The sequence below is a fragment of the Kitasatospora sp. NPDC085464 genome (assembly GCF_044541955.1).
Classification (GTDB): Bacteria; Actinomycetota; Actinomycetes; order Streptomycetales; family Streptomycetaceae; genus Kitasatospora.
The window spans coordinates 113,690-169,922 of sequence record NZ_JBITTM010000016.1 but is presented as its reverse complement, the minus strand read 5'-3'; the positions used below and the strand labels follow the sequence as shown (position 1 = coordinate 169,922).

General features: G+C 72.3%; 53 protein-coding genes and 1 pseudogene (2 of these 54 cut by a window edge). 26 read left to right on the top strand and 28 right to left on the bottom strand.

The features are described 5' to 3' along the window. From ACIGG8_RS16795 to ACIGG8_RS16780, 4 genes are all read right to left on the bottom strand, one after another. Positions 1-985, bottom strand: the 5' portion of a protein-coding gene (locus ACIGG8_RS16795) for an alpha/beta fold hydrolase (RefSeq protein ID WP_396548714.1). Its footprint begins 443 nt before the window's first position; the window shows 985 of its 1,428 coding nt (coding positions 1-985); its start codon is at positions 983-985; its stop codon lies off the left edge, out of view. A gap of 603 nt (positions 986-1,588) precedes the next feature. Further along, entirely contained in the window at positions 1,589-2,575 is a 987-nt protein-coding gene (locus tag ACIGG8_RS16790) for a hypothetical protein (RefSeq protein WP_396548712.1), read from the bottom strand. Between the two features lie 188 nt (positions 2,576-2,763). Next, entirely contained in the window at positions 2,764-3,066 is a 303-nt protein-coding gene (locus ACIGG8_RS16785) for an NUDIX domain-containing protein (RefSeq protein WP_396548710.1), read from the bottom strand. 120 nt (positions 3,067-3,186) lie between these two features. Then, complete coding sequence (locus tag ACIGG8_RS16780; protein ID WP_396548708.1) at positions 3,187-3,606, bottom strand: MarR family winged helix-turn-helix transcriptional regulator; 420 nt, start codon at positions 3,604-3,606, stop codon at positions 3,187-3,189. Between the two features lie 62 nt (positions 3,607-3,668). On the opposite strand from ACIGG8_RS16780, the gene ACIGG8_RS16775 reads away from it, so the two are divergent. Continuing rightward, positions 3,669-4,463, top strand: coding sequence for an alpha/beta fold hydrolase (locus ACIGG8_RS16775; protein ID WP_396548706.1), 795 nt, complete (start codon positions 3,669-3,671; stop codon positions 4,461-4,463). A gap of 80 nt (positions 4,464-4,543) precedes the next feature. Here ACIGG8_RS16775 and ACIGG8_RS16770 read toward each other — a convergent pair whose 3' ends face one another. The 5 genes from ACIGG8_RS16770 to ACIGG8_RS16750 all read right to left on the bottom strand — a co-directional run bounded on the left by ACIGG8_RS16770 (position 4,544) and on the right by ACIGG8_RS16750 (position 8,483). Continuing rightward, the gene (locus ACIGG8_RS16770) at positions 4,544-4,867 is read right to left on the bottom strand and encodes a hypothetical protein (RefSeq protein ID WP_396548704.1); all 324 of its coding nucleotides are present in this window, start codon (positions 4,865-4,867) and stop codon (positions 4,544-4,546) included. A 180-nt stretch (positions 4,868-5,047) separates the two neighbouring features. After that, entirely contained in the window at positions 5,048-5,623 is a 576-nt protein-coding gene (locus ACIGG8_RS16765) for a hypothetical protein (protein ID WP_396548702.1), read from the bottom strand. Beyond that, complete coding sequence (locus ACIGG8_RS16760) at positions 5,613-6,071, bottom strand: transglycosylase family protein (protein WP_396548701.1); 459 nt, start codon at positions 6,069-6,071, stop codon at positions 5,613-5,615. The genes ACIGG8_RS16765 and ACIGG8_RS16760 overlap by 11 nt, the downstream gene beginning before the upstream one ends. Positions 6,072-6,162: 91 nt before the next feature. Continuing rightward, positions 6,163-7,842 carry a CHAP domain-containing protein gene (locus tag ACIGG8_RS16755; RefSeq protein ID WP_396548700.1) on the bottom strand — a complete coding sequence of 560 codons (1,680 nt, stop codon included), beginning with the start codon at positions 7,840-7,842 and terminating at the stop codon, positions 6,163-6,165. Between the two features lie 302 nt (positions 7,843-8,144). Beyond that, a complete protein-coding gene (locus ACIGG8_RS16750) occupies positions 8,145-8,483 on the bottom strand; it encodes a hypothetical protein (RefSeq protein WP_396548699.1) in 339 nt (112 codons plus the stop codon). 94 nt (positions 8,484-8,577) lie between these two features. Here ACIGG8_RS16750 and ACIGG8_RS16745 point away from each other — a divergent pair, with 94 nt between their 5' ends. Further along, on the top strand, positions 8,578-8,706 hold the full coding sequence (locus tag ACIGG8_RS16745) for a hypothetical protein (protein WP_396548698.1): 129 nt from the start codon (positions 8,578-8,580) through the stop codon (positions 8,704-8,706). A 636-nt stretch (positions 8,707-9,342) separates the two neighbouring features. Then, positions 9,343-9,819 (top strand): LuxR C-terminal-related transcriptional regulator, encoded by a 477-nt coding sequence (locus tag ACIGG8_RS16740; protein WP_396548696.1) that lies wholly within the window; start codon positions 9,343-9,345, stop codon positions 9,817-9,819. A 157-nt stretch (positions 9,820-9,976) separates the two neighbouring features. Here the strand turns inward: ACIGG8_RS16740 and ACIGG8_RS16735 are convergent, their stop codons facing one another. Beyond that, positions 9,977-11,116, bottom strand: a complete 1,140-nt coding sequence (locus ACIGG8_RS16735; protein WP_396548695.1) for a helix-turn-helix domain-containing protein — start codon at positions 11,114-11,116, stop codon at positions 9,977-9,979. Between the two features lie 88 nt (positions 11,117-11,204). Between ACIGG8_RS16735 and ACIGG8_RS16730 the strand changes: the two genes are divergently transcribed. Then, positions 11,205-12,260, top strand: a complete 1,056-nt coding sequence (locus ACIGG8_RS16730) for a ferredoxin reductase (protein ID WP_396548693.1) — start codon at positions 11,205-11,207, stop codon at positions 12,258-12,260. A 7-nt stretch (positions 12,261-12,267) separates the two neighbouring features. Further along, positions 12,268-13,386: a fatty acid desaturase family protein gene (locus tag ACIGG8_RS16725; protein WP_396548692.1), complete on the top strand. Its 1,119-nt coding sequence runs from the start codon at positions 12,268-12,270 to the stop codon at positions 13,384-13,386. Positions 13,387-13,459: 73 nt separating this feature from the next. Here ACIGG8_RS16725 and ACIGG8_RS16720 read toward each other — a convergent pair whose 3' ends face one another. After that, the gene (locus ACIGG8_RS16720; RefSeq protein WP_396548690.1) at positions 13,460-13,753 is read right to left on the bottom strand and encodes a DUF5959 family protein; all 294 of its coding nucleotides are present in this window, start codon (positions 13,751-13,753) and stop codon (positions 13,460-13,462) included. Between the two features lie 102 nt (positions 13,754-13,855). Here ACIGG8_RS16720 and ACIGG8_RS16715 point away from each other — a divergent pair, with 102 nt between their 5' ends. Continuing rightward, positions 13,856-14,773: an undecaprenyl-diphosphate phosphatase gene (locus ACIGG8_RS16715; protein ID WP_396548688.1), complete on the top strand. Its 918-nt coding sequence runs from the start codon at positions 13,856-13,858 to the stop codon at positions 14,771-14,773. Between the two features lie 228 nt (positions 14,774-15,001). On the opposite strand, the gene ACIGG8_RS16710 is transcribed toward ACIGG8_RS16715, so the two are convergent. After that, positions 15,002-15,868 (bottom strand): SDR family NAD(P)-dependent oxidoreductase, encoded by an 867-nt coding sequence (locus ACIGG8_RS16710; protein WP_396548687.1) that lies wholly within the window; start codon positions 15,866-15,868, stop codon positions 15,002-15,004. A 1,161-nt stretch (positions 15,869-17,029) separates the two neighbouring features. Here ACIGG8_RS16710 and ACIGG8_RS16705 point away from each other — a divergent pair. From ACIGG8_RS16705 to ACIGG8_RS16690, 4 genes and pseudogenes are all read left to right on the top strand, one after another. Then, complete coding sequence (locus ACIGG8_RS16705) at positions 17,030-17,725, top strand: type III effector protein (RefSeq protein ID WP_396548685.1); 696 nt, start codon at positions 17,030-17,032, stop codon at positions 17,723-17,725. A gap of 194 nt (positions 17,726-17,919) precedes the next feature. After that, a complete protein-coding gene (htpG, locus tag ACIGG8_RS16700; protein WP_396548683.1) occupies positions 17,920-19,848 on the top strand; it encodes a molecular chaperone HtpG in 1,929 nt (642 codons plus the stop codon). Between the two features lie 173 nt (positions 19,849-20,021). After that, positions 20,022-20,312, top strand: a pseudogene (locus ACIGG8_RS16695) (AAA family ATPase); the annotation flags it as partial. A gap of 649 nt (positions 20,313-20,961) precedes the next feature. Then, positions 20,962-21,387 (top strand): BrxA/BrxB family bacilliredoxin, encoded by a 426-nt coding sequence (locus ACIGG8_RS16690; RefSeq protein WP_396548682.1) that lies wholly within the window; start codon positions 20,962-20,964, stop codon positions 21,385-21,387. A 746-nt stretch (positions 21,388-22,133) separates the two neighbouring features. Here ACIGG8_RS16690 and ACIGG8_RS16685 read toward each other — a convergent pair. The 3 genes from ACIGG8_RS16685 to ACIGG8_RS16675 are packed head-to-tail and all read right to left on the bottom strand — an operon-like array spanning position 22,134 to position 23,796. Then, a complete protein-coding gene (locus tag ACIGG8_RS16685) occupies positions 22,134-22,784 on the bottom strand; it encodes a LuxR C-terminal-related transcriptional regulator (protein WP_396548680.1) in 651 nt (216 codons plus the stop codon). Beyond that, on the bottom strand, positions 22,772-23,032 hold the full coding sequence (locus ACIGG8_RS16680; RefSeq protein ID WP_396548678.1) for a sensor histidine kinase: 261 nt from the start codon (positions 23,030-23,032) through the stop codon (positions 22,772-22,774). The genes ACIGG8_RS16685 and ACIGG8_RS16680 overlap by 13 nt, the downstream gene beginning before the upstream one ends. Beyond that, the gene (locus ACIGG8_RS16675; RefSeq protein WP_396548677.1) at positions 22,948-23,796 is read right to left on the bottom strand and encodes a sensor domain-containing protein; all 849 of its coding nucleotides are present in this window, start codon (positions 23,794-23,796) and stop codon (positions 22,948-22,950) included. The genes ACIGG8_RS16680 and ACIGG8_RS16675 overlap by 85 nt, the downstream gene beginning before the upstream one ends. A 143-nt stretch (positions 23,797-23,939) precedes the next feature. On the opposite strand from ACIGG8_RS16675, the gene ACIGG8_RS16670 reads away from it, so the two are divergent. Further along, positions 23,940-24,860 carry a CPBP family intramembrane glutamic endopeptidase gene (locus ACIGG8_RS16670; protein ID WP_396548675.1) on the top strand — a complete coding sequence of 307 codons (921 nt, stop codon included), beginning with the start codon at positions 23,940-23,942 and terminating at the stop codon, positions 24,858-24,860. Positions 24,861-25,302: 442 nt separating this feature from the next. Here the strand turns inward: ACIGG8_RS16670 and ACIGG8_RS16665 are convergent, their stop codons facing one another. Then, positions 25,303-26,373 carry a LuxR C-terminal-related transcriptional regulator gene (locus tag ACIGG8_RS16665; protein ID WP_396548673.1) on the bottom strand — a complete coding sequence of 357 codons (1,071 nt, stop codon included), beginning with the start codon at positions 26,371-26,373 and terminating at the stop codon, positions 25,303-25,305. Between the two features lie 10 nt (positions 26,374-26,383). Beyond that, positions 26,384-26,815 (bottom strand): ester cyclase, encoded by a 432-nt coding sequence (locus ACIGG8_RS16660; protein WP_396548671.1) that lies wholly within the window; start codon positions 26,813-26,815, stop codon positions 26,384-26,386. Between the two features lie 434 nt (positions 26,816-27,249). Here ACIGG8_RS16660 and ACIGG8_RS16655 point away from each other — a divergent pair, with 434 nt between their 5' ends. Further along, positions 27,250-28,485 carry a PP2C family protein-serine/threonine phosphatase gene (locus ACIGG8_RS16655; RefSeq protein WP_396548670.1) on the top strand — a complete coding sequence of 412 codons (1,236 nt, stop codon included), beginning with the start codon at positions 27,250-27,252 and terminating at the stop codon, positions 28,483-28,485. Positions 28,486-28,684: 199 nt separating this feature from the next. Here the strand turns inward: ACIGG8_RS16655 and ACIGG8_RS16650 are convergent, their stop codons facing one another. Next, entirely contained in the window at positions 28,685-29,581 is an 897-nt protein-coding gene (locus ACIGG8_RS16650) for a CPBP family intramembrane glutamic endopeptidase (protein WP_396548669.1), read from the bottom strand. Between the two features lie 180 nt (positions 29,582-29,761). Between ACIGG8_RS16650 and ACIGG8_RS16645 the strand changes: the two genes are divergently transcribed. Continuing rightward, a complete protein-coding gene (locus ACIGG8_RS16645; protein ID WP_396548667.1) occupies positions 29,762-30,997 on the top strand; it encodes a histidine kinase in 1,236 nt (411 codons plus the stop codon). Continuing rightward, complete coding sequence (locus ACIGG8_RS16640; RefSeq protein WP_396548665.1) at positions 30,985-31,653, top strand: LuxR C-terminal-related transcriptional regulator; 669 nt, start codon at positions 30,985-30,987, stop codon at positions 31,651-31,653. Before ACIGG8_RS16645 ends, ACIGG8_RS16640 begins: the two co-directional genes overlap by 13 nt. Positions 31,654-31,753: 100 nt before the next feature. Here ACIGG8_RS16640 and ACIGG8_RS16635 read toward each other — a convergent pair whose 3' ends face one another. Both ACIGG8_RS16635 and ACIGG8_RS16630 read right to left on the bottom strand, forming a co-directional pair. After that, positions 31,754-32,398, bottom strand: coding sequence for an NADPH-dependent F420 reductase (locus ACIGG8_RS16635; RefSeq protein ID WP_396548663.1), 645 nt, complete (start codon positions 32,396-32,398; stop codon positions 31,754-31,756). Positions 32,399-32,461: 63 nt separating this feature from the next. Continuing rightward, positions 32,462-33,274 carry an inositol monophosphatase family protein gene (locus tag ACIGG8_RS16630; protein WP_396548661.1) on the bottom strand — a complete coding sequence of 271 codons (813 nt, stop codon included), beginning with the start codon at positions 33,272-33,274 and terminating at the stop codon, positions 32,462-32,464. 115 nt (positions 33,275-33,389) lie between these two features. On the opposite strand from ACIGG8_RS16630, the gene ACIGG8_RS16625 reads away from it, so the two are divergent. After that, positions 33,390-34,334: a LysR substrate-binding domain-containing protein gene (locus ACIGG8_RS16625; RefSeq protein ID WP_396548659.1), complete on the top strand. Its 945-nt coding sequence runs from the start codon at positions 33,390-33,392 to the stop codon at positions 34,332-34,334. A 30-nt stretch (positions 34,335-34,364) separates the two neighbouring features. Here ACIGG8_RS16625 and ACIGG8_RS16620 read toward each other — a convergent pair whose 3' ends face one another. Together ACIGG8_RS16620 and ACIGG8_RS16615 are read right to left on the bottom strand one after the other, a co-directional pair. Further along, positions 34,365-34,889: a MepB family protein gene (locus ACIGG8_RS16620; RefSeq protein WP_396548658.1), complete on the bottom strand. Its 525-nt coding sequence runs from the start codon at positions 34,887-34,889 to the stop codon at positions 34,365-34,367. A gap of 24 nt (positions 34,890-34,913) precedes the next feature. Then, a complete protein-coding gene (locus ACIGG8_RS16615; RefSeq protein WP_396548657.1) occupies positions 34,914-35,831 on the bottom strand; it encodes an alpha/beta hydrolase in 918 nt (305 codons plus the stop codon). Positions 35,832-35,933: 102 nt separating this feature from the next. Here ACIGG8_RS16615 and ACIGG8_RS16610 point away from each other — a divergent pair, with 102 nt between their 5' ends. The 5 genes from ACIGG8_RS16610 (at position 35,934) to ACIGG8_RS16590 (ending at position 40,369) form a co-directional block, all read left to right on the top strand. Continuing rightward, positions 35,934-36,488 (top strand): PadR family transcriptional regulator, encoded by a 555-nt coding sequence (locus ACIGG8_RS16610; protein WP_396548655.1) that lies wholly within the window; start codon positions 35,934-35,936, stop codon positions 36,486-36,488. 204 nt (positions 36,489-36,692) lie between these two features. Further along, positions 36,693-37,520 (top strand): PhzF family phenazine biosynthesis protein, encoded by an 828-nt coding sequence (locus ACIGG8_RS16605; RefSeq protein ID WP_396548653.1) that lies wholly within the window; start codon positions 36,693-36,695, stop codon positions 37,518-37,520. 611 nt (positions 37,521-38,131) lie between these two features. Beyond that, complete coding sequence (locus tag ACIGG8_RS16600) at positions 38,132-38,665, top strand: hypothetical protein (protein ID WP_396548651.1); 534 nt, start codon at positions 38,132-38,134, stop codon at positions 38,663-38,665. A 422-nt stretch (positions 38,666-39,087) separates the two neighbouring features. After that, complete coding sequence (locus tag ACIGG8_RS16595; protein ID WP_396548649.1) at positions 39,088-39,219, top strand: hypothetical protein; 132 nt, start codon at positions 39,088-39,090, stop codon at positions 39,217-39,219. 214 nt (positions 39,220-39,433) lie between these two features. Next, positions 39,434-40,369, top strand: coding sequence for a hypothetical protein (locus ACIGG8_RS16590; RefSeq protein WP_396548648.1), 936 nt, complete (start codon positions 39,434-39,436; stop codon positions 40,367-40,369). A 709-nt stretch (positions 40,370-41,078) separates the two neighbouring features. Here ACIGG8_RS16590 and ACIGG8_RS16585 read toward each other — a convergent pair. From ACIGG8_RS16585 to ACIGG8_RS16575, 3 genes are all read right to left on the bottom strand, one after another. After that, positions 41,079-41,438, bottom strand: a complete 360-nt coding sequence (locus tag ACIGG8_RS16585; protein WP_396548646.1) for a hypothetical protein — start codon at positions 41,436-41,438, stop codon at positions 41,079-41,081. A gap of 533 nt (positions 41,439-41,971) precedes the next feature. Further along, entirely contained in the window at positions 41,972-42,373 is a 402-nt protein-coding gene (locus tag ACIGG8_RS16580) for a hypothetical protein (RefSeq protein ID WP_396548644.1), read from the bottom strand. Between the two features lie 170 nt (positions 42,374-42,543). After that, positions 42,544-43,023 carry a response regulator transcription factor gene (locus tag ACIGG8_RS16575; protein ID WP_396548642.1) on the bottom strand — a complete coding sequence of 160 codons (480 nt, stop codon included), beginning with the start codon at positions 43,021-43,023 and terminating at the stop codon, positions 42,544-42,546. Between the two features lie 100 nt (positions 43,024-43,123). Here ACIGG8_RS16575 and ACIGG8_RS16570 point away from each other — a divergent pair, with 100 nt between their 5' ends. Beyond that, positions 43,124-43,516 carry a hypothetical protein gene (locus tag ACIGG8_RS16570; RefSeq protein WP_396548640.1) on the top strand — a complete coding sequence of 131 codons (393 nt, stop codon included), beginning with the start codon at positions 43,124-43,126 and terminating at the stop codon, positions 43,514-43,516. Positions 43,517-43,960: 444 nt separating this feature from the next. Here ACIGG8_RS16570 and ACIGG8_RS16565 read toward each other — a convergent pair whose 3' ends face one another. Continuing rightward, positions 43,961-44,824 (bottom strand): hypothetical protein, encoded by an 864-nt coding sequence (locus ACIGG8_RS16565; protein ID WP_396548638.1) that lies wholly within the window; start codon positions 44,822-44,824, stop codon positions 43,961-43,963. 766 nt (positions 44,825-45,590) lie between these two features. Beyond that, the gene (locus ACIGG8_RS16560; RefSeq protein WP_396548636.1) at positions 45,591-47,072 is read right to left on the bottom strand and encodes a hypothetical protein; all 1,482 of its coding nucleotides are present in this window, start codon (positions 47,070-47,072) and stop codon (positions 45,591-45,593) included. Positions 47,073-47,636: 564 nt separating this feature from the next. Between ACIGG8_RS16560 and ACIGG8_RS16555 the strand changes: the two genes are divergently transcribed. From ACIGG8_RS16555 to ACIGG8_RS16535, 5 genes are all read left to right on the top strand, one after another. After that, the gene (locus tag ACIGG8_RS16555) at positions 47,637-49,472 is read left to right on the top strand and encodes a protein kinase (RefSeq protein ID WP_396548635.1); all 1,836 of its coding nucleotides are present in this window, start codon (positions 47,637-47,639) and stop codon (positions 49,470-49,472) included. Between the two features lie 31 nt (positions 49,473-49,503). Continuing rightward, positions 49,504-50,316, top strand: coding sequence for a hypothetical protein (locus tag ACIGG8_RS16550; protein ID WP_396548633.1), 813 nt, complete (start codon positions 49,504-49,506; stop codon positions 50,314-50,316). 304 nt (positions 50,317-50,620) lie between these two features. Then, entirely contained in the window at positions 50,621-52,795 is a 2,175-nt protein-coding gene (locus ACIGG8_RS16545; RefSeq protein ID WP_396548632.1) for a protein kinase, read from the top strand. Further along, positions 52,792-54,918: a PQQ-binding-like beta-propeller repeat protein gene (locus ACIGG8_RS16540; protein WP_396548630.1), complete on the top strand. Its 2,127-nt coding sequence runs from the start codon at positions 52,792-52,794 to the stop codon at positions 54,916-54,918. Before ACIGG8_RS16545 ends, ACIGG8_RS16540 begins: the two co-directional genes overlap by 4 nt. A gap of 25 nt (positions 54,919-54,943) precedes the next feature. After that, positions 54,944-55,726 (top strand): hypothetical protein, encoded by a 783-nt coding sequence (locus ACIGG8_RS16535; protein WP_396548628.1) that lies wholly within the window; start codon positions 54,944-54,946, stop codon positions 55,724-55,726. Between the two features lie 61 nt (positions 55,727-55,787). Here the strand turns inward: ACIGG8_RS16535 and ACIGG8_RS16530 are convergent, their stop codons facing one another. Next, positions 55,788-56,233, bottom strand: partial view of a hypothetical protein gene (locus ACIGG8_RS16530; RefSeq protein ID WP_396548626.1) — the final stretch only. It continues 1,177 nt past the right edge of the window; 446 of the gene's 1,623 nt are visible here — the last part of the coding sequence; its start codon lies beyond the right edge, outside the window — the gene reads right to left on this strand; it ends in the stop codon at positions 55,788-55,790.

Sequence of the window (56,233 nt, the reverse complement as noted above, 5' to 3'; positions counted from 1 at the left end):
GCTCGGCCGGCGCGGCCGGTCCACCCTCGGACGCCGCCTTCAGCGCGGCGATCCAGGAGGTGGCGGTGGCGACGTAGGAGAAACCGGTGTACCCGGTGCGGATGTCTCCGCCGCTCAGCGCCCCGCTCGTGGTCGGGACGGGCGTGCGGTCGGCGCGGGCGATGAGGTCCCAGTACGTCTTGCGGACCTCGGCGGAGGTCGCGCCCAGCCCGTACGTGGCGTGGCGTGCGGCGGCCCACTCCGTCCACCGGGTGAAGGCTGGTTCGGCCCCCGCCGCGGCGCTGCGGAGCGTCCCCCGCCAGGCGAGCGCCGGATCGAGCGCGCTGTCGAGTACGAAGCGGTCGGAGCGCTGGGGGAACATCTGGGTGTAGACGGCGCCCAGGTAGGTGCCGTACGAGTACCCGAAGTAGGAGATCCTCCGCTCTCCCAGTGCCGCCCGGATGACGTCCATGTCCCGCGCGGTGTTGCGGGTGGTGACGTGCGGCAACACGTCCCCCGCCTTGGCCTGGCACTTGTCGGCCACCGTCCAGGCCCGGTTGACGTCCTGGGTGAAGGTCTTCGTCGTGTAGGGGTGCTGGTTGCTCCGCTCGTCGGCCGTCAGGTCACAGGTGATCGGCGAGCTCTTGCCGGCCCCGCGCGGGTCGAACCCGATCAGGTCGAACCGCTCCCGCACCTCCGGCGCCAGCAGGGGCTCCATCTCCACAGGCATGGTCAGCCCCTGGACGCCCGGGCCGCCGGGATTCATCAGCAGCACGCCGTGCCGCGCCTTCGCACGGCCCGCCTTGATCCGCGAGACCGCGAGGTCGATCCTCCGGCCTCCGGGGTCGGCGTAGTCCAACGGCACCTGGACGGTGGCACATTCGAACAGGGCCGGCTGCCCCGCGTCGCAGCGCTCCCAGCGGAGCCGCTGGTGCGCGTACTGGTGGAGCGGGTCTTCCGCCGCGAACGCCGTCGCGGGGGTGAGCGCCGCCAGTACGGCTGTCACCGCGGCGGCCGTCAGCAGGGAAATCGTTCGTCCGTCTCGCAAAACCATGCCAGTCCTTGTACAGAATCGTGTCCCGGATCGTCTCCAGTCTCCGTTCCGCCCCCGCCCGTACCCGTACAGCACCGGGATGGGTTCACGATCCGACTTGCGGCGTACAGCGGAGCGCTGACGTACTGCCGGAGGCCCATTTCCCGCCGCCTACTGCCCCAGGTGAACCGCCGACCGGCCGACCGCCGTTGTCCCCGAGCGCGGGTCACCCGGCGGAGCGGGGAACGGGGCGAACGGCAAGCCGGTTCGGCGCGCTGGCGCGAGTCACTTTCCGGCGAGATGACCGATGCCAAGGGGTTCAGTGGTCGCACGCGGCGACTGAGGCCGTCCCCGATCTGCGTCTCCATCACCCGGATCCGGGCGGAGGCGGCCGGCTGGCCAATGCCGACCTCCCTGACGGCCTGCCGAGGCTGCCGACCGCGAGCAGCGTCTCAGGACCGGGCACGTCGGGCACTCGATGGGAGCGCGGCATGGTGGGTTCACCGACGTCGTGGTGGTTCACCCGGGAACAGCGAAGTGCCGCACCGACCCGGTGAGTTCGGTCAGCCGTCGGGTTCAGTGCCGTCGCCGCCGCACGCGGGCGGCTCGGACGGCGAGGGCGAGTACCATGCCCGAGCCGAGCGCGATGAGGCTGGCGATCAGCGGCGTGCCGACTGCGTCCCCGCCGGTGCGGGCCAGTTCGCCGCCGGATGCCGGGGTCGCCGGTCCGGAGGAGGCGCTGGGCCCGGCGCGTCCTCCGGAAGCCGGTGGAGCGGCCGTGGCCGACTGTCCGGGGACCCCGGGGCTGGATTCTCCCGGGTCGCCGGTGGGTCCGGCGGTAGGACTGGGCTCTCCCGGGGCGCCGGTGGGTCCGGCGGTGGGACTGGGCTCCCCCGGGGCGCCGGTGGGTCCGGCGGTAGGACTGGGCTCCCCCGGGGCGCCGGTGGGTCCGGCGGTAGGACTGGGCTCCCCCGGGGTGTCGCGTACCAGTCGGATGGCCTTCAGGGGTTGGATTTCCACGATCTCGGTGGGGCCGTAGTACGAGGCGGCGCCGATGTCGATCCGGTCGGTGAGCGGGCTGTCCGCGCCGAACCTCAGTCGGACCGGTATCTCGGTGGTGTCCGCCGGCATCGGCCCCTCGTCCTCCGGGATCGGGAAGTCCTGCCAGTTGTCCGTCGGGTCGTTGAAGGACCGGGCGGACTGCCACCGGCCGTCCAGGAGGTACTGAACCTTGATCTGATCGGCCTTGAGCCCCACCTGCTGGGTGTCGTGGACCTGGAAGAACAAGCGGTTGAACTCCTTGGCCGTGTCCGCATGGTGCAAAACGATGGCGAACTCCCGCCAGTCGGCGCCGGGTACGAACTCATCGGGCAGCCCGCGCAGTTCCAGGGACGGTTTCGGCGCGGCCCGCGTCGGGGAGGCGGCCGGGGACGGCTCCGCCGCCGGGCTGGACGAGTGCGGGGCGAAGGGCGATGGGCGGTGCTCCCCCGCTGTCGCGGCCGGTACGGCGGCCGCGACGATGATCCCGGTAACTCCGGCGGCGATGACGGAGTTGACGGCCATTCTTCTCAACTGCACTTGGGTCCCTCGTCCGTTGATGAGTGGTACGGAAGGGATTCTCCGCACACTCACCAACTTCGGGTAGTACACAGCTCTCTATTAGGCCATAGCCCAGGCCTATGACCCGTCCGGCCACGCCCCGCAGGCCGACCGGGCGAAGGCCTGGCACCTCGCCGAGCAGGGCGCCGCCCTCACCGCGGCCTTCCGCTCGCCGCCGTCCCGGCCGGTGCCGCCAGATGAAGGTCGGCGGCGTCGGCGAGCGGGATCCACTCCACCGACGCCCGGCCCTGGTCGTCCTGCTCGGCGACGGCGACCATGCGGTGGAGCCGGTCGGGCAGCACGGCCAGGTCGAGGCCGAGTTCCTCGAGCAACTCCCGGCGCAGCGCCTCGGCGGGGTCTTCGCCGTCCTCGGCCACGCCGCCGGGGAAGGAGAGCTGTTCTCCGGCCGGGCGCTGGCGGCGGATCAGACACACCCGGCCGTCGTGGACCAGCACCGCGCACTCCCGCACACGGACCGGCCCGGCCGCCGTGCGGTTTCGGGCCGCACCGAAGCGGCCGCTCAACGGGCGGCGAGGGATGGATACACCCGCGGGAGGTGTGTCCGGCGGTCGGGTCTACGTGTCCCGTCCTGCGGTGAGGCGCTGAAGTAGGTCGAGCAGGGTTGCGCGGTCCGCGTCGGGCAAGCTGGAGAAGCAGGCGGCGAGCACCTCGTCAGCAACCTTGTGGCCGGCCGCCAGGACTTCCTCGCCGGCGGGCGTGAGGTGGTGCTCGATGCGCCGGCCGTGTCCCGATCGGCGCTCCACGAGGCCCTGTGCTGCGAGGCGGCCGACGAGAGTTCCGAAGGCCTGCCCGGTCTGAAACGTCGCCTCGGCCAACTCTCGGGCTGACGCCCCGGGTGAGCGGCTGATCGCACGCAGGGCATCCCACTGGGCCAGCGTCGTGCCGATGGCCGAGAGCGCGCTGTCGAGCGCCCGATGCTGTCGATACTGGGCTTGTTTGACCGCTCTGCCGAGTTCTTGCAGCTCACCATGCATGGAGCGAGTCTACGTCATAACCAAGCTAGCTTATATAAAGATGTTTAGTTATGGTGGTGGGCATGCTCACAGACGCATCAGCCGAGTCCGCTGACCTGTCCCTCACTCTGTCCGAGGCCGGAGCCGGCAGGCCGGTCCTCATCCTGCACGGCGGCGGAGGCCCCGCCACAGTGGCCGGCCTCGCACAGCACCTCTCCGGCATCGCCCACACCATCACGCCTGTGCACCCCGGCTGGGACGGCACCCACCGCCCCGCATGGCTCACCGGCATCGACGACCTCGCCCTCGCCTACCTGCACACCCTGCGCGAACGTCGACTGCGCGACGTTCTCGTCGTCGGCTCCTCGCTCGGGGGCTGGATAGCCGCCGAGATGGCCGTACGCGACAGCGCGGGAAGCATCACCGGCCTTGTCCTGATCGACGCCGTCGGCGTGCAGGTCGAGACGGAACCGATCACCGACTTCTTCGCCCTTGACGCCCGCGGCGTTGCGGAGCACTCCTGGCACGACTCAGACCGCTACCACCTCGACCCGGCCGACATCCCGGCCGAAGAACTCGCACGCAGGCAAAGCAACATGGCCACCATGCGCATCCTCGCCGGCGACCCCTACATGCATGACCCCAAGCTGCTGCGTCGGCTCGGACATGTTCAGACGCCTGCCCTCCTGCTCTGGGGTGAGAGCGACCGCATCGTCACCCCCGCCTACGGCGCGGCGTATGCCGACGCCTTCGGCAACGGCCGACTCAAGGTCATCCCCGAGGCCGGTCACCTCCCGCAGATCGAACAACCGGAAGCCACCTTCGCTCTGATCGACGCCCATCTGCGCCGGACGAGCGACCCGTTCCATCAACAGTGAGCAACCGTTGGTGGCCAGTTACCTCCCCACCAGCTTTCCACCAGTGGGGAGCAACCGGCCGCTGACACCCGGGGCGAAACTCACCGTCCTGGGGCGAAGCTCCCCACCGCAGACACCTCACGGTGCCAAGCCGTCAAGTCCGGGCCGGTGGGTGCGGGCCCGGTGTTCGAACGGCTGTCCTGGCCGGGTGCCAGGCGCGCGGTGGCCAGATCCCGCAGCCGTGCCAGGGTCGGCTCCTGGCGGGCCACCTCTTCGTCGGCGCCGTGGTGGTCTTGGAGCAGACCGCCCGCGACGGCGCCGGCCAGGTCGAGCGCCCAGTCTCCGGAGGCGGCGGTCTCGGCGATGTCCGCGAGCTGCGGCAGCGCGGCAGTGCTCGCCGAGGAGATCGTCCCCTGATGGCACAAGCGCCCCCAGAGCCGGTCGGAGAAGGGCGGCCGAGCGGTCCTACGTGGAACCGGTGCCGCTGTTCTCCGGACAGATCTTCGGCTGCCTACACCGAAGGGCTACACGACCCGTCCCGGTGCAGGCCGCTGCCCCGGGGCCGGTCGGGCCCCGGGGCGGTACAGGCTTGTTCCCGCTCGTGGTCAGGTGGTCCGGAACTTCCACGTGCCGAGGGTGGCCCAGTTGCTCCAGGTGCTGCCGTTGGCGGTGTAGCTGTGGGAGATCAGGCCGTCGGCGCCGATGGCGAAGACGTCGGCGGCGTTCGAGCCGGCCTCGTACACCGCGGCGGGGGCGCCGGCGAACTTGTAGGTGCCCATGGTGCTCCAGCCCTGCCAGGGGCCGGCGTTGAGGTTGTAGGTGTGGTTCAGCACGCCGTCGGTGCCGACGCCGAACAGTTCGATCGCGCTCGTCGAGGCGTTGTACACGGCCGCCGGGCTGCTGGCGAACTTCCAGGTGTCGAGGGTGCTCCAGCCGCTCCACTGACCGCCGTTGAACAGGTAGTTGTGCGAGATGACGCCGTCCTGGCCGGTGGCGAAGACCTCGGTCGCCTTGTTGGTCGGGTTGTAGACCGCGGCCGGCTTCCCGGTGAAGTGGAAGGAGGCGTCCAGGGCGGACCAGCCGGTCCAGGCGCCGCCGTTGGTGCTGTAGGCGTGCGAGAGGACGCCGTCCGTCCCGATCGCGAACACCTCGGCGGTCGCCGTGTCCTGGTTATGGAGCACGGAGGCCGCCGCCGAGGAGGGCGCGGGGGGCCGGGGCCGGAGTGGGGGTCGGAGCCTGGTCCGCGTACGGGTTGGCGTGGTCGTAGCCAAGGCCGGCGCCTGCGCCGCAACTCCCCCACGCGCCCGCGCCCTGCGAGGCCAGGATGTTCTCGGCGACCAGGATCTGCTGCTGCGTGGTGGCCTGGTGCGGGTAGGCCGCGTAGGCGGTGCCGCCGTTCGCCTGCCAGGTGGAGAGCTTGATCTGCAGACCACCGTAGTAGGTGTTGCCCGTGTTGATCGACCAGTTCCCGGTGCTCTCGCACTGGGCCACCTTGTCCCAGGTCGTCACCGAGGCGGCGTTCGCCTGCCCGGTGCCCAGGGAGGCGGCGGCCATGGTCAGGCCGAGTACGCCGGTGGCGGCGGCACCCATCCGGCGGGTGCGGGCGGCACGGGACGAAGCGCGGGTCATCTGAGGTCCTTGGAGAAGATCGGGGAGGTCGGACGGACGGCCGCGGCGGCCGGGCCCGGGTGGACCCGGCCGCCGCGGTGGTGACCCGGGATCAGTGGGTGTTGAACTTCCAGTTGCCCACCGCGTACCAGCTGCTGAAGGGGCTGCCGTTGCTGGTGTAGGCGTGGCCGATCGTGCCGTCCTGGCCGATGGCGAAGACCTCGGCGGCGTTGGTGTTCGGCTCGTTCAGGGCCACCGGCGCACCGGCGAACTTCCAGTTGCCGAGCGCCTCCCAGCCGGACCACGAGTTGCCCAGGAAGTACTTGTGGTTGACGATGCCGTCGGCGCCGGTGCCGAACAGCTCCACGGCCTTGGTGGTGGAGTTGTAGACCGCCGTCGGGACGCCCGCGAACTTGTAGCCCGCGTCGAGGGTGCTCCAGCTGCTCCACTGGCCGCCGCTGGTGCTGTAGGCGTGCGACATGACGCCGTCGGCGGCGCCGATGGCGAAGACCTCGGCCGTCTTGTTGTTCGGGTTGTAGACGACGGCCGGAGCGCCGGTGAAGCGGTAGCTGGTGTCCAGGGTGGAGAAGTCGCTCCACGCGGCGCCGCTGGTGCTGTACGAGTGGGACAGCACACCGTCGGTGCCGATCGCGAACACCTCGGCGGTGTTCAGGTCGGGCTCGTAGACGGCGGTGGGGGACCCGATGAAGGTCCAGTTGCCCATGGTGTTCCAGGCCGACCAGGCGCCGCCCGCGTAGTACTTGTGGTTGAGCTTGCCGTCGGTGCCGATCGCGAACAGCTCGACCGCGTTCACCGACGGGTTGTAGACGGCGGTCGGCGATCCGGTGAAGTGGTAACCGGGGTCCATGGTGCTCCACGAGCTCCACTGGCCGCCGTTGGTGCTGTAGGCGTGCGAGAGGACGCCGTCCGTCCCGATCGCGAAGACCTCGGTGGTCTTGGTGGCGGGGTTGTAGACGGCGGTGGGCTTGCCCGTGAAGTGGAAGAAGGGGTCGATCGTGTACCAGTCGCTCCACTGACCCCCGTTGGTGCTGTAGGCGTGAGACAGCACGCCGTCGGTGCCGATCGCGAACAGCTCGGCAGTGCCGTTGCCGGGGTTGTAGACGGCGGCCGGCGCGACGCCCGACACCTGCGGGCCGACCGGGGTGGTCACGGGCGGGGGCGTGACGGTCCCGCCGACGGGGCTGGCGTAGCCGCGAATGCTGACGTTGTAGCCCCCGCTCGTCCGCACGTTCGCACCAACCGCGCCCGAGGCGGTGTTGGTGCTGACCTTGCCCGGGTAGCCGCCCTGGTTGCCGCCGGTCCAGCTGATGGTGCCGCCGTTGACCGCGGTGACGATGGCCACGTGGTCGTAGTCGGTGCCGCTGAAGCTGTTCGGGTGGAAGAAGACGGCGTCGCCCACGTGCGGGGTGCCGGACAGCCCGCCGTCGTACGTCTCCGCGTAGGTCTGGAAGCTGTTGGCGAGGTCGTTCAGGATGCCCATGTTCTTGACGCCGTTCTGCGCCCAGACCCAGCCGGCGAAGTCCGCGCACCAGGCGTGTGTCCTGGAGCCGCCGGAGCAGCTGGAGTTCTGGTCGGTACCGGGGGCGTAGTAGCCGGCACCGCCGTTGCCACAGGCGTTGCTGCCGACCTGGCTCAGGGCCGTCGAGGCGATCGAGTCGCCGAGCGAGGCCGCATGGGCACCGGGGACAGCCAGGAGGCTGAGGCCGGAGGCGGCCAGCGTGACGGCGGCGGCGGAGGCGGAGGCGGCAAAGCGGGTACGGACACGAGACATGGAATCTCCAGATTGGGAACGGAGTGAGCAAGTCGGACCGCTACGGGCGCGCCTGACCGGCATGCGGGTCGCGGCGGCGGGCAGCGGGAAGTTCGGGCGCCGAAGGGCCGGCGGAACGTTCGGTCGTCAGCCGGCGGGCAGTGACCGCCCGCCTGAGGTGGGGTGCTCGGTTCGGCGGGCGCCGGCGCGGGCCGCGCGGCGCGGCGGTGCGGCGGTGCGGCGGTACGGCGGTGCGGCGGTACGGCGGTGCGGGTGTGGGAGTCTTCAGCCGGCAGGCGCGGCGGATGCAGCCGGCGCGGCCGTCACCGGGCGGTGCGGTCCGTGGCCTGCGGGGGCTCCGGGGGCAGGTAGCGCCGCAGGAGCATCGGCGAGGTGCGGTGGCTGCGGACGATCAGGCCGTGCGCGCGGCAGACGGCATCGGCGGGGTCGAGCCGGCCTGACGGATCGGACGGGTCGCGGCTGAGCAGGTAGAGCAGGAGGTCGATCCGGTCGTCGACGGGCTGTGCGCTGGCGTGCTGGAGTCCGTCGGCGGGCTCGGAGTGCGCCCAGAGGGTATCCACGGCCTCGGCCGCCTCGGCTGCTCCGCTCGCCTCCGCCGCAGCGGGCTGCCGGCGTTTCAGGCTGGCGTAGACGATGTCCATCCCGTGCTCAGCTGCCCCAACCGAGGCTGGCCTGGGCGACGCTTCCCCAGCCGAGGCTGTCGGAGACGGCGGCGGTGGAGGTGGTCGTGCGGGCGTGGCGGGAGCGGTCCCGGCGCCGGTGGCCGAGGAGACGGCCGGGGTGATCAGGAGGGCGGTGAGCGAGACGGCGGCGACCGCGGCGGCCTGGGCGATACGGGTGCGGATCATGACGGAGCCCTTCTGACGTTGACGGAGAGGTGTGCCGATCCGGTTCGGGCGTCCCGCGGTTGACGCTCCGTCCGGCTGCCGTCCGGGCCGTTCCCTGTCGGGCCTGCCTGGCGGCGATCACTACTCTCGTCGCTCGCCGACACCGCCGGAAGCCCTTCCCGCTGTCACCAATCGGCCTGACGGGATCCGGACATAGTGATGCGCGCATGTCAATCATGGGTGCCTTGCGTGGCGTGAGTGCACCCTCTGTGGCGCGCGATACACAACTCACTCCCCACTCGAATCTCCCCATGTCACCCAAAGGCCCCGATCGGGATCTTGAACGAGCTGTCGCACCTCTGTTTGGATGCGACCGGCCGTTCGACCGAAAGACGGCCGACGTTTCCGGGGGGAATGCGAAATGCTGGAAGTACTGGGCCTGACGGCCGGAGCCACCGCCGTGTACCAGGTGATGCTCGACCACCCCGCCTACAGCGTGGACGAGATCGCCTCCGACTGCGGTATGAGCAGGCCGCAGCGCCGCCACCGAGGTCCTCGCCGCCGCGGTGCACGACCACCTCGACGAGCTGAGCCGCCTCACCCTTAGCAGCGGCCCGAGGACCTCACCGCCAGCCGGCCCGCCGACGCCGAGGTGTTCGCCCGCGGCGTCGGGATGCGCACGCTCTGCCAGGACTCCGCCCGCAACCAGCCCCACGTGGAAACCTACGCCCACTGGCTGCTCAGCCACGGCGGCGAGGTCCGCACCGCCCCCTCGGTCCCGCCCCGCATGGTGGTGGTCGACCGCACCCAGGCCCTCGTCCCCATCGACCCCGAGGACAACCGCAAGGGCGCCCTGTACGTGACCGAACCCGGCATCCTCGCGGCCCTGCTCGACCTGTTCGAGCAGTCCTGGAACACCGCCGTTCCGCTCGGCGCCACCCGGCCCGAGGACCCGCGCACCGGCCTCAGCGCCACCGAACGCGAACTGCTGCGCCTGCTGGGCTCGGGCCTCACCGACGACGCTGCCGGCCAGCACCTCGGCAGCTCCTCCCGCACCGTCGGACGCCACATGTCCTCGATCATGGAACGCCTGGGCGCGAGCAGCCGCTTCGAGGCCGGAATCAAGGCCGCCCACCGCGGCTGGCTCTGAACCTCTCTGAGGTGACCGGCGCTCGGCGCGCCGACCGGAACTGCCGGCTCAGCTGGGCAACGACTGTCACCCCCGCACCACGTCGGCGCGGACCCATTGGCGGTACGCCACAGCTGCCTTCCGGACGCCGGCGTTGACGTGACGGTCGACGTACACGTCAGCCGACCCGAAGACCCACCGCCAGCGTCAGTTCAAGGACCCGGTGCGGCGATGCGAGATCCGGAAACAGCTCCCGCAGCTGCGACATCCGGTACCGGACCGTCTGGGGATGGACGAACAACGCCGCCGCCACCTCGTCCCGCCTGCCCTGGTGCAGCAGCCACTCCCGCAACGTCTCCTCCAGCCGCCGTGCGGTCGCGACAGGCAAGGCCCGCAACGGTGCGAGGGCTCGGGCACGCAGGTCCGCGAACGCGTCCACGTCGGCGCTCAGCACCAGCTCGGGCAGGTGGTCCTCGGTGTCGCGAATATCAGAGGAGAGGGAGCGCGCGCGTAGGGCTCGTGCGTACGAGGCGGACGCACGAGCCCATGGCCGGGCCGGGCCGACCACGGCGGTGCGGTCGGCCAGGTGCCGCAAGAGATGCGATCGGTCGGCATCGGGGACGAGCAGCACACCGGTGGCGTCCGGCAGATCGTCGAGGACGAGGGTGCCCGGGTCGAGCGCGCGGTAGGCAGGCCGGGCCTGGGCGGCGGGCAGCAGGACCGCGGTCAGCGAAACCGGAGGCTGCCACCCGGCCCGTTGAGCGGAGGCCAGCAGCACGTCCGGGCTCGCGCCGGCGAGGAGGTCGCGGGCCAGGTGTTCCAGGTGGCGTTCGTGGGCCCTGCCCCGGGCGGCCAGTTCGTCGGCGTGGCCCGCGGCGCTCGCGGCGGAGAGCTCGTCGATGTAGGCGAAGGTCAGCTCGGCGAACTTGGCGACCTCGGCGGCGGGCAGACCTGCGGGTACGGCACCCGCTGCCAGGCATCGCCAGGCCACGCGGGCGCCGACGCGGTAGGCGCTGAGCAGGGCGTCCATCGAACGGCCGTCGCGCACCTCGCCCCGGCCCAGCTCGTAGGCCGCGTCACCGGCGTCGCCGCCCGTGGTGTTCCCGCTCGCGAGGTCGAGGTAGTGCCCCAGGGCAGTGCGGACGGCTCGGCGGATGGTGCCGCCCATCGGGCCCGAAAGGGCGTTGGCGTAGGGAGGGACCTCGTCGATGATCGCCTGGACGACCTCGTCGGCGGTGGCCGTCAGCTCGGCCCGAAGTGCGGTGACCGTCGTCTCATCCAGGGCCAGTCCGCTGGCCCTCCGGATTGCATGGCTCACGTTCTTGTTCCCTGCGAACAATTCATTCGACCAGATTTAACGTCCTACGGTCAGGACTTTACGCCCTGAGGCGCAGCAAGCTGGAGCCATGACGAGTGCAGCCCTCCGCAGCAGGGCGTGGAAACTGCTGGAGATGGTCACGACGCCGCTGCTGCCGTCGGACTACCTGGACCTGGTCAGCCCGCTTCGAGCGGGCGCCGACCTGCGTGGGCGCATCGAGGCCGTGCACCCCGAGACGGGTGACGCCGCGACCATCGTGATCAGGCCGGGACGGGGCTGGCGCGGCCACACAGCCGGTCAGTACGTGCGGATCGGGGTCGACGTCGACGGGAGGCGCCTGTGGCGTGCCTACTCCATCACCTCGCCGACGAACCGCCCGGACGGCCGCATCACGATCACGGTGAAGGCGATCCCGGACGGCAAGGTCAGCAACCACCTGGTCCGGCGGGCGACAGCGGGCACGCTGGTCCAGCTCGACCAACCGGCCGGTGACTTCGTGCTGCCGCAGGCCAAGCCCGCCAAGGTGCTCTACCTGACCGCCGGCAGCGGGATCACGCCCGTGATGGGCATGCTGCGCGACATCGAGTTCGACGACGTCGTCATGGTCCACTGCGCGCCGCAGCCGCAAGACGTGATCTTCCGCAACGAACTGCACAGCCTGGTCGCGGACGAGAAGCTACGCCTCACCGAGGTGCACACCGCCACGGACGGCAGGTTCGACATCGCCCGTCTCGGCGAACTCGTGCCCGACTGGTCCGAGCGCGAGACCTGGGCCTGCGGGCCCGCGGGCCTGCTCGACTCCGCAGAGGAGCACTGGACCGAGCACGGCGTCCAGGAGCGCCTGCACACCGAACGGTTCCGCCCCCGCATCGTCGTCGCCGGCGACGGCGGCGAGGTCACGTTCAGCGCCACCGGCAGGACCGTCGACGCGGACGGCGCCACGCCGTTGCTGGACCTCGGCGAGGAGGCCGGCGTGCTCATGCCCTCCGGGTGCCGCATGGGCATCTGCTTCGGCTGCGTCACGCCGCTCAAGGCGGGCGCCGTCCGCGACCTGCGCACCGGCGACATCACCGAGGCCGAGCCGGGCGTCCTCATCCAGACCTGCGTGTCCGCCGCGGCGGGCCCCTGCGACATCGAACGGTAGAAGCACCTTGACCGCCATCGACCCCACCGCCCACCTGACCGCGGAGCAGATCGAGGAGCTCGGCCGCGAGCTGGACGCGATCCGCGACGAGGTGATCGCCAGCCGCGGCGAGAAAGATGCCGCCTACATCCGCAAGGTCATCTCGGCGCAGCGCAAGCTGGAGCTGGCCAGCAGGGGCGTGCTGCTGTTCTCGATCTTCCCGCCCGCGTGGCTGCTCGGCACCGCCGGTCTGTCCGTGGCGAAGATCATGGACAACATGGAGATCGGCCACAACGTCCTGCACGGCCAGTGGGACTGGATGCGGGACCCGAAGATCCACTCCACCACGTGGGAGTGGGACCACGTCTCGCCGTCCGATCAGTGGAAGCACTCGCACAACGAGCTGCACCACACGTACACCAATGTGATCGGCAAGGACAACGACCTCGGCTACGGCATCATGCGCGTCGACGAGGACCAGAAGTGGCACCCGTTCCACCTCGGCCAGCCGCTGTGGAACTTCGTCAACGCCTGCTTCTTCGAGTACGGCATCGCAGCGTACGACCTGGAGCTCGGCAAGAACCTGCACAAGCGCCGCCGCAAGAACCCGGAGTTCCGCGCGCGGGCCAAGGCCGTGGGCCGCAAGATCCGCAAGCAGGCGCTGAAGGACTACGTGATCCACCCGCTGCTGTCGGGCCCGTCGTTCCTCACCACGCTGGCCGCCACGTTCACCGCGAACCTGGTCCGCAACATCTGGTCCCACTCGGTGATCATGTGCGGGCACTTCCCCGAGGGTGTCCAGGTCTTCGAGCGCCAGTCGATCAAGGGTGAGACGCGCGGCCAGTGGTACCTGCGCCAGATGATGGGCTCGGCGAACATCAGCGGCAGCAGGGCCATGCACTTCATGACCGGCAACCTGTCGCACCAGATCGAGCACCACCTGTTCCCGGACCTGCCGAGCAACCGGTACGCCGAAGTCGCGGTGAAGGTGCGCGCGCTCTTCGAGAAGTACGAGCTGGAGTACGTCACCGGGCCGCTGCCCAAGCAGGTGTTCTCCGCGTGGCGCAAGGTCTTCCGGCTCTCGCTGCCGAACAAGAAGCCCAAGGTCAAGACGCCGGACCGCGAGCAGGAACTCGTCGCGGCCTGATTCCCGGTACTGGTTCGGATCTTCCGGCCGTACTCGCGGCACCACCGGGTTCGGTGAACACCGCGCCGGGAGGTCAGCCCGCGAGTACCTGCCGCACGTTCTCAAGTCGCGCACGATGATCCTCGATCCAGCCGGCCGGCGGCGAAAGAGGAAGGCTGACCGTCACCTGCGACGACGGACCGTCATGGATCGACACTCCGATCACACCAGGTCGCAACGGCTTGATCCCGAGCTGGACCGTCCGTCCGGAGTTCAGCCACGAGACCAACCGATTGCCGGCGAGCTTGTCGCCGGTTGCTGTCGGGGTGTCAACTCGGTTACCGAACAGGCATCGGACGCGGGTGGGCCGACGAAATACATTGATCATCTTGTAGTAATCTCGCTCCGCCGAGGGACGGGGGAAGCGGCGTCACCCTCGTGCGGAGGCTGTGCACGGGCCTCCCGCCGATTGCGAAAGTCGTCGTCGAAGATGTCCGTCCTGACCTATCCCGAGGCCGTCGGTGTCGGCCTGCTGCACGGTGTCACCGAGCTGTTCCCGGTCTCCAGCCTCGGCCACAGCATCCTGCTGCCCGCGCTGGTCGGCGGGCGCTGGCGGCACGACCTCGACGTGTCCGCGCCGGGCTCGCCGTACCTGGCCGTCCTGGTCGGGCTGCGCCTGGCCACCACGCTCGCGCTGGTGATCAGGTTTCGGCAGGACTGGGCACGGATCGTACGGGGCCTGTGCAGTTCGGTCCGCTGCCGGCTCATCCGCGAACCGGACCAGCGCCTGGCCTGGCTGGTGGTCGCGGGAGCCACGCCCGTCGGTGTCGCCGGGCTGGCCATCAGCGGGGTGTTCAAGGCGACGCTGGGCAAGCCCGTACCCGCCGCCGTCTTCCTCACCGTGAACGGCCTCGTGCTGTTCTGCGTCGAATTGCTCCGGCGCGACGGCTCCGGCCGCCGACGGGCGCAGCCGTACATCGCCCCTGGCGACGAGCGCCTCTCCGCCGAGGGACAGTCGGACCGTCGAATCGTCCAGTTGGGCTACTGGCAGGCGATCTGTATCGGGGCGGCGCAGATCACCGCCTTCCTGCCCGGGATCAGCCGCACGGGGATCACCATCGGTGCCGGCATCCTCAACGGCCTGTCCCACGAGGACTCGGCCCGCTTCGCGTTCCTTCTCACCGCGCCCGTGATCGGGTCCGCCGCCCTGTTCGAACTGCCCTCGCTGATCGACGCGTACGGTGCCGACCTCGGCGCACAGGTCCCGGTCGCGAGTGCCCTGGCCTTCGTCGGCGGGTACGCGGCCGTGCACTTCCTGAGCAAGTACTTCAAGACGCACACCCTGAAGCCGTTCGCCTGGTATTGCTCACTGGCCGGGCTCGGCGGACTGGTCTTCCTCACGGTGTGAACTCCGCCTCGAAGTACCGGGATTCAGTCACCGACGACGCCGCTCAGCCGACCGCCGACCCGCCACCCGATCCGTGCGGTTCAGGGCCGCCGGCTGACCAGCGCCTGGCACGGGGGTCGTGACCCGACGGGCTCGACCGCGCTCCCCCGCTTGCACGACACAGCGTGCTCGATCCCTGAACCGGCCGGCCGGTCCGGCCACCGGCCGCCCCGAAGGCTGGGGCCAGGGTCAGCCGGCGGACTCACGTGGGTCGATGCGGTAGGCGAAGGGCAGGGTGCCCGGGTCCAGGACGGTGGCGCCGCCGTCGACGGTGAGGGTCGCGCCGTTGACGAAGGAGGCGGCCGGGGACAGCAGCCAGGCGATGGCCTCGGCGACCTCGCGCGGGTCGGCGGGACGACCCGCCGGGAGCAGCCGGGTGGCTTCGGCATAGGCCGCGTCCGTGCCGCCGTCGCCGTCGCTGCCGCCGTCGCCGTCGTTGTTGCCGTCGCTGTTGCCGTCGCCCAGCTGCGCATCCTCGGCGAAGCGGGCCATTCGGCGGTCGGCCATCTCGGTGCGCACCCAGCTGGGGCACACGGTGTTGGCCCGCAGCCCGCTCGCGCCGTAGTCGACGGCCAGTGAGCTGCACAGCTGCAGCAGGGCCGCCTTGGACGCGGCGTAGGCGGCGTTGCGCAGGCCGTTGCGCAGCGCCGAGACGGAGGCGACGGCGACGACGGCTCCGCGTGCCCGCAGCAGGTGCGGCAGAGCCGCCCGCATCGTCAGGAACGGGCCGGTGAGGTTGGTGCGCAGCACCAGGTCCCAGTCCTCGTCGGAGGTCTCGCCGACGCCGCCGCCGCGGCCGACTCCGGCGTTGACCACCAGTCCGTCGAGGCGCCCGTAGTGGGCGACGGTGCTCTCCACGAGGTCGCGCACGGCGGCGGGGTCCGTCGTGTCGGCCGGGTGGGCCAGCGCGCCGCTCTGCCGGGCGACGTGTTCCAGCGGCTCGCTCCGTCGTCCGGAGACGACGACCTCGTGGCCGCCCTCCCGCAACAGCCTCGCGGTGGCCGCGCCGATGCCCGTACCGCCCCCGGTCACGATCACAACTCGCTGCTCCGTCATGGGCCTTCCCCTCCGATCGGCCACCAACCACCCCTGCTGCCCTAGCTGTATCACAGGGTCGGCGCAGGCGAGGCGCGGGCTGTCCCGCTACGGCGGACGGGGCCCCTGGGGGTTCCCGCGGTCCGGTGCGGCGACGGACCGGCAGACGGGCTGTCCGGTAACCGAGAGCCTGAGGACTCAGGTGGTCCTGTCCGACGACCGGGTCGGATCGGGCGGCGGCCGGGCAGGTGACCGCCACGTCGGGGGTTTCGCGCCGCACGCCGGAGGCGCTGTGCGCGGCGCGGCCGCGGGCGGGCTCCGGCGGGGTGGGACGGCGCTGCGTCTCGGCCGGGGCCAGGCGGGCGGGACGGTTTCGGCGGGCGGGGAGGCCTGTGCTTTGTCCGGGACACGCCCATCCGGCAACGACCCCACCAGGTCCGGGTCGAAGAAGCACCTCACGTCATCCCACAGAGATCAGCCACACCGCCATGCTGCCCGTCTCACCGACTGAACGCAGCCCGTTCCCCTTGGTCAAAGAGGTGGTCGTCGTCGGTTGCCTGACGGCGATGCGCGCGCTGATCGCGGCGGACGGCGCCCCGGCTCAGCTCTGCAGATCTTCCAAACCAGGATCATGCAGGGCTCCGTCGAGAGCACCGTTGGCTCACGCACCGAGACGGTTTCGGGCCGGCTCCTGTCACCGGCGGCCGGCTCCGTGGAAAACCTCCGCAAGAGACAGCGCGCCCCCTCCCCGGGAACACCCGCGGGCTCGCCGACCGGCCCGGCACGGGACACCGGATGAGCACACCCCCGGTCCCCACACCGCACTGTGGAGCCTTTGCACCTCCAGCCTGGACGCAGCGAGGGGCTTCGCCGCACGGGAGGTGGGGGATGTGCTCTTGGCCGGCAGGGTGGGAAGGAGAGAACTGCCTTCGGGTTCAGCTGTTCTCCGCGAGACACGGTTCCCGGGATCTTCCCTGTGTCTCTGTTCGCCGGGAGACCCAGGGCGGTGTTGTCCGGGCCGTAGCGGGCGGCCACCCGTCCAAGGAGCGAGGAGGGCCGACCGCGCGGCGCCCTGCGGATCGGGCGGCGGGGCCGGTGCGGGGCGACACGGCGTTGTACCATGTCGCTCGGAACATGTCGTCCATGCGATGACAGGAGACAGGTCAACGAAAGGGTGACGGCATGACGGTGCGGGACACCGGCACGGCCGGGACCGGGCCGGCCTCGTTCCTGGCCGCCGCCGCCGCGCTGGGCACGATGGACGCCGCCGCCCGCACGGCCCGCCGCGCACCTGCGGACACCGCGGACACCGCGCGCCAGAGCGACCCGCAGCAGGCCCTGTCCGCGCTCCTGATGCTGCGCCACCTCCGCGAGGAACTCTCCGGCTGGGAGACCGGCCTGATCGAGACCGCCCGCGGCGCCGGTGCCACCTGGGCCGACCTCGCCGAACCGATGGGCGTCCGCAGCCGCCAGGCCGCCGAGCGCCGCTACCTGCGCATGCGCCCCGACAGCGACGCCGGCACCGAGGTGGGCAGCACCGGCGAGCAGCGCGTCCAGGCCGCGCGCGACCGGCGCGCCGCCGACCGCGCGGTGATCACCTGGGCCCGCGCCAACGCCGCGGACCTGCGCCGCCTTGCCGGACAGATCAGCGCCCTGGACGGCCTCGCCACCTCGGCGGCACCCGCCGTACGGCGCCTGCTGGACGCACTCGGCCACCACGACCCCGCCCGCCTGCTCGCCCCGCTCGCCGAGACCCGGCCCCTCCTGGCGGCGGACCACCCGACGATCGCGGCCCGCCTCGACGAACTCACTGCCCGGACCGACCAGTTGCGCACCGACAGCGGCCGGCAGCGGCGCAGACCCTCCACAGGCCCGTGACCGCGAGCCCGCCGGGCTGCGGCCCGCAGAGCGCGGGACGGTGTCGGACCTGACCCGCGGGGCCGCCCCGCGCCGTCCCACCAGCCCTCGACCGCATCCGAGGACCGGGTCCGGCCGCGCGACACACCCGGCCGGCAGTCGCCCCGACCGAACCGAACCCTTTCCCGTCCCCACACCCGAAGGAGACACCACCCGTGGCCAGCCCGACCGAGACGCTGGAGTTCCAGGCGGAGACCCGCCAGCTGCTGCAGCTGGTGATCCACTCGATCTACTCGAACAAGGACATCTTCCTGCGCGAGCTGATCTCCAACGCCTCCGACGCCCTCGACAAGCTCCGCCTGGAATCCCTCACCGACACCGGCCTCGCCGTCGACACGTCCGACCTGCACATCTCGCTGGAAGTCGACCAGGAGGCCCGCACCCTGACGGTGCGGGACAACGGCATCGGCATGACCCGGGACGACGTCGTCGACCTCATCGGCACCATCGCCAAGTCCGGCACCGCCGGTCTGCTGGCCAAGATCAAGGAGGCCAAGGACGCGGAGGCGGCGCAGAGCCTGATCGGGCAGTTCGGCGTCGGCTTCTACTCGGCGTTCATGGTCGCCGACAAGGTCACCCTGCACACCCGCCGCGCCGGCACCGAGCAGGGCACCACGTGGGAGTCCGACGGTGAGGGCACCTACACCGTCGCGCAGGCCGACGGCCTGCCGGTGGGCACCTCCGTCACGCTGCACCTCAAGCCCGCGGACACCGAGGACGGGCTCGGCGACTACCTCGCCGCACGGAAGATCCGCCAGATCGTCAAGCAGTACTCGGACTTCATCCGCTGGCCCATCCGGATGGCCGCCGAACCCGACGGCGCGAACACGGACGCCGGGGACGCGGCCACGGACGGCCCGGAGACGCTGAACTCGATGAAGGCCCTGTGGGCCCGCCCGCGCAGCGAGGTGACCGAGGCCGAGTACAGCGAGTTCTACCAGCAGATCAGCCACGACTGGCAGCCCCCGGCCGAGACCGTCCACATGCGCGCCGAGGGCACCTTCGAGTACGAGGCGCTGCTGTTCATCCCCGCGCACGCCCCGTTCGACCTGTTCTCCCGCGACGCCAAGCGGGGCGTGCAGCTGTACGTCAAGCGCGTGTTCATCATGGACGACTGCGATGCGCTGATGCCGGACTACCTGCGCTTCGTCAAGGGCGTCGTCGACGCCCACGACCTCTCGCTGAACGTCTCCCGCGAGATCCTGCAGCACGACCGCCAGATCACCGCCGTCCGCCGGCGCCTCGTCAAGAAGGTCCTCGCCGCGCTGAAGACCATGCAGACCGCGAAGGCCGACGCCTACGCCGAGCTGTGGGAGCAGTTCGGCCGGGTGATCAAGGAAGGCCTGATCGAGGACCGCGACAACACCGACGCGCTGCTGGAGCTGGTCCGCGCGGCCTCGACGAACGACCCGGAGCAGGCGACCACGCTGCGCGAGTACGTCGCGCGGATGAAGGACGGCCAGGACACCATCTACTACCTGACCGGCGAAAACCGTCAGACGGTGGAGAGTTCCCCGCACATGGAGGCCTTCGCCGCCAAGGGCTACGAGGTGCTGATCCTCACCGACCCCGTCGACGAGGTCTGGACCGACCAGGTCCCCGCCTTCGACGGCCACCGGTTCCAGTCCATCGCCAAGGGGCAGGTCGACCTCGACCGCGACGCCGACGCCGACGACGATGCGAAGGCGGAGAAGGCCCAGCGCGAAAAGGACTTCGCCGACCTCCTCGGGTGGCTGCAGACCACCCTGGGCGAGCACGTCAAGCAGGTCCGCCTGTCCACCCGGCTCACCACCTCCGCCGCGTGCCTGGTCGGCGACGCCCACGACCTGACCCCCACCCTGGAGAAGATGTACCGGGCCATGGGCCAGGAGCTCCCGCCGGTCAAGCGCATCCTCGAACTCAACCCCGGCCACCCGCTCGTCACCGCCCTCCACCAGGCCCATCGCGCGAAGCCCGACGACCCGACGCTCGCGGACACCGCCGAACTCGTCCACGGCAGCGCCCTGCTCGCCGAGGGCGGCGACCTGCCCGACCCCGCCCGCTTCACCCGGCTCCTGACGGACCGCCTCTCCCGCACCCTGTAACCGCTGCGCACGGGCGCGCGTGCGCCGGGGCCGATGAGCCCCGCAGCCGGACCCGGCACGCCTCCTGCTGCCGCGTCGGCGCGACGCGGGTGCCCGCGGTCCCCCTGCCGGAGCGTCCGGGAGGGGGACCGTCACAGCCGGGATACCGGGACTGCGCCGGAGGGTGCCGTCGTGTTCACACCGTCTCCGAGAAGTACGTGTCGGTACCCGAGCCGGACGGCGAGGACGGCATCGTGTTCGCCAAGCCCGGCTTCTCGGTCATCGCCACCGCCAACAGCCGCGACCGGGGCGTCAACGACCTGTCCTCCGCGCTCAAGCGGCGGTTCAACTTCGTGCGCATCCCGGTGGTGACCAACAAGGCCAGCGAGGCGGAGATCGTCCGCTTCCGCACTGAGGAGCTGCTGCGCCGCCACGAACTCGACCTGGAGGTGCCGCCCACCCTGCTCGACGTGCTGCTGCGCAGCAGCGGCGCGGAGCTGGCACCGCTGCTGACCCGCGAGGCCGGCCGCCTCTTCCCCGGCCGCCTCGCCGATCTGGACGCCTGGGTGCCGCCGTGGCGTGCGCCGGCAGGTCCGCCCGCCGTCTTCACGCGGCCGTCCGCCCGCCGGGGAGCCGCACTGCTCGCCAGGCGTCCGGCCACCTGCGACGCCCCGGCGGAACTGTTCGGGTGTGACGACGGCTGGGCGATCGAGGAGGCGCCCGCGGGCCCGACACTGCTCTCCCGGCATCCCGCGACAGCCGACGCACTGGCACTGCTGCTCGCTCCGGCATGAGCGACGGCCGACTCTCCCATGCCTGACGGGGCCTCACGGACGGGCGGCAGGAGTTCCTCGCCACGCGTGGCACTCCGCCCCTGTCCCCAGGCCGCCCGCCGGATGTCCATGGCCCAGGAGGAGGCCCCGACCCCGCCTCTCCCGCCGTTCACATGAGCAGCGGGTCGGCCGGCTACGGCCACGGGTGGCCAAGAGCACCTTACCGAGGGTGGGGTCGGGGCCTGACCGCCCGGGGGTCGAGCGGGCCACCAGCCGGACACGGTCTCCGGATCGTCCTCCAGCCGAGGCCATGCCTCGATACGCTGAGCCATCAGACGTTCTCTCTAAGTGAGGAGTGGGCATGCCGTACTCACCGCAGATGGTCAAGCCGTTCAGGGAAGAGCTGACCGAGATCGGCTTCACCGAACTGGTCACCGCCGAAGCCGTGGACAGCGCGATGAAGAAGGCCGAGACCGGTGTCACCCTGGTGGCCGTCAACTCCGTGAGTGGATGTGCGGCGGGCATGGCCCGGCCCGGCGTGCGCCTCGCCCTGGAGAACACCGGCCACCGCCCCGACCAGCTGCTCACGGTCTTCGCCGAGCAGGACCTGGAGGCAACGGCGCGGATGCGTTCCTACCTCGCGGACGTCCCGCCCTCCGACCCCTCCTTCGCCCTCTTCAAGGACGGCGAACTCGTCTTCTTCATGCCCAGGCACCGCATCGAGACCCGCGACGCCAGAGCCGTCGCCTCCGATCTCCAGGACGCGTTCGACGAATTCAGCCAGTAGCCCCTCCCACCCCCGCGCACCCCGGCCCAGGAACACCGGTGAAGCCCTGGGCCGGGAGCAGATCCTGAAAGGCCGCCCTGACTCGCTGCCGCAGGAGGAGGATGCGGTCGGCCAGGAGCTCGGGGCCTCCCGCGCTCAACTGGCCGGGTAGCGCGAAAACGCTGGCCATCCACGGTGCACAGCCACAGCCGGGCCGGCTGCGGCCTGCGCTCAGGGGGTCAGCGCCACTGGCAGGACGCGCCGGTCATCGCCGGGAGCAGCAGCGGACGGGCGCAGCAAGGCGTTCGCCGTGCGCGCGGGCTGGCGGCGAGCCGGGGGTCGCCTGGGGTGAGTTCCGTCGACGCGAACCGGCCAAGGTGCACCGACTTTCCGCTGGAGGGTGTCGGTGCCCGCCGGCGGAGGGGGCAGGTCCTTAGCGTTCGGAGCAGTGCTTCGTGCACGCCCGTACGTCGTGCGGTCGCCTGGGCATCCAACGCAAGGAAATGAGGCGCAGTGGGACGGGACTTCACGGCCGAGGAGCGCACGAAGAGCGTGCGGGCGATGTTCTCGCAAGCCGGGGCGATGAACCGGGCTGGGCGACGCCGGGCGCAGAGTGCGCACCTGAACGTGATGACGGGCGCGGCTCTGCACGCCGCCGCCCGCCTGGGGGAGGGACGGGAGCTGTCCGAGCTGGCTTGTGGGTGAGGCTTCCTGATCATGCCGCTGCAGCGGGAACCCCGTGATCCCCGACAGACCGGTTCCGGAGGTCAGGACTCGCGCTGGGGCGCGCCGAGGTAGGTGAGAACCGCGAGGACGCGCCGGTGGCCGCTTTCCTCAGGGGAGAGGTCGAGCTTCACGAAGATGTTCCCGACGTGCTTGTGCACGGCCCGCTCGGTGACGACGAGGCGATCGGCGATCTCGGAGTTCCCGCATCCCTGGGCCATCATCGCGAGTACTTCGCGTTCGCGCCCGGTGAGCCGCGTCAGGGGGTTGCCGCGCGTCGCGAGCAGCTGCCGGACCACCTCGGGGTCCAGCGCCGTGCCGCCGGCCGCCACCCGGTGCAGCGCTTCGAGGAAGTCGTCGATGCGGGCGACTCGGTCCTTGAGCAGGTAGCCGACGCCGGAACCGTCGGCGAGCAGCTCTCGGGCGTAGGTGTCCTCGACGTACTGGGAGAGCACGAGGATCGGCAGGCCCGGGATGCGTTCCCTGGCGCGCAGTGCGGCTCGGATGCCCTCGTCGGTGAAGGACGGGGGGAGACGGACGTCCACCACGGAAACGTCCGGCCGGTGGGCGACAGCGGCCGTCACGAAGGACTCGGCGTCCTCGGTCGTGGCGAGCACCTCGTTCCCCAGGGCCTCCAGCATCGCGGAAAGTCCCTGCGCGAGCAGCGCGTTGTCCTCGGCGATCAGGATGCGCACGGGCACTCCACGGTGATCACTGTGGGCCCGCCGGGCGGGCTGTGCATCCGCAAGGTGCCGTCAACTGCCTCGATGCGCTGTCGCATGCCGCGTAAACCGCTACCACGGCCCTCGGCTGCCCCGCCCCGGCCGTCGTCGGTGATCTCCCCGCGGACCGTGCCGTCTACCCTGGCCAGGGTGACCGACACGGAACCGGCGTGGCCGTGCTTGGCCGCGTTGGTGAGCGCCTCGGTGATCGCGAAGTACACGGCGACCTCGACCTGCGGCGGTACGTCGCCGAGTTCGCCGACTTTTCGGCGAGCCCGAGTTGCATGGCGAGGGACACCAGCCGGGCCTGGGTGCCGTCGTGCAGGTCCCGCTCGATGCGGCGCAGCTCGCTGCCGTGTGCGTCGATCGCCCCGGCGCGCGTCCGGTCCAGCGTCGACACGCGTTCGGCGAGGACCGCGGCGGCCGAGGGGGCGAGCAGCCACCGGCTGAAGGACGCCGCCAGCCTGGCGAGCAGCGGCGGGCCGAACAGGGCGAGCAGCACGCTCAGCAGGAACTGGGGCACCCCGGCGTAGACCACGGATCCCCAGCCGTCGATCGGGACGTTCAGCATCAGCCTGATCGGCTCGTCCTCGGGGAACAGCCACCACAGGCCTGCGAGCACGAGCACGGCCACCGGGAACAGGAAGAGCACCGTGCCGAGGAGCCCGAGCATGGTGCCGGCGATCATCATGCCGGGCGCCCAGCGCAGGTCGCGGCCGGTCGCGGGATCCGACAGCACCGCCATCAGGCGCCTTCGCGTGTGCGGTCCGGCCGCTGCCGTCGATGTCGCCGCCCACCGCCCCAGCCGGTCGCGCTCGCCGTCGGCCAGCCATCGCAGCAGTCGGAGCTCGGGCGGCAGAACGAGCAGACCCACGCCGACCAGGCAGAGCACGGCCGAGTACAACAGCACGGGCACCAGCACGACCAGGGCCAGTCCGCGGACGAACGCGCCCGCGCAGTACCCGGTTGCGTGGGCCGAACGCACCGCACTCATTCGCGCCGTTGAGAAGACATTCACGGGTCAGTCTTCCCCTCCTCGGCCCCCCGGCGCAGTGGAGCGTGCTACACCATTCTTCGGCGAGCGTGCACGATCGCGTCCGTCACGCCCCGGTTCGTAGCGTCACGGCCATGAAACGAACGAACACCCCGGGCGGATCGCGCCCCGGTCTCGTCCCCTTCCTGGCGATCAGCTTCGTCGGAGCGTGGATCACTATGATCCCGCTCTGGCTCGACGGCCTCCGGCGGACGAGCGCCGCGCAGGGCACTCCCCGGCTCGCGGCGCTGTGCATGATCCTCATGATGCTGGTGCCGGCGCTGACCGCCTTCGGTCTCACCGCGCGCCGCCGAGGGCCGCGCGAGGCCGTGCGGGTCCTCGGACTCGTCAGGGCCACACCGTGGCGGCACGAAGTCCACTGCGTCGCCACCGCGGTCACGATCCCGCTCGGCCTCACCGCCGCTGGTCTGAGCATGGCCACGCTCGTCGGCTGGTACACCCCCGCGCACCTGCCCGGGCCCGCCACGATCGCGCCGCTCGTGCTGAGCGCGCTGGTGTCCGTGCCGCTGTACTTCGGCGAGGAACTCGGCTGGCAGGGCTACCTGCTGCCCCGGTTGCTACACCTTGGCAGGACCCGCGGCCTACTGATCGGCGGCGCGATCTGGGGGGCGTGGCACGTCCCGATGACGGCGCTCGGCGGAAGCTACCCCGGACATCCGATGCTGCTGGGCATACCGGTGGCCGTGGTGACCGCCATGCTGCTCGGAACGGTGATCGCCGCCGTCCGGCTCTCCACCGGCTCGGTGTGGGCGGCCGTCGCGGCGCACGTGTCACTCAACGAATTCGCGCTGCCGCTGACCCGTGACGTCGCGGGTCGCCTCGTCGATCCGCTGCTCGCCGGGCCACTGAGCATCTCGACCTGGCCGGCGAGCGCCCTCGCCGTGCTGGGCATCCGGCTGACGCACCGACGGCGGGCCGGGCACCGTGCGCCCGGCGACGGCGCCGCCCGACCCATCGACCGTCCGGCAGACCTCGGGGGCGGCCGAGCGGTGTGACAACGGTCATGATCACTTCGTGTCATCCGCGCTGGCGAGCGCCGCCGCCCGATGGCGATGACGGACCGAGGCGATGATGGACCGAATCGAGGGGCGGGACCGCCCCGGGGGCTGTTCAGACGGGGGGTCGGCGATGTCGCCCCACGAGATCGGGCTGTACGCGAGCGCTGCCGTGGTGGTCGGCGTGGGACTGCGGGCGCTGGTGCTGGCCGGCCCCACGAACGCCGCCGGGGCCGGTGGGGGCCCTGCCAGTGCCGGCGGCCCGGGCGAGGTGCTCACGGTGCTCCGGGAAGGCCTTGCCCGGGCGACCCTGGGCCACCCTCGGGTTGTTCGCGGTGATGGCGGTGATGGCGGTGGTCCACCGGCCACCCGACCCACAAGCCCGCAGCAACCGCCCGCTCCGCCCAGGAAGGCCGGACGGCACCCGCACCGGCCGGACACCTCAGCGTCCCTTCGGGGCGAGCACCGCGGCGATCAGTTCCCGGCGGCTGCTCACGCCGAACCGGGCGAACACCGCCGTCAGGTGCTCCTGCACGGTGTATCCGGAGACGTGTAGCCGGGCCACGATCTCCCGGGTGGAGCACCCTTGCAGTACCAGGGCGGTGACCCGGCTCTGGGCCGGGGTGAGGCCGTGGGCAGCCAGCAGCAGGGAGCCGAGTTCGGCGGCGGGCGCCGGCTCGACCACCACCCCGATCTGCTCCCCCGCCCGCCCCCGCAGACGGGTGGCATGCAGGGTCAGCCACTGCCCGTCGGCGGTGCGCAGCCTGACCGAGCCGGGCTGATGCGCGGCCTGCGTCGACGCGTCGGGCGTCCGGGCCAGTTGGGCGGCCACCGAGTAGATCGGCATCGGCAGGCCCTGGATCTCGGGCCCTTCGAGGCGGGCGAGCCACTGTTCGGCGTCCGGGCTGATCGAGACCAGCGAGAGCCCCTGGTCGAGCACGATCACGCCGGGGCCGCCCGCGGTTGCGGCCCCGTCGCCGGTCAGCGCCTGGTGCACGACGTCACGGCGAAGGCCTTCGGCCAGGTGCGGGGCGAGCCTGCGCACGACGTCCAGGTCGGCGGCGGAGAAGCCGGCTTCCGCGTCCGCCCGGTGCAGGCAGAGCACGCCCCAGCACTCGTGCCCGACGACCAGGGCGGCCCGGAGCTCGTCGCCGAGCCCCAGGCCGGCCATGATCTCGCGGTAGCGGGCGCTTGCGGAGCGCTCGCCCCGGGTCGCCCGGTCCAGCGACATCACCGGCTCCGGGCCCCGGGCCAGCGCGGCGAACTTGTTGACGTCCGCGCGGGCGAACTCGTTGTCCAGGAAGAGCGGGGTGGCACCGGCCAGCGGATCCTGGCCGACAGCCGAGGTGAAGAGCAGGGTCGCCGGGTCCACCGAGGCGAAGAACGCGGCCTCCACCGGCAGGATGCCCGGTAGGCGGCGCAGCACCTCGGTGGTCAGGGCGGGCTTGTCCAGGTCGGCGTAGCAGCTGTCGATCAGCCGCTCGACGTGTCGCTCCCGCAGGGCGGCGGCCATGGCACTCACGCTACGCCGCCGCCCGGTCCGGCACGAGCCCGAGCTGGCTCAGCAGACCCAGCTCGTCCAGCCGGCCCCAGCGTTCGGCGATCCGGCCGTCCCGCAGCCGGAAGACGTTGATGCCCTTGAGCACCAGCGTGCGGCCGTCACCGGGGACGCCCATCACCTCACCGTGCCGGGTGCCGGAGGCGGTGAAGAGTTCCACCACCACGTCGCCCTCGCCGATCAGGCGCCCGAGGTCGGAGTGCCAGTCCGGGCATGCCTGCCGGAAGATCGCCCCTGCGGCGCGCATGCCCTCCCGGTCCGTGCCGACGCCGACGGGCGGGTCGTGGTTGACGAAGTCCTCCGTGAGGTAGGTGTCGACGGCTGACAGGTCGCCCCGGGTGAACAGCGCGTCGATGAATGCGGTCACGGTCTGCTTGTTCTGTTCGATGGTGTTCATACGGCCAGCGTCGGCCTGCGGGCCCGGCATCGGAACCCCACTTTTCTGGGGTCCGCACGTCCGAGGACCGAACCGGCGCGGCCTCCCGCCCGGCATGGGACCCCGGAACCCTCCCCGGCCCTTTCTGTCGACGGACGGGCGCCTCCGGGGATGTCCTCCGACCTCATCGGCCCGTAGCCGCCCCCGTGCAGGAGTTCCATTGCAGTCCGCGCGCCCGTGCGTCGCGGGGAAGCGTGGCCCGGTGCCGTTCATGCGTCCCGTGCTCCGCCGCCCCACGGCCCGGCGGACGAGCCGGGCCCTCCCCGGAACGGGGCCGAACGGACCCGGACGGCCCCCGAACGGCCCAGCCGGCACGAGCGGGCCGTCCCGGGTGCCCGTGCCTATCGTTGGTAGCACTCCTTGATCGGAGAGCGGCGAGGGACGGCAGGTGAAGTGTGAACGGACCCGTCATCGACTACCAGGCCGTGTTCCAGGCCCTGCCGGGCGCCGTCGCCCTGCTGACCACCGACCTGGTCTTCGCGGACGCCAACGCGGCGTATCTGGCCTTGTCCGGGCACACGCGCGAGCAACTGGTCGGCCGCTACCTGTTCGATGTCTTCCCCGACAATCCCAACGACCCGGGAGCCACCGGCGTGCGCAACCTGCACGCCTCGCTCCGGCGCGTCGCCGCCACCGGCGAGCGCGACACCATGGCCATGCAGCGCTACGACGTCGAAGACGCCGAGCGCCCCGGCGTGTGGCAGGAACGCTACTGGAGCCCGGTCAACACCCCCGTCCTCGCCCCGGACGGAACCGTGGCGCTGCTGCTGCACCGCGTCGAGGAGGTCACCGAACTCATCAAGGCCCGCGGCAACCGCGGCGGCGACCGCACTCGGGTCCTGGAAGCCGAGCTCTACACCCGCGCCCGCGAACTCCAGGACGTCAACGAACGCCTGCGCCAGGCCCACGCCCGCGAACGCGAGGTCGCCCTCCACCTGCAGGAGGCCATGCTCCCCGCGCCCCAGCCACTCGCTCACCACCGCGCCGCCGTACGCTACCGGCCCGCAACCGGAGCCCTCAACGTCTGCGGTGACTGGTACGACCTCGCCGACCTGCCCGGCACCGCCCACACCGCCGTCGCCGTCGCGGTCGGCGACGTCGTCGGCCACGGCCTCGTCGCCGCCGGCGTCATGGGACAGCTGCGCAGCGCCCTGTCCGCCGCTTCCCGGGTGGCCTCGGGCCCCGCCCAGGCCCTGGAAGTCCTCGGCCTGTACGCCCGCTCCGTGGACGGAGCGGAGAACACCACCGCCGCATCGGTCTTCGTGGACTGGACCGACCACGCGCTCACCTACAGCAGCGCCGGCCACCCGCCGCCCGCCCTGTGCCGGCCCGACGGCACCGTCACCTTCCTCGACCAGGCCACCGACCCCCCGCTCGGCGCCCGCCCCGAACACGTCGTCCGCCCCCAGACCCGTACCGCCTTCACCGAAGGCTCCGTCCTCGTCCTGTACACCGACGGCCTCATCGAACGCCGCCGCGAGGACATCGACACCGGCTTGGGCCGGCTCGCCCGCTCCCTCGCCCGCCACCGCCACGCCGACCCCGAAACCCTCGCCGACGCCCTCCTGGCCGACCTCGTCCCACCCGCCGGACTCACCGACGACACCGCCCTCGTCGTCCTGCGCCTCTGAACCGCAATCTCGGCGCCCGCACTCCCGCCGCTACGGACAGCGACCGAGGGCCGGCCTGGGCGGTGCGCGGCACCGGAGGGTGTGGCGCTCGCGCCCCGCACCTGTCTCCTGATGCTGCGCGCCGACGGCGACGGGTTGTCGCTGCACGCTGCAGCGCGCTCTGCCCGACGAGCGGCACGGTGGTGATCGGTGGCCGTCGCTACCGGGATGCGGTGGGCTGCTCCTGCGGCGCGGGCAGGCGTCCGCGCCCCCTGGCATACCGTCGGCCGGCGATCCAGACGCCCAGTACCGCGAGTGCGGTGACCGGCCAGGTCGAGATGCTCAGCGGTCCGGCAAACAGCGGGTCGACCGGGCCGCCCGACACTGCGCGGGTGAGGGGCAGCGTGAACTCGTTGAGGCACAGGTGTGCCGCGACGGCCGCCCAGACCGACCCGGTGGACAGCCGGATCGTGGCGATCACGGTTCCGAGCAGCGTGGCAGTGACCACGGCCACGGGTATGCCCAGCAGGATCGAATGGCCGGGATAGCTTCCGCCGAGCGCCGTCATCGGCACATGCCAGGCCCCCCAGATCGCGCCGCCGAGCAGCAGGCCACGGATCCTGCCCAAGCCGAGCAGCCGCGGCAACAGGTAGCCCTGCCAGCCGAGTTCCTCGCCGAAGTACAGCGGTACGGACAGCAACGCACTCAGCACCAGCGGCACGACCGTTGCGGGCCCCGGCAGATGCGCGGGGGCGTACCGGCCCGCGAGCGTGGCCAGCGCCAGACCGGCGGCGGTGAGGATCACCGGGATCATCAACCCGACTGCGACGGAACGCAGTTCGTGCCGCCAAGGATTGGCCCTGGCGAGCCCTAGGACCCGCGCGGCCCGGCGCGGTCCGAGGCCGCGCACGGTGAGGCCGAACGCGGTCAGCGCCGGCACCAGCATCATCAGGATCATGCACAGCGCCGCGAGCCGGGGCGTGCCCTGCCCGGCGCTGGTACGGCGCAGGCCCTCCGCCCACAGCGGCACCATGGCGAGCCACGCGCCGACGAAACTGATCGTCAGGAAGAGGGGGAGATCGGAGCGGGAGTGGCCTGAAGCACTCGTCGGTTTCATGGCTGTGACGCTACGAACCACGGGCCGCCCGGGCGATCGCGCAGGCTCGTCGATCAATGGTGTAGCACGCTCCACTGCGCCCGGGGCCACGAAGGGGCAAGACTGGTCGGTGTGAACGACTTGTCAACCACACGAGCACGCGCAGCGCGTAGCGCTCGGGCCGCCGGGTACTGCGCGACCGTGTTCGTCCAGGCCCTGGCCCTGGTCGTGCTGGTGCCCGTCCTGATCTACTCGGCGGTCCTGTGCCTGGTCGGTGCCGGACTGCTCGTCCTGCCGCACGAGCTGCGGCTGCTGCGCCGGCTGGCCGATGGCGAACGCGCCCGGCTGGGACGGTGGGCGGCGCCCACGCCACCCGCCGAGCCGCACGCGAGACACGGCCTGATGGTGGTGCTGTCGGATCCGGCGACCGGCCGCGATCTGCGGTGGGCGGCCGCCGCTGTGCCCGTCCACGCCGTGCTCGGGCTGCTCGGCGCGGCGCTGTTCCTGTTCCCGGCGGCCGCGCTCGTGCTCGGCTTCCTGTGGTGGCTGTTCCCGGCGGACGACCCGATCAGGCTGCTCCTGAACGTCCCGATCGACAGCTGGGGATCCGCGGTCTACGCCGGAGTGCCACAGCTCCTGCTCAGCGTGCTGCTCGCCCTGTACGGCCCGCCGCTGCTCGCCCGGCTGGCGGCGTCCGTGAGCCGCCGGCTGCTCGCCCCCTCGGCCGCCGTGGTCCTCACCGAGCGCGTGTCGACGCTGGACCGGACCCGCACCGGGGCGCTCGACGCGCACGGCGACGAACTGCGCCGCATCGAACGCGACCTGCACGACGGCACCCAGGCCCGACTTGTGTCGCTGGCCATGCAACTCGGCCTCGCCGAGAGGACGTTGAGCACCGATCCGAGCGCGGTGGGCCCGTTGCTGACCCGCGCCCGGGAGGGCGCCGAGGAGGCGATGGCCGAGCTTCGCGACGTGCTGCGCTCCGTCTACCCACCGGTCCTCGCCGACCGGGGCCTCGCCGGTGCGGTCGCCGCGGTCGTCGCCCGCTGCCCTGTGCCCGCCACCGTCGACCTCGGCAACCTCGGCAACCTCGGCAACCTCGGCAGACCCGGCGGACCCGGCGGACCCGGCGGACCGGGAGGGCTCGGCGCCCTGCCGGCGCGGACCGAGGTGGCCGTCTACTTCGCGATCACCGAGGCGCTCACCAACGCCGCCAAGCACGCCGGGGCCGAATCGGTCCTGGTGACCCTGGCCCGGACCGGCGGCACGCTCCGCGCGGAGATCACCGACGACGGCCGCGGCGGCGCGGCCGAGCGCGATGGCACCGGACTGCGCGGCATGCGGCAGCGCATCGAGGCGGTCGACGGCACACTGCGCGTCCAGAGCCCGCCCGGCGGTCCCACCGTGATCACCGTGGAGTGCCCGTGCGGATCGTGATCGCCGAGGACAACGCGCTGCTTGCCCAGGGACTCACCGCGCTGTTGGAGGCTCTCGGGCACCGGGTGCTCGCCACCACGGAGGAGGCCGGGTCCTTCGTGGAGGCCGTCCTGACCCACCGGCCGGACGTGGCGATCGTGGACGTCCGTCTCCCGCCGTCCTTCACCGACGAAGGCATCCGGGCCGCGCTGCGCGCCCGGGAGCGCCTGCCCGGCCTGCCGGTCCTCGTCCTGTCCCAGTACGTCGAGGACACCTACGCCCGGGAACTCCTCGACGACGGCACCGGCGTCGGGTACCTGCTCAAGGACCGGGTCGCCCGCGTCGACGACTTCCTCGACGCGCTCCACCGCGTCGCGGCCGGCGGCACCGCGCTGGACCCCGACGTGGTCCGCCAGCTGCTCGCGACGCGCGGCAACCCGCTGTCCCGGCTGACCGAGCGCGAACGCGAGGTGCTCGCGATGATGGCGCAGGGGTACGGCAACTCCGAGATCGCCGACCGCCTCGTGGTGACCGAACGGGCCGTGCACAAGCACGTCGGGAACATCTTCATGAAGCTCGACCTCCCGCCCGAGGACAGCGGCGACCGCCGCGTCCTCGCGGTCCTCACCCACCTCGGAGTCCCCCAACGTCGACCCCGCCATGCAGAGCGTCGATGAGTTCGGGCGTCACTTGCAGCTCAGCAGGCGTCGTCCGTCCAGTGACCAACGGCCTCGCACTCGCCCGCTACCGGTTTTGGTCCGGACCCGGTCTGGACGGTCAGCCGGCGAGGGAGACGGCGAAGGGCTTGAAGCCGTGTCGGCGCAGGATGTGGGGGACCACGAGGATCATGGCCTCGGTGGCGCGGGCCGTGATGATGCCGCCGAGGTCCTCGATCCATGCGGGCTGCCAGCCCAGGTCGCCGAGCAGGGCGGTGACGGTCTCCTTCGCGTTCTGGTCATCGCCCGAGAGGTAGGCGGTCGGTGGCGTGGCCAGGGTTTCGGGGGCGGTCATGACCATGAACAGCATGGTGTTGAGGGTCTTGACCACATGGGTGTCGGGGAGGGCGGCCTGGAGTTGCTCGGCGAGGCTGCTGCCGGGGTAGCACAGGTCGCCGGGCAGGCCGTCATCGGCGTCGTGGGTGGCGTTGGAGACGTCGACGAGGAGCTTTCCGGAGAGCTCGGTGCGCAGGCCGGCCAGGCGCTCCAGGGAGCTGTCGCCGGGTGTCGCGTTGATCACGATGTCCGCGGTGCGGGCGGTGGTGCGCTGGTCGGCGAAGGCGATCTGCGGGGCGATGCCCGCGGCGAGGGCTGCGGTCTCTTCCGGGTTCCGGACGCCGAGGGTGACGCGGTGTCCGGCGGCGGAGAGCTTGCCGGCGAGGTTGGCGCCGACGCGGCCGGCGCCCAGGATGCCGATGCTGGTCATGAGGTGATGCTCCTTGCGGTGCGGGGTGGGCAGAGGGGAGGTGGGCAGAGCGGAGGTGTCCGGTCAGGCGATCGGCGACAGGACCTTGAGGGCGGCGGCGTGGATGCCGGGGGCGGCGGCCAGGAAGTCGCGGCTGCCCGTGTTCCAGGGCTCGCCCGCCAGGTCGGTGACGGTGCCGCCGGCCTCGGAGACCAGCAGCGCACCGGCGACCAGACCGGAGCGAACGTCGGAGAACTGCCAGAAGGCGTCCGTGCGGCCGGCCGCGACGTGGATGAGCTGCATCGTGGCGGGAACGGAGACGCGTACGACCAGGCCGTTGATGAGCATGGCGGTGACCGAGTCACCGATCCGCCGGAAGGTGCGCTCGTCCTCGCCGGGCCTGGCCTGGCCGGTGCCGACGAGCGCGGCACCCAGATCGGTCTTGGCCGACACGTTCAGGGACCGGCCGTTGAGACGGGCACCGCCGCCGGCGACAGCGGTGTAGGTGTCGCCGGTCAGTGGCAGGTGGACGACGGTGAGCACCGGCTGGTTGTCGCGGACCAGGGTGGCGGTCACGGCCCAGTCGTCCATGCCGTGAACGTGGTTGATGTTGCCCTCGGCGGGGTCGACGACCCACCACTCCCCCGACGGGAGCGCACCGCCGGCCAGCTCGTCCTCGGCCCACCGCGATCCCCGCCGGGCCCGCAGCAGCGGCTCGCGCAGCACGTCCAGCACCGCGTCGTCGTTGGCGTGGATCTCGGCGACGACCTCCTCCAGGCTCACGCCCCGGGCGTTGGGGGTGTGGCGCTCGCGCAGCGTGACGCCCGCGGTCTTCACCGCGGCGGTCACCTCGGACAGGAGCGTCGTGCCGGCGGCGAAAGGCGTGGCGGTGCTCATAGGGGGCTCCCTGAGTTCGATGTGTGCGGGCGGTTCGTCTCGCGCCTGCACTTCGAAGGTAGGCCCCTCCATCATTAACAACAAGTGCATGCTATTCACTTGTAGAGTTACTGGCATGCAACTGGATATGAACCTGCTCACGGCCCTGGACGCACTACTGGAAGAAGGCAGCGTCGCCGGCGCCGCAGCACGCCTGCACGTCACCGCACCGGCGATGAGCCGCTCCCTGGGCCGTATCCGCAAGGCCACCGGTGACCAGATCCTGGTCCGCACCGGCCGCAGCATGGTTCCCACCACCCGCGCACTGGCCATGCGCGCCCAGGTCCACGCCCTCGTGCAGCAGGCCCACCACCTTCTGTCCGCGCAGCAGGAACTCGACCTGCCAGCACTGGACCGGGTGTTCACCCTGCGCTGGCACGACGCCCTGACCGCCGCCTGCGGCACCGCCCTGATCACCGCCGTCCACCGCCAGGCCCCCGGCGTCCGACTGCGCCTGACCGCCGAACCCGGAACGGACGACGCCGAGTTGCGCCGGGGTGAGGTCGACCTCGAATCGAGCTCCAGCCCCCCGGCGCTCCCCGACATCCGCCACCGCCTCGTCGGCAGCGATCATCTGGTCGTCGCCGTCCGGCCGGGCCACCCCCTCACCGAAGGCCCGCTGGGCATCGAGCGCTACGCAGCCGCCGAGCACCTCACCGTTTCGCGACGCGGAAGCCTGCGCGACCCGATCGACGACGCCCTGACCACCCGCGGCCTCGAACGACGCGTCGTCGCCGCCGGGCCCACCGCCGCCTTCGCACTGCAACTCGCCCTCGGCAGCGACCTGGTGGTGACCGTCCCCGACGCGGTCACCCGCGCGGCCCGGCACCGACTCGGCCTGACCACACTGGCGCTGCCACTGCCGTTGCCCGAGGTCCCCCTGTACCTGCTGTGGCACCAGCGCTACGACGACGACCGCGCCCACACCTGGCTACGGGACCTGGCCGCCGAAACCGCCCAGGCACTCTTCACACCACCGACCGCCTCCCGACAACCCCTCACCAACCGGACCGGGCAGTGACGGATACGCCGGGCGGAGGAAGAAGCACTGCTACGGGTGGTAAAGAGCCTGGGCACGCGCCCTGTCGACAGGCCCGTCCCCGCCAAGGTGCAGGAAGTAGTCCACCTGCCACACCTGCGTGGCACGTGCCTGACGGTTGGTCGTTGTCACCCACGGCGGGTACACACGAAAACCTCGCTTCCCGCCTGCGTGACCCCGGGACACGACGCCACGCTCGCACAGCACCTCGCGCGGGAACACGAACTGCCCGAAGTGGCCGCCCTCTCGGCTGCTGACGACGAAGAGGTCGACCCCGTCCTCGGCGTCGAAGGGCCTGATCGGCCCGCCCTCGGACCGCTGCCACACGGTGACGAACTGGCCGACCTTCGTCGGGGTGGTCTTCGCCACGCGGAACCGGACCGAGAGCCCGTCGAGGGTGAACCCGTGAGCCGCGTACTCGGCGCTCTCCGGTTCGGGCACCGGCTGCGAGCAGGCAAAGCCACTCGGGTCGTACACCGATTCCTTCACCGCCAGGAGATCACCGTGAAGCCCCTCCCACAGCCCGTTCGTCGCCACCCCCACCCCACCGACGTGGATGGTTCAGGTCAGCGCTGCCGCTATCGCGGATGTCCAAGTGGCTGTGGCACGGCGGGCCAGCCGGCTGGTCGGGGCGTAGCCCTCGAAGAGGTGGAAGGCGCCGGGGACTACGTGGAGTTCGGTGTGGATGCCGGCCGCGATCAGGCGGTTCGCGTAGACGAGGGCCTCGTCGCGGAGGGCGTCGGCCTGGCAGATCTCCAGGTAGGCGGGCGGGAGGGCGCTGAGGTCCTCGGCGCGGGCGGGGGCGGCGTAGGGGTCGGCTTCGGTGGAGGCCAGGTAGGGCTTCCACATGTTGCGCACGACGCGGCCGTCGACGATCCGGTTGTCGGTGCACTCGTCGACGGAGGGGTGGGCGCAGCGGTCGTCGAGGGCCGGGACGAGCAGGAGTTGGTACGCGAGGGCCGGGCCGCCTCGGTCGCGGGCGGCGAGGGTGACGGCCGCCGCGAGTGCGCCGCCGGCGGAGCGGCCGGCGACGGCGAGGCGGGTGGGGTCCACGCCCAGGTGGGCGGCGTTGGCGGCGGTCCAGCACAGGGCCGCGTAGCAGTCGTCGAAGGCGGCGGGGTAGGGGTGTTCGGGGGCCAGGCGGTAGTCGACGGAGACGACCACCGCGCCCGCGGCCAGGCAGAGGTCGCGGCAGTTGCCGTCGCCGGTGTCGAGGTCGCCGGAGATGAAGGCGCCGCCGTGGAAGTAGAGGATGCCGGGGCGCGCGCCCGTCGCCGCGGTCGGCTGGTAGATGCGGACGGTGAGGTCGCCGACCGGGCCCGGGATCACGGTGTGGCGCACGGTGATGCGTGGGTCGTTCGCCGGGGGCTTCGCGGCGAGCAGTGACCGCAGGTGGGCCCGGGTGGCCGCCGGGTCGGCCAGCGGGTCGAAGGGCGGGACACCGTCCAGGACGTCGGCTATCTCGGGGTGCAGGCGCATCACGGCTCCACGACTCCATAGTCTCATTGATATGGTTGCAGCGCGATGACGGTAATGGTCTCAGTGATATGGTGTCAATTGGTAAAGTGAGAGAGGAACGCCATGCCGAAGGACCTGACGCCGTCGCAGCTCGTCGTGCTCGGGCTGATCGCCCGGAACGGGCCGATGACGCCGTACGACCTGAAGGCCAAGGTCGAGGGGTCCGTCCGCCACTACTGGCCCATCCCGCACGCCCAGCTCTACCGCGACCCGCCCCGCCTGGCCGAGCTGGGGCTGCTACGCGAGGCAGCGGAGGACCACGGCCGCCGACGCCGGGTGTTCCACCTCACCGACGCCGGCCGGCGTGCGCTCCGGGACTGGCTCGCCGACCCCGCGACGCCCGAGCCGGAGACCCGGAATCCCGCCCTGCTCAAGCTGACCTTCGCCGACCTGGGCGCGCCGGGCCAGGTCGCGGAGCTCGCGGCGGCCCAGGCGGCGCAGCACCGGCGATCCCGGGACACCTACCAAGAGCTTCGCGACCGCCTCGATCCCGACGCCCCGGACACCCCGGCCCGCACCCGGCTGATCACGCTCGGCATCGCTCACGAGCAGAGCTACGTCACGTTCTGGGAAACGCTGGCAGCCGATCCGGACGGGACGGGCGCACCGCCCTCCTAGTCAGTCGGCCGGCCGAGGGCGGGGGGACGGTCTTCGGCGGGCCCTCCCGCCATCGGGTGACCGCGCCGCACGCAGTGACCCTGTCGGGCCCGGCGGGAGAGCCGCAAAAACTGACCCGCCCCGGTCCGCACCGAGAGCACGTCAGTCCACCTACGTCGGATTGGCCTTGGCGGCACCGGTCCTGCTGCCGCTACGGTCCCCGGCATGCACCTCTACGTCGTCGATGCCTTCACCGATCGTCCCTTCTCCGGGAACCCGGCTGCCGTGTGCCTGCTGCCGGCCGGACAATGGCCGGACGCCGCGTGGATGCAGCGGATCGCGACCGAGATGAACCACTCCGAGACTGCGTTCGCCCTACCGCTGACCGCTTCGACCGAGGCCGACTGGGCCATCCGGTGGTTCACCCCGCGAGTCGAGGCCGACCTGTGCGGCCACGCCACGCTCGCCACCGCGCACGCGCTACGCACTGCGAAGGGCCTCGTCGGAGCCGTTCGGTTCCTGAGCCGCAACCACGGCGTTCTCGTCACCCACGCCGACGCGCAGGGCGCCATCACACTCGACTTCCCGGCGGCCCCCGGCACCGCGGTGCCCATGCCGGACCAGCTCGACAAAGCCCTGGGAGCCGTCCCCGAGGCCGCCTTCCGCTCCGACGGCCTCGGCGACCTGCTCGCGGTCTTCCCGGACGAGGCTACGGTCCGGGCCCTCACGCCAGACCTCGACACCCTTGCCGAGCTGACGAGCCGCGAGGAACTGCGGGGCGTCATCGTCACGGCCCCCGCCGCCGGGACCGGCCCGGGCCACGACTTCGTCTCCCGTTTCTTCGCACCGGCCAGGGGCATCCCCGAGGACCCGGTAACCGGCAGCGCACACACCACACTCGCCCCGTACTGGTCGGCACGACTCGGCCGCGAGGAACTCACAGGCCTCCAGACCTCCGCACGAAGCGGCCTGGTACGCACCGCTCTGCGCGGCGACCGCGTCCACCTCACCGGGGACGCCGTCACGGTCCTGGACGGCGCCCTGCACGTCTGACGCCCCAAGGAACTCCTTCGGCGGCTGACATCACGAGTTGTGGTTCTGGCTCACTTCCGTGACGCGGCCACGCCGAGCGATCGGCCGGAGTCCAGGGTCCAGGGCGCCTGTGTGTCCCCGTGTCAGAGCGGCGGGTCTTCGGCGCAGGCGCCCCCGCACCCGCACCCGCACCCGCACCCGCACCCGCACCCGCGGGCATTTCCCGCCCGAGCCGGCCGCGTTGCTGCTCGCGCTTACCCCGGCGCGTCCAGCACGGGCGCAGCGCGGCGTTGGCCGCGCGGGCTGCCTCCAGCCGGGCCTGGGCCCTGGCCTCACGCTCCTCTTCCTGCCGCTGCCGGTGATTGCCGTGGCAGGACCGGCCGCGGCCACCGGGGCGGCGGGTCCACTGCACGCGGCCGTGGAGGCCGTACTCCCGGCTGCCGGCCTGCTTCGGCACGTTCCCGGCCAGGGTCCGCATCGGCTCCCGGTGGGCCTGACAGGCCGGCCCACGTCTCCCTCCCCCTTCTGGCACCGGTCGTGGGCGGTGGGGTTGTGGGGCTGCCGCATCGCGTTTGTGCCGGGAGCTGTACCCCGGCCATGATGTGCCCTCCCTCCCGAACAAAGGAACGAACATGAACGTCCAGGTGGAGTACGAGGCAGCACCCGAGGAGCTCGCCACTGCGGTGAGAGCCAACTTCCCCGCACCCGCGATTCGCTGGGCCGTCGCCGGCGTGTGGTTGCTGCTCGCACTGCTCTGCCTCGCTGCGGGGAGCGTCCTCTTCGCGATCGCCGCGCTCATCGCCTGCCTGATCCAGGTCCAGAACATCACGGTGGTCGCCAAGAAGCTCGCCGCCCGTGCCGCTCAGCGCCAGGCGGGTCCCACATCGGTCGCGATGACCGACCAGGAGGCTGTCATCCGTACGGTGTCCGGGGAGTTGAGGTTCCCGTGGACGTCGGTCACCCGAGCCACGGACACCCCCCTGGCCTGGTCGGTCCTGGTGAAGAGACCGGGCGGAGCGCCCGTTTCCGCGACCGTCCTCAAGACCGCCTTCACCGACGCTCAGGCCGCCGAGGTCACGGCCGCGCTCACGCGGTTGACCAAGGCCAAGGTCAAGGTCCGCAGGTCGAATGCCACCGGCGTCGCGTCCGGAGCCCCGACCCGGTAGCAGGAGGCCCTGCCCGTTCAGGCCACACACGCCGACCGTTCACCGCGTGATACGTCGCGCGCAGCGCCCGACCACGGATCATCCGGGACGCAGACGTGCTCGCGCGTAGCCGGGACGGGCAACACCAGGCGGGCCCGGATCTCCTGGGGGCACGGTCCCGCTCGCTCCGGACCCGCCAACCGCAGCGGAACGCGCGGCCATCGACGCGTTTCCTCCCCCGTTCCACGGCGGCTCCGCCGGAATCAAGCAGGCCCGGTAGTGGCTGACCCGGCTCCAGGCCGAGGGCCTGGCAGAGTTCGTGACCCTGCCGCAGGCCCGCCGGGCGAAGGCGCGACACCTCACCGCAAGCCGGCCCCGCCACTTCCACCTTCCCCGAAGCCCTCCGCCCGACCGCCCCGGTGCCCGGCGCGGAGAAGCCCGCAGTGAGGCACGGACGCGAGCACCTGCTCGACACCAGCCGGATCCACGCCGCCTTCGTCACCGACGCCCGCACCCGCACCCGCACCCGCACCCGCACCCGCGGCGAGGGTGGAGGCGTGCTTCGTCACGCCTGATGGAGATGGGGCCTGAGCGGGCCGGGCGGGCCCGGATTGCCTCCTGCAGGGCGGCGAAGGCCTGTTCGGCATGGGGGGCGGGGCCGGGACTGCCGAGCCATCGGGTACGGTCACGGTTTCACGTCCGCTCAGTTCCGGTGACGTTCCGTCCGGATCGCCACCGAGGAGCGGTGAGTCCCACCCGAACCGTGTACAACTCCTAGGGAGCTTCCTCGTGCACCAACTCCTGCGCCGGAGCCTTCCGGCCCTCGCCGCCCTCGGCATAGCCGTCGGCGCTCCGCTGCTCACCGCCGGCACCGCCCAGGCCCACTCCGAGCACGGGTGCGGCGCCGTCGGCGTCGAGTTCTCCGTCGACGGCGGCAAGGGCTGGATCTCCGACGGCCGGATGTCCCAGCCGCACGGCGTCATCCAGGTCCGCCTGGCCGGCGACGTCGCGGACGGCTGCGACTACCGGGTCTCGCTGGCCTCCTACGAGACCCAGGGGCCGACGTGGGCCACCTCGGGCAAGCAGACCTTCCTCGGCTGGGCGACCACGACGCTGCGCAGCGGGAACCGCCAGGCGACCCTGGACGTCTCCGCCCACCTTCCGAAGTGCTACGGCCAGATCGACCTGTACAACGGCGACAAGAAGTTCGACGGCGTCGCCAACCCCGCGCCGAGGTACCCGGACAGCGTCTTCCCGGACAACCTGATCTCGGCCTGGAACGGCGGCAAGGCCTGCGCGCCGACTCCGACCGGCACGCCGACCCTCCCGGTGCCGACCTCCTCGGCGTCGCCCACGGCCACCGCGACCCCGCACCCGACCGGGACGCCCACCGCCACGACGACGCCTTCGGCCACGGCCACCGCGACGGCCACCGCCTCGCCCTCCACCACCGCCAAGCCGTCGGCGCCGTCCACCACCGGGACGCCCTCCGGCGGCACCCCGTCGACCGCCCCGGCCGTGCCGGCACCGTCCGCCCCGGCGGACACGACCGGCCCGGTCGGCAAGCCGACCGCCAATCCGGTCTCGACCACGCCGGCCAGCACCCTGGCCAGCACGGGCGGCAACAGCAGCCAGATGATCGTCTACGGCGCCGGCGGGGCCGCACTGCTCGCCGTCGGCGGGGGCGCGCTGGTGATCGCCCGCCGTCGGGGCGCCCGCCGCTGACGCGGCACCGCTGAGGTACCCAGGACGCCCGCGGTCCCCGGACCGCGGGCGTCCGTCGTCCGTTCACCCCCGGACGATCCGCAACCGGCGCCGGTACTCGGTCGGCACCACGCGGACGGCGGCGGGCGGCGCCCAGGACGGCGCCGGACCGGGGCGGCAGTTTTACGGCCGTAAAACTGCCGCGGAGCGGGAACGGGCACCGGACAGCGAGGCCAGGACGGGGGCGAGGCGGCAACACCGGGCAGGCCCCGGCGGGGGCCGAACGGAGCGGGAGTGGCGCCGTGTGGCCGGAAGGCTGGCTGAATCACCTGCTGGGCGAGTGCTTGTCACCGAAGCGGTCCCAGATGCCACCCGATCAGTGGCTCCCCATCTCGCCGGACGGCTCCCGAACTCGCCGAAGAACACCCACCGGGGTCGAGTACATCATCGCCACGAATGGCCTACACCTGGCTCCCGTTCACACCGACACAGTGGCTGCCATATGACGACCCGACAAATTCATGCGGGAGAAGGCCGCCGAGATCCGGGAGCACGTGGAGCGCTGGAAGAAGACCGAGGGTCTCGAAGGCTCTGCGGCGCAGCTGGCCGTGGAGGTGTCGGCGCGGGCGGCGCTGGAGGAGATCGTTACCGCAAGACCACCTGGACATGGGTGGCGAGGTCTCGCGGTGTCCGGTGTCGGCCGACGGCGCCTGGACCGGCGTCGCCGCGGTCAGGTGGTCTCGCGGCGATGCTTCATCTCCGCTTCGGCAATGTGGTCACGGTCGCCCGCCAAAGCCTCGCGGACTCGGCGGGCGACGTCGGTGAACCGCTGGTGGTAGCCGTCGTCGTAGGCCTCCACGATCTGGAACGTCCACATCCCCGGCAGGACGTCGGCGCCCTGGACCTCTCGTTCGACCAGGTCGGCCTGTTCATGGTGGCCGGCCTGCCGCAGGAGCCGCACCGCCTCGCCGACCATCCGGTCCGCGCCGCCGGTCAGCTGGTGGAAGTCATACAGCCGCCCTCGCGCGCGCTGCGTCGTCTCCCACGCCTGGGTAAGCATCCCCAGCGCCTCAACCGTCGCGTCGTCCATCCCTTCAGGACGCGCGTGCCGCCTTCCTTCCACGTCTGCCTTCCTGCCGGGCCCCTGCCCCCGGCTCCGGGACGGGGACGCATGGGCCGGGCAGCTGCCTCGCTGCCGGCCCTCAGCCGTCCTGCCGGCCGGCCCGGCACGGGGGGTGGAATGCACCGGGCCGGCCAACAGGTCGGTTGGACGCGCTCCGTTCGCCACGTCCGACACGGTCAACGAGCAGACGCGGCCGCGGTACGTCCGGGCAGACGGGAAACACCCGGTCGGCCCCGGTGAACTCCAGCATCTTCGCCACCCGCGGGGAGGGGCGTGCGAGGTGGACGACCGTGCCGTGGAGCCGCCCGCCCGCCGGCAGACGGACCCGCACCGGATCTACGCCCCGTTCGCCACCGTGCACAGCGCCCGGCACAGCATGGCGCTGATCATGCGCCCCTACTGCTGCAGTACGGCGGGACTACAACCGCGGCTACCTCCCGGAGGAGCAGCGGACTTCGTGCCATTGCGCTGTCGAGAGCCCCGGTCACGCCTGACGGCGGTCAGCGCTTCAGGTTTGCGTGTTCATGCAGCCACTGCAGGAAGACCCCGTCCAGTCCGGCGATCTCCTTCGCCTCGTTGTAGTCCTGGTGGGCGTCGGCCATTTCCTCCTGGTGCATGCAATCGTGCTGCGTCTCCTCGACGTGGTGGAAGAGCTGGTACCGACCGTAGGAACCGAAGCGACTCTCGATGAGCGGATAGACGATCTCCCGGAGGCTCAGGTCGTCGCGCCCCTCCTGCTCAAGACGGGGCTTGGCCCATGCCAGGGTCGTGCACGGGTAGAACTCCGAGCCGGGCTTGGTGGGTGTCATGGCACTCGCGGGCCCGGATGCTCCGATCATGGTGCCTGCGGCCCTCACGACAACTGCGGCGGCACCGGCCGCCCTGCGCTTCATGCTGTTCATTCGCTGCCTTCCGTTGTGTGTCCTGCTCACCCGTCTCATCCCGGATGGCAGGACGAACCGTCGCCGCCCCGTGCCCGGGGTCACGCGCCGGGCGTTCCGGCGGGCCCGGACCGGCCCCGCCTGCGGCTCGCACCGGGACCGGCGGGACGGGCCACGGTGATCGGTGGCGGTCAGCTCCGGCCAAGCGTGAGTGCGAGCTGGCTGCGGGAACGGATATTGAGCTTGGGGCAGATGCGGTACAGGTGGGAGCCGACGGTGCGGTGCGAGAGGTAGAGCCGCTCGCCGATCTCACGGTTGGACAGACCTTCCCCGGCCAGCCGGGCGATCTCCAGCTCCTGCGGCGACAGCCGGGCCCAGGCGTCGGGCCCGTGGCGCTCCATCGGCTGGCCGGTGGCACGCAGTTCGTCCGCCGCACGGGCACCCCGAGCAGGGGCGTCGAGGGCGTCGAAGACGGATTGCGCGGACCGCAGGTGCTGGCGGGCCCGAGTGGTCTGGTGTCGGCGGCGTAGCCAGGCACCGTGGGCGAGGTCCAGGCGTGCCCGGTACCAGGGCGAGGCGTCGGCCGTGTGCCGGTGCGCGGCCTCGAAGGCCTGCTCGGCCCGGTGCTCGTCGGCGAGCAGGGCGTCGGCGAGAGCCAGCGCCCGGCGCACGCCCGGGGCCGGGGTTCCCGCTCAGAGCGGCGGCCTCGGCGTAGTTGCCGGTGGCCGCCGCGACGTCGCGCACCCCTTCGATCAGCCGGGTGGCCAGGCGGTGGCGGCCGCGGATCGCGGCGAGGTTTGCCTTGCCGAGCTCTGCGCAGGCGGCCCAGGTCCGCTGACCGTTCTCGGTTGCGTAGCGGTGGGCCTCATCGGAGGCCGTGTAGCAGACCTGCCACTGGCCGAGGTAGAGGGCGGCGAGGCTGCGCAGCACCTGGACCTGGGCGAGGGCGGCGAGCCGGCCCTGGCCGCGCAGGGACTCGGCGGCGAGCCCGGTGAGGTGCACGGTGTGGTCGAAGGCGCCGGCCACGAAGGCGGCCTGGGCGAGCAGCCCGATGTCGATCGGATCGAGTGTCTCGGGGTGCTCCAGCTGAGCGATGATCGCTGTCCCCCGGGTGAACGGGTCGGCGAAGGCCTCGACCAGCAGCATTCGGGCGTCACCGGCTGACAGGCCGGTGCCGTCCGCGGCGGCCCGCAGTGCGGACGCGGTGTCGGGGTCGCGATAGGCACCCCAGTAGGTGGCGCGGGCGGCGCGGATCAGCAGGTGCGGGGCGAGGCCCGGGTCGCCGCCCGCTGTGGCGCCGACGGCGGCCCGGGTGAGGTCCCGGACCAGGGCGAGTGTGGCGGTTGGCCCCTGCCGCGACCAGGCCGAGCGGGACGCCCTGGGCGTCGGCGACAGTCGAACGCAAGACGGCAGCGCGGGCACGGCCGTCCTTCGGGGTCACAGAACGTAGAGAGCCCCATGATCACGTAGGACCGTGCTGCCCTTTGCTGCCCGCCCGACCCCTCCGGTGTCCATCGCCAGTCGGTCTTGTTCCGGAGGCGTCGAATTCTCGGGCGGCGAGGCTCTCTCTGGCCGGAGGAAGGCAGAGTTGGGCCATTCGCTCGCTTGCTATCGGGTGCCTGGGAGCAGTTCGACGCGGAGGTCGGCGCTTTCCTGAAGGACGTAGACCGGGTCGTAGTCGTGCTGCCAGTCCAGTGGGAGCAGGTCGTAGCGGCCGCCTCGCGTGACCAGCAGGCGCAGGCCCTCGTAGCGGCAGTGGTAGAGGGTGTCGACCTCGGCGCCGAGGCACTGCTCGTGGAGTGATCGGTGGGGGCTGAGTTTGAGGCTCTTGGTGCTGAACACCACCACCTCCGTCCGGTCCTCGATGGTGCGGGCGTCGGCCTCGGCGTCGCTGCGGCCGATCCGGGCCGCAATCAGGGCGACTGCCCAGAGCAGGAAGAGGGCGGCCGCGAACACCGGGACGGCGTGGCGAAGCATCCCCTTGGGCCGGTGGCCGCCGTTGGCGGACCTGGTCTGGCCGATCACCAGCCCGAGCGCGATGGTGGTGGGGGCGACCCAGCCCCAGCCGCGCAGTTGGAGCGGCCGCCAGGCGAACAGCAGGAGCACGCCGAGCAGCAGCACCAGGACGTGCCGGCGTGCGATGGCGTCGAGCGAGCTGTGGGCGATCCGCTGCATGGGCCTCGGCAGGCGGGTCAGCAGGTCCGGGAGCTGTAACACGAGCAGGGTGACGGAGAGCAGGATGAGCAGCGGAAGGGCCAGCAGCCGCAGGCTCTGGATCACCAGCTCAGGGAAGGTGAACCCGATGGAGATCGGCGATAGGTGGAAGTAGCCGTAGTAAGCGCTGTCATAGAGCACGCCGGCGTAGAACATCAGCGCCGCGACGAAGGACGCCTGGGCGGCCAGCGCCTTGAGGAGCCCTGCCGGCGTCGCCTGGTCGGCGGTGCCCGGTTTCCGGACGGGCGGCTTGGTCACGGGGTGTGGGACGACGCTCCGCTGCCCCTCGGGCCGGCGGTCGTGGGGCACGTCAAGTGGCCCGGGGACGGGGATGGGCAGTTGGGGGGCGGGTAAGCCGTGGACGGGGTGAGGCCATTGCCGGGGGTGTGCGAATTGGTCCGCGTGCTGGGCGATTGCAGCGATGAGAACTCGCCCCCACCTCCCGTGCCACCCCCGCCGCCCCCGCTGTTGGGCGCGGCCGAGGCGGACGGTGAGAACTCGCCCCCTCCCCCACCCCCGCCGCTTCCGCCGTTCGGGGAGGCAGAGGCGGTCTGCTGGTGAGCCGGGCTCGAACTCTTCCCGCATCCGGTCAACACCAGCCCCAGCCCCAACAACACCGCAACCACCCTGGTCCGCTCGAATCCGCGTCCTCGCATGCGCACCCCTCTCTCAGCCTGCGAGGACATTAGCGCCGCACACGAACGGCCACCCGAAGGCGCGCCCCCGGGTCCCCCGAGCGAGAATCCCAGCCGCCCACTCTGCGCACGGTCCCAGTCGGTCCCGCATATCCGTTCGACAAGGGAGTCAAGAGGTCGCGACGACGCCGGTCAGGAAGTCGGGGATGGCGAGCGGGACCAAGCGGTCGATGCTGCGCCTTCTCCCGCGGCAAGGGCCGGATCGTTGTCGCGGACCTTCACCGGGAGCAGGTACACAGGCATGACCCTCGCGTCCTCCCTCGGCACTCCCCGCCGGCTGGAGGTGGTCACGGGGAGGCCGGCGGGCCCGGGCCCGGTGGGGCGGGTGGTCACGCGTGGGCGGGCGGTGGTGCGCCGGGGGCTGCCGGGGGTGGTGCGCGGTCGCCGCCGGGGCCGGTGTCGAGGACTTCCCGGATGGCGAAGCCGAGGACCACGAAGAAGGTGATCCACAGCACCACGGCCCAGGTCGGGTAGGACCAGGTGGCCAGGACCACGGCGGCGATCAGCAGGATCGCCGCGCCGATCCAACGCTTGAAGCGGTGCACGAAGGGCCCGACCGGGCCGAGCTTCATGCCGAGCGAGTACAGCGCGTCGCGCAGCGAGCCGAGGATGCGCCGGCAGGCCGTACGGACGGCGACGGCGGGCCGGGACGGGCCGATCAGCAAGGCGCCGACGGCGGTGACCACGGCGACCGCGCCGACCGCCCGGATGCCGGCCCGCATGAAACGGATCAGGGTGTCGTAGAACGTGCCCGCGGCCGCCTGGTTGGCGCCCGGTGGCAGGTGGTCGAGGTAGAACGAGCGGAAGACCGTCAGCACGAGGCCGAGCAGCAGCATCGCCAGCGCCACCCCGACGGCGGCGCCGATCAGCGCGCGGCGCCGGTTGACGGCCAGGAACACGCCGCCCGCCGCGATCAGCACGGTGACGACCGGCAGCCAGGCCCCCATGATCTCCAGCAGCCGGAAGTACGTCCTGACCTTGCCGATGTCCTTGGACTGGAACACCACGAAGTTGGTGTGGACGTCGGGGATCTTGGCGGCCGGGGCGAAGCCGGCGTTGACGAGTTCGTCCTTCGCCTTGGCGACGATCGGTGCGATGTCGATGGAGACCTGGTTGTTCTCCAGGACGACTGCGCCGCCGCCCTTGCCGGTCAGTGCCTTGTCGAGGGCGGTGTGGATGAGCCGGTTGGCGTCGACCCACAGGGTGGCGAACTGGTCGCTGGTGACGACCTTGTTCACGACGGTGCTCACCAGCTGGGTGAGGCCGCTCTTGATCGGCCCGCTCAGGTTGTTGATCAGATTGGCGGCGTTCTGCGGCACGCCCTGTTCGGCGGCGGCATCGGAGAGCTGCTTGACCAGGGCGTTGACGTCGATCTGGTCGAGCACGACGGTGGTGACGCGGTTGGTGACGGCCTGCTGGATGTCGGGATCGGTGGCGAGCGGTGCCATGGTCTGGACGTAGCGGTCGGTGTTTCCGACGAAGTCGGACGTCCAGACCGCCAGCACGGACATCAGGGACAGCAGGGAGGCGATCACGATCAGCACCACCGCACCGGAGGTCCGCCAGCGGTGGTGCTCCCGCTTCTTCGGGGCGGCCTCCAGCACGGCAATCCGCTCGTGCAGCCGGGCGAGCTCGTCCGCGTCCCCGGCCGCCGGTGCCGCGGGCCGTCCGGGTTCAGGCGGTGGCGCGGGACGGTCGGGGGCAGGAGGCGGTGTCGGGGGCTGCTCAGGCGGACCCGCGTGCTCCTCGCCGTCGGCGGATTCGCCCGGGCCGGGCTCGCCTGCGCCGGGCTCGGGTGGGGTCGCCGCCATCGCTCCTCCTCGGGTGGGCGGCCGACCGTCGGCTGCCGAGTGCCCTTCCAGGAGAAGCGGGGTCCGGCACGCGCACCACCGGGAGTCGGCACTACGGGTGGTCCACCCCGGCCGGCCGGGCGACAGCACACCCGTCCGCGGCCGTTTACGGGCGCCTGACGACGCGGCGGCCTGGACAGATCTCCAGAGCGGTCTGAGGCAGCCCAGCTGCACCGCGACGGACGACGGCAGGCGGTGCTCCGCGGGAAGGAGCGCGGCTCGGCCGCACGCCGCACCGGCGCGCGGCACGCTCCCGCCCGGGCGACCGGCCCGGGGTGCGGCGGCGCCGCCCCCGGCGCGGGCCACGGAGGCGCACAACTCCCCCGTGCGCCCGTGTGTTTCCGATCGCCGGCCGATCGGACAGGGCGGTCTGCCTGCGGGAACGTCCCCGCCGGTGCCCGCCCCGCCGCACCGGGGGTTCGGACGGCGCCGCACGGGGGAACCCGGGCCTGCGCGGCCGCGTCGGTCGCAGCGGCCGCGGTCCGGTCGGCGGCCACCGGACGGGACGAGGCGTGGGGGTCGGCGATGGACGACGAGGCGGTACGGGGACCCGGCGACTGGCAGTTGCCGGACTACACCCACCTGCGGGAGCTCGGCGCGGGAGCCGCCGGTCGCGTGGTGCTCGCCCACCACGACCTCACCGGCACGCCCGTCGCCATCAAGTACCTGCACGACGCGGCCGCCGGCCCCGCCCTGCGCACCGAGGCACAGACGCTGGCCCGGCTCGACTCCCCGTACGTCACCCGGCTCTACGAGTACGTCGAGGGCGGGCCGCACGCGGCCCTGGTGATGGAGCTGGTCGACGGCGTCTCGCTGCGCACGCTGCTCAAGGAGGAGGGGGCGACCACGCCCGAGGCGGCGCTGGTCGTCCTCAAGGGCTCCCTCCTGGGGCTGGCAGCCGCCCACGCGGCCGGGCTGGTGCACCGGGACTACAAGCCCGCCAACGTCCTGGTCGCCACCGACGGCACCTCCAAGCTGGTCGACTTCGGCATCGCCGTCCCCCGCGGATCCGACCGCGACGTCTCCGGCACCCCCGCCTACCTGGCGCCCGAGCAGTGGGCCGGCGCCCCGGCCTCGCCCGCCGCCGACGTCTACGCGGCCACCGTCACCTTCTTCGAGTGCCTGACCGGCGAGCGGCCCTTCACCGGGCGGACGATCGGCGCGCTCGCCCTGCAGCACCAGGAGTCCCGGATCCCCGACGAGCTGGTGCCCGACCACGTCCGCCCGCTGGTCCTGGCCGGGCTCGCCAAACGGCCGCAGGACCGGCCGGCCGGCGCGGCCGAGTTCGTCCGGCTGCTCGACCGCGCCGCGACGGCCGGCTACGGCGAGCGGTGGGAGGAGCGCGGCCACGAGGACCTCGCCGCGCTGGTCGCCCTGCTGGCCCTGCTGCTGCCCCGGAGCGCCGGCGGCCCCGCGCCCGCCGGGACGACGGCGCTCGCGCACACCCGGCTCGTCGGAGCCGTCGTCGAGCCCGCCGCCCCCTCGGCTCCCACCGCCGTACGGCGACCGCTCCTGCGAAGACGGGCCCGGCTGACGGTGGGCGTGGTAGCCGGCGGCCTGGCGCTGGCCGTCATCGGCGGGGTCGCGCTGGCCGGCGTCACCGACCGGGGCGCGCGGACGCTGACGGGCAGTCCGATGCCCTGGATCACCAATTCCCTGGACCCGACCCGGTCGAGCGCCCCGCCGCCCGGCCCGACACCCTCCCCCACCGGGCGGCCCTCGCCCTCGCACTCGTCGTCGCCCTCGCGCTCGCTCTCGCCGACCCTCTCCCCCACGCCCGCCCCCTCCGGCCCGCCCACCACCGACCCGGCGCCCGGCCCCACCCCCACGACGGGCCCCGGCCCGGGCCCCGGTCCCGGCCCCAGCGGGCGGCCCGCCCCCACGCCGTCACGTGCGCCCACCGGTCCCACGACCGCCGCGCCCGCGCCGTCGCCGCCCCGGACCGCCCCGACCAGCCCCCCTCCGAGCCGCTCCACCCCGCCCACCACACCCCCGGCCGGCACGCCGCCCACCACCACCCCGCCGCCGGTCCGGGTGGCGTCGGTGAACGTCGACTCGATCGCCTGCGACGGCGGCTACGGCATCCAGGCCACCGTCACCGTGGTCACCTCCGGCCCGCCGGGCGCCACGCTCGTCCTCAGCTGGATGCACAATTCGGCCCCCACGTTCCCGAGCGAGACCGTCGCCACCGACATCGTGAAACTCGGCACCGGCCGCGCCACACTGACCGTCCGCCACCAGTTCGGCACCGGCGACGGCCGCCTCCAGTGGGGCGTCCGGGTGTCCACCACACCGGCGGCCGGGAGCACCCCGACGGCCTACCGGGAGCTGTACTCCCCGTCCTGCCACGAGCCCGGCTGATCCGCACGCCACCGTCCCAGGAGGTTTCCCCGTGCCACCGTCCGGATCCGCACCCGACCAGGACCCGACCGAGCGCGTCTCCCCGGGCGCGCCCGGCCGCACCGCACCGTTCGGCCGAGGCGGACCCGCCCCGGACGACGAAGAGAGCGCCACCTTCCTCGACCCCACCGTCTGGGACTCCGCCCCCGCCCGGCCCACCCCCGTGCAGCCGCCCCCCGCACTCGCAGACGACGACCACGAGAGCGCCACTTTCCTGGACCCCACCGTCTGGGACTCCGCCCCCGCCACCGCCCCGCCGGCCCCCGTACCTTCTGGACCTCCACCTCCCGCACCTCCCACGCCCGCGCCGGGGCTGCGCCGCATCGGCCCCGGCGTGCCGCCGCAGGCCGCCGCGGCGTGGCGCGGAACGGCGTCGACCGGCGGGCCGGTACCGCCGGCCCGCCGACGCCGGGCCTTCGGCTGGCTGGTCTGGGCCGCCGTCCTGCTCGTCCTGCTGGCCGTGCTGCTCACCCGCTGCCACGTCGATCCGCCGCTCGACCTCACCGGTGTCTCCGTCACCGCCGCCCCGGCGGCCGGACCGACCTGCGGTGGGACGGCCGTCCTCACCGCGTCGGTCACCACGAACGGCAACCCCGGCACCGTCCGCTACCGCTGGCTGCGCAGCGACGGGACGTCCTCCGGCGAACTCGTGCAGCCGGTGCAGTCCGGCGAGCGCCGGGTGGACCTGGTGCTGCGCTGGACCTTCGACGGCCCGGGCACCCTGCGCGCGACCGCCACCGTCGAGGTCCTGGCCCCCCAGCGGCTCAGCGGGTCGACCACCTTCGGCTACAGCTGCGCCGGCTGAGCGGTCGCCGTCGGGGACTGTCGCCGGCGGGGGCGGTCGCCGTCGGTGTCCTGTCGTGGGAAGTCCCGCTGAACCGGTTCGCCGATTCGCCGTCCGTGGTCCTCCGGAGCGCGTGGCTCTCATCCCGGCTTGTCGAGCGGCGAGTCGGGCGCTCCGGTCTGCCTGGTCGGCGGACGAGCGTCCCCAATAGTGGGGAAGGGATTCGCCGGGTGCGTCGTCCATGTCACTCTGTCTGTCGGTCCGTCCGTAACGGCGGTGTCGCACTGGGGGAGGCTTGGTGGCTGCCAAAGGTGGCACCAAAGGCATGAAGGCGCAGCCGGCCGTGTTCGTGGGCCCCCATCAGCTACTGCGGCCATTGGGCGAGGGCGGCATGGGGATGGTGTACCTCGCCCGCTCGCCCGGGCTGAGGCTGCTCGCGGTGAAGGTCATCAGGCCCGAGTACGCCGAGGACCCGCAGTTCCGGGACCGGTTCCGGCAGGAGGTGGAGGCCGCCAGGCGGGTGACGGGGTTCCACACGCCGCCCGTGGTGGACGCGCAGCCGCGCGGCTCCCGGCCCTGGATGGCCACGGCGTACCTGCCTGCGCCGTCGCTCGGCGAGGTGGTCATGCGTTTCGGGCCGCTCGGTGAGGCGGGTGCACGGGCGTTGGGGGCCGCCCTGGCGGAGGCGCTGGCCGCGATCCACGCGGTGGGAGTGGTGCACCGTGACCTCAAGCCGGGCAATGTGCTGATCGCGCGGGACGGCCCGCGCGTCATCGACTTCGGGATCAGCCGTGCGTTCGACGCCGTTCACCTGACCCGAACGGGCATGGTGTGCGGCACGCCCGGATACATCGCGCCCGAGCGCATCGTCTCCGCGTCCGTCACCCACGCCGCGTCGGACGTGTTCTCGCTCGGCTGCCTGCTGGTGTACGCGCTCACCGGCCGTACCCCGTTCGGCACCGGTGAGCCCGCGCAGATCAACCGGCGAGTGGTGTACGAGTGGCCCGACCTCTCCGGAGTGCCCGCCGCGCTGGGCCCCCTGGTGGCCGCGTGCCTGGACAAGGACCCGGCCCGGCGGCCCGTCGCGGCGGCCGTGCTGGCCGCGCTGGCTCCGGCCGATCCGGCGGCCCTGCTGAGTCCGGGACTGCTGGCCGACCTTGAGGCCCGGGAGCGGCAGGCCGGGATCGACCTGGCCGCGCCGCCCGCCGACCCGCCCGCGCTGCCGGTGCGGACGTGGCAGTCGCTCAGCCGTCGCGGTCTGTTCGGCCTCGGTGCCGGGCTCGGCGCGGGTGCGGCCGCGGCCGTCGGTGTGCCGCTGCTGCTCACCCGTCGGGCACGGGTGGCCGCCGGGACGGCGACGGTCGGCAAGCCCGTGGACGCGTGGGGAGCCGACACCGGTGGCGCGAGCCCCTCGCCCGACGCTCCGGCCCCGCTGTGGAGCCGGCCGTTCAGCGGTGTGACGGTCGGCCATCAGCTGTCCGTCCTCGGGGCAACGCCGGTGTGGTGGAGCGAGGGGCTGGGCGCGACCGGCCTCGACGGCTCGACGGGGCGTCCGGCGTGGTCCCGGCAGGACGTCCAGATGTTCCAGGCGCAGAACGGGCTGCTCTACGGGACGTCCACGGACTTCACGAGCCTGGTGTGGCTGAACGCTGCGGCCGAGGACCACCGGATCCCGCTCGCCGTGCCGCCCGAGCAGCACATGGACGCCGCGATGAGCCTGCGGGTCTTCGGCGCGGACGGCCGGACCGTGGTGACGGCCCGGCAGACGTCCGACACCGGCGGCGGAGTCGTCGTCGGGGCCGACCTGGGCAGCGGGGAGGTGCTGTGGCAACACGAGGTCGCCCAGAACATGGCGGTGGGCATGGCCCGCCACATGGAGTCCTTGCTCGGCGGTTCCGGCAGCTCGATGGGCCTGGTCGCCGACGGCAGGTGCTACTACCGGGACGGAGACGTCCTGCACGCGGTGGACCTGCGAACCGGCGCCTCCCAGTGGCAGGCCGCCGGCCTCACGGCCGGGAGCGCCTCGGTGCCCTCACGGCTGATGCGTGCCGGCGACCTGCTGGTGGTGGTCAACGGCCAGTCGGTCGTGGCCCTGGAACCGGCCACCGGGCGGCAGCGCTGGACGGCTCCCCCGGTTCCGCAGGCGGTCTTCGGCTGTGCACTCGGCACCGGCAGGCTGTTGCTGTCCGGGGCCCTGGGCACGGCCTACTGCCTGGACGTCACGACCGGCAAGGGGTTGTGGCACTCCACTGTCGCGGCGGTGACCGATCCGGGCGGGGACGGTGACTTCCGGACGCCGTCCGCAGGTGACGGTTTCTTCGGTGTCCCCCTGTCCAAGGGGCCGTTCGGAGCGGCCGTCCTCGACGCCGGCAGTGGCGCGGTCCGCTGGACGGTGCGGGCGGCCTCCGACGAGGGCCGGTGGACCACCGCGGCCGACGGCAGGACGCTCTACTGCGCTTCCGCCACCACCCTGCGCGCCTTTCGGGTCGGTGGCGCATGAGCACGCAGAGCGTCGGCCCGTACCGCATCCTGCGCAACCTCGGCGCGGGGGGCATGGGCGCCGTCTACCTGGCCGCCACCGGCAGCGGACGCCCCGTCGCGGTCAAGACCGTGCAGCAGCAGTACGCGACCGACGTCGAGTTCCGGCGCAGGTTCGCCCAGGAGGTGGCGGCGGCCAGGTCGGTCAACGGGGCCTACACCGTGGCGGTGGTGGACGCCGACACCGAGGCGGAAGTGCCCTGGCTGGCCACCGAGTTCGTCGCCGGGCCGTCGCTGCACCAGGCCGTGGCGCGGCACGGCGCGCTCGCCGGGCCCGCGCTGCAGACCCTGGGAGCGGGACTGGTGGAGGCGCTCGCCGCGATCCACCGCGCCCGGATCATCCACCGGGACCTGAAGCCCTCGAACATCCTGGTCGCCCGGGACGGACCGCGGGTCATCGACTTCGGCATCAGCAAGCCGACGGCCGACGCGCTGCCCACCGCGAACAGCCGGATCATCGGCACCCCCGGGTTCATGTCTCCCGAACACGCGGCAGGGCTGAACCTCACCCCCGCCAGCGACCTGTTCTCACTCGGTGCCGTGCTGGCCTTCGCCGCGACCGGCCGCGCGCCCTTCGGCGAGGGACCGCCCGCGGTGTTGATCTACCGGGCTTCCGAGGAGCCTCCGGACCTGGACGGGGTGCCACCGGAGCTGACGGGACTGCTGGTGCGCTGTCTGGACCGCGATCCGGCCCGGCGGCCCGCACCGGCCGAGCTCACCGAGGCCTTCCGGTACGGCCCGGCGGTCGGCACCGACTGGCTGGGAGAGGCCGAGCGGACCGTACGCCGACGCGAGCGCGAACTGGCCCGGGTGCTGAGCGATCCGAACGGCACCCGGCGCCGGCTGCTCGTCCTCGGCGGAGCACTGCTGGCCACCGCCGCCGCGGGCGGTTTGACCCGCGCGCTGTGGCCGGGCACGTCGGGGGCGCCCCCGACGGCTTGGTCGGTGGCGCTCCCCCGGGCCGGCATGGCGCCGGTCGGCTGCGGCCCGGCGGCGGTGGTGTGCGCGGACCGCACGGGGATCGTCGGCTACGACCGCTCCGACGGACGGGTGTTGTGGAACAGCACCACGGAGGCCGGGACGCTCCCGGTCGGCGACGGCGGCCGGGTGTGGTCCGTGGACCCGGGCGGCGTGGTGCAGGCACGCGACGCCCGCACAGGTGCCACGCTCTGGCGATCGTCCGACACGGTTCCCGGTGCGCAGTCCGTCGCCCTGCCGCTGCCGGGCCTGCTGCTGGTCACCGGACCCGACGGAGCACTGCACGGCTACGACGCCGCCGGAGGGCGCCGGCTGTGGAGCGGTACGGCGCTGGGCACCTCCTACCGCATCCAGGGCATGCCCTCGGCGGGGTTGCTGATCGTCACGCTCCTCGGAGACCTGGACCGGGCCGTCGGCGGTGCCTTCCGCTTCGTGGCACTCGACAGCGCGACCGGACGCCCACGCTGGTCGCTCGACGCCCAGGACCTGTACGCGCCGCCGAGCGGGAGCCGGCTCTACGCCCTGGCCCCCGATCTCGCCCTCGCCGCCGTGGACGGCCAGAACGGAACCAGCAACTGGAGCGTGCCCAGCGGTCTTCCACCGGCCTCCGCGACCATGTTCACCGGTGCGTACCTGGGTTCGCTCTCGCTACGCCAGGGCGTGGTGACCTGTCTGCCCGTGGCCGCGACGACGGCCACCGACGGCCGGACCGTGACCGCGGCCTTCGACACCGCGGGCGCCCGCCTCTGGATCGGCTCGCACACCGGCGCCGTCACCGGGTGCGCGGACGACGGCGCCGTCGTCGTGACCGGCGGCCCGCAGGGCGCGTCCGGCGTCGACCTGCACACCGGGAACACCACCTGGACCTGGCCGTCAGCGCAGGGCGCCGCCACCGTACGGGGCGCTACCGGAGGTTCGGTCCTCGTCACCGCTCCCACCGCCGCCGGCGGAATCACCCTGCAGTCCCTCACCAGCGCCGCCGGCACCCCGCAGTGGCACCAGACTTTCGCCCGGCAGCCGGGGGCCCCACAAACCCTCACCCAGGACTCGCTCCTCCTGCTCGGCTACGGGCCCACCCTGACCGCCTATCACCTGTCAGCCGGCTGACAGGCCCCGAAAGGTTCATCACGAGATGGCCGAGATCGAGGACACCCCACCCGCCACGCAGCCGCTGCCGACCCTCCCCAACACACGCCCCCTGCCGGCACAGGCCACTCCCGCCACCCTCCCCGACCCGGCGGACCTGCGCCCGGCCGGACCCACCCGTCGGTGGACCTGGCTGCTCGGCGGCATCACGGCCGGCGCGGGCATCGCAGCGCTCGTCCTGGGCCTGGTGGCCAACCTCGTCACCCCGACAACGACCGCCGCGACCACGCCGACCACCACGGCCACGCCCGCGTCCTCCGGCCCGGCGACCCCGACCACGGCGCCCTACACCACCGTCGTCGCGGGCTGCGCGCTCCTGCGCCCCGAGACGGTCGACCGCTACGCGAAGGGAGCCGCCTGCACCGAGCAGAAGCCCGTCGGGGGCGCGACGTCCGCGACCGGAGGCTGGGACAGCAGGACCTCCGGCCTGACCACGGTGCAGGTCTCGGTCACACTGTCCCCGCTCGCCGACCGCGTCTACCAGCAAACCCTGTCCAGCGACCGGACCTTGGCGGCCACCGCCGGCATGAAGATCACCGACGACCACGCCGTTCCCGGCCTGGGGGAGAAGGCAACCCTCCTGTACACCGCCATCAGTGGCTTCGGCCACGTCGACCTCGTGGTGCTCCAGCGCAACGCGCTCATCACCATCCGCTACGAAGCGCACACCCTGTCCGGGTTCACCCTGAAGGACATCCCGCCCACCGACGCCGAAGCCGCCGCCACCGCCTGCGCCCAGGACGCCCTGGCCACGCTCACCACCTCGTGAAACCGCGACGCCACCGACACCGCGGTGCGACCGCCGCTCACCCCACGGCATGTGGGGATCGCTACGCTGCGCTACCCGGCGATTCTCTGCGGTTGCGTTCGCGGAAGTCCTCCAGGAACAGCGCACGGGCGACCAGGGCCGACTGGAAGGAGGTGCAGACGATCGACTGGAGCGAGTCCAGGTCGCGCTTGACCAGGGCGCCCTCGGTGTCGCGCATGAGGACGCCTGCCACCGCGAGCCTCACCAGAAGACCCTGCCACCGTTCTTCGAACTGTTCCCGCCATTGCCGTGACGTGCCGTCGATCGTCCAATAGCGGAGAGCCGACATCGGGGTCGACGCCAGAGCACCGGCCCCGGAGGACCTGGCGCCGTCCCAGTCGGAAAGGAGTAGGTGGACGGTGAGCTTGTCCTGGTCCAGGCGGGGTGAGGACGTCCCGTCGTCGTGAGTGCCGAAGAGTGCCCGCTTGAAGGTGTCGACCTCCGCCCGGGCGACCGCGGTCGCCGCTT

Excerpts from the sequence above, each read along its gene's own strand:
- ACIGG8_RS16790 (WP_396548712.1), bottom strand. The coding sequence starts at position 2,575 with ATGGCCGTCAACTCCGTCATCGCCGCCGGAGTTACCGGGATCATCGTC.
- ACIGG8_RS16780 (WP_396548708.1), bottom strand. The coding sequence starts at position 3,606 with ATGCATGGTGAGCTGCAAGAACTCGGCAGAGCGGTCAAACAAGCCCAG.
- ACIGG8_RS16775 (WP_396548706.1), top strand. The coding sequence starts at position 3,669 with ATGCTCACAGACGCATCAGCCGAGTCCGCTGACCTGTCCCTCACTCTG.
- ACIGG8_RS16760 (WP_396548701.1), bottom strand. The coding sequence starts at position 6,071 with ATGACCCGCGCTTCGTCCCGTGCCGCCCGCACCCGCCGGATGGGTGCC.
- ACIGG8_RS16755 (WP_396548700.1), bottom strand. The coding sequence starts at position 7,842 with ATGTCTCGTGTCCGTACCCGCTTTGCCGCCTCCGCCTCCGCCGCCGCC.
- ACIGG8_RS16750 (WP_396548699.1), bottom strand. The coding sequence starts at position 8,483 with ATGGACATCGTCTACGCCAGCCTGAAACGCCGGCAGCCCGCTGCGGCG.
- ACIGG8_RS16740 (WP_396548696.1), top strand. The coding sequence starts at position 9,343 with ATGCGCACGCTCTGCCAGGACTCCGCCCGCAACCAGCCCCACGTGGAA.
- ACIGG8_RS16730 (WP_396548693.1), top strand. The coding sequence starts at position 11,205 with ATGACGAGTGCAGCCCTCCGCAGCAGGGCGTGGAAACTGCTGGAGATG.
- ACIGG8_RS16720 (WP_396548690.1), bottom strand. The coding sequence starts at position 13,753 with ATGATCAATGTATTTCGTCGGCCCACCCGCGTCCGATGCCTGTTCGGT.
- ACIGG8_RS16715 (WP_396548688.1), top strand. The coding sequence starts at position 13,856 with ATGTCCGTCCTGACCTATCCCGAGGCCGTCGGTGTCGGCCTGCTGCAC.
- ACIGG8_RS16710 (WP_396548687.1), bottom strand. The coding sequence starts at position 15,868 with ATGACGGAGCAGCGAGTTGTGATCGTGACCGGGGGCGGTACGGGCATC.
- ACIGG8_RS16705 (WP_396548685.1), top strand. The coding sequence starts at position 17,030 with ATGACGGTGCGGGACACCGGCACGGCCGGGACCGGGCCGGCCTCGTTC.
- ACIGG8_RS16690 (WP_396548682.1), top strand. The coding sequence starts at position 20,962 with ATGCCGTACTCACCGCAGATGGTCAAGCCGTTCAGGGAAGAGCTGACC.
- ACIGG8_RS16670 (WP_396548675.1), top strand. The coding sequence starts at position 23,940 with ATGAAACGAACGAACACCCCGGGCGGATCGCGCCCCGGTCTCGTCCCC.
- ACIGG8_RS16665 (WP_396548673.1), bottom strand. The coding sequence starts at position 26,373 with ATGGCCGCCGCCCTGCGGGAGCGACACGTCGAGCGGCTGATCGACAGC.
- ACIGG8_RS16660 (WP_396548671.1), bottom strand. The coding sequence starts at position 26,815 with ATGAACACCATCGAACAGAACAAGCAGACCGTGACCGCATTCATCGAC.
- ACIGG8_RS16650 (WP_396548669.1), bottom strand. The coding sequence starts at position 29,581 with ATGAAACCGACGAGTGCTTCAGGCCACTCCCGCTCCGATCTCCCCCTC.
- ACIGG8_RS16635 (WP_396548663.1), bottom strand. The coding sequence starts at position 32,398 with ATGACCAGCATCGGCATCCTGGGCGCCGGCCGCGTCGGCGCCAACCTC.
- ACIGG8_RS16630 (WP_396548661.1), bottom strand. The coding sequence starts at position 33,274 with ATGAGCACCGCCACGCCTTTCGCCGCCGGCACGACGCTCCTGTCCGAG.
- ACIGG8_RS16625 (WP_396548659.1), top strand. The coding sequence starts at position 33,390 with ATGCAACTGGATATGAACCTGCTCACGGCCCTGGACGCACTACTGGAA.
- ACIGG8_RS16615 (WP_396548657.1), bottom strand. The coding sequence starts at position 35,831 with ATGCGCCTGCACCCCGAGATAGCCGACGTCCTGGACGGTGTCCCGCCC.
- ACIGG8_RS16610 (WP_396548655.1), top strand. The coding sequence starts at position 35,934 with ATGCCGAAGGACCTGACGCCGTCGCAGCTCGTCGTGCTCGGGCTGATC.
- ACIGG8_RS16605 (WP_396548653.1), top strand. The coding sequence starts at position 36,693 with ATGCACCTCTACGTCGTCGATGCCTTCACCGATCGTCCCTTCTCCGGG.
- ACIGG8_RS16600 (WP_396548651.1), top strand. The coding sequence starts at position 38,132 with ATGAACGTCCAGGTGGAGTACGAGGCAGCACCCGAGGAGCTCGCCACT.
- ACIGG8_RS16585 (WP_396548646.1), bottom strand. The coding sequence starts at position 41,438 with ATGGACGACGCGACGGTTGAGGCGCTGGGGATGCTTACCCAGGCGTGG.
- ACIGG8_RS16580 (WP_396548644.1), bottom strand. The coding sequence starts at position 42,373 with ATGAACAGCATGAAGCGCAGGGCGGCCGGTGCCGCCGCAGTTGTCGTG.
- ACIGG8_RS16560 (WP_396548636.1), bottom strand. The coding sequence starts at position 47,072 with ATGGCGGCGACCCCACCCGAGCCCGGCGCAGGCGAGCCCGGCCCGGGC.
- ACIGG8_RS16555 (WP_396548635.1), top strand. The coding sequence starts at position 47,637 with ATGGACGACGAGGCGGTACGGGGACCCGGCGACTGGCAGTTGCCGGAC.
- ACIGG8_RS16545 (WP_396548632.1), top strand. The coding sequence starts at position 50,621 with ATGAAGGCGCAGCCGGCCGTGTTCGTGGGCCCCCATCAGCTACTGCGG.
- ACIGG8_RS16540 (WP_396548630.1), top strand. The coding sequence starts at position 52,792 with ATGAGCACGCAGAGCGTCGGCCCGTACCGCATCCTGCGCAACCTCGGC.
- ACIGG8_RS16535 (WP_396548628.1), top strand. The coding sequence starts at position 54,944 with ATGGCCGAGATCGAGGACACCCCACCCGCCACGCAGCCGCTGCCGACC.